A 46,152-nucleotide genomic window follows, 5' to 3' on the forward strand; every position below is an offset into this window, starting at 1 on the left:
CAACAGTCAGCGATTTCCCTAAATGATTATGAATATAGATCGTATTCAGCGGCCACAAAAAAGATGCGCCCGTCACATTGATAAACATTCCGATGATTAATATCTTCAAAGCGCGCGGCATACCGATCCCCCTCTCTCTATAAAAAACCCCATGAAAAAACGGAAACCGCAAGCCGCGGCTCCGTATCGATCACGTTATCATAGCACATTCATTCTATCGCCGCGGACGTCTTTTTTCAACATCAGAATCTGAAAAAAATAATGCCGGAATGTTGAAAAAATTACAAATGATTGGATTCGCAAAAACAGCCCGGCTTCATGCTCTTTTCCTCAGCAGCCAAAACGGCATATACAGAATGAAAAAGCTCAATATCACCGCCGCTTCCATTGATAGAAGATACCACGGCCAAGGTCCGAAAACATTCAGAAGCGAAGCGGTCTTCGGTTTTTTCATTAAATATAGATAATTTGCATTCAGCACACGATCAATAAAAAAGACACACGCCCCGTACAGATTTACGATCAGCACCGACACCCACAGCCCGCGCGCCGACGGCCTGTACCTTTCTGAAGCGGCCATGAATAGACAGGTAAGAAAAACACAGCCGTGGGAGACGAAAAACACGATGTATCGAAAATGCGGGAAAGAATACGCCCCTAAATCAGGTGTTGCCATCGCCTGTACGGCGCTGCCCAAACCGGCAAAATAGAGGAAGGCGAATAGCTTTTTGCTTTTTGTCATGACCATCAGCATCGCCAAATAGACGGAAAGGTCGCTCAGCTGCAGCGGCAGAGCTGTTTTCAGCGACCAGGCATGATGACAAAGCAGCCATATATGATAGCTGATCTGCGACACGGCAAGGAGAATGAATAGTACATAGCGGATCATACGGCTCTGGTTGAGCTTTTTCCGGAATACGATCACGCCCGCCCCCAGCAATCCGATGATCAACAATGTGAAAATGTGTTCCTTGGAAAAAAGATGAAAGGCCCCTGTTTCAGATTTCAATTGAAAATACTTCTGCATAAGGCTCCCCCGCGCGAAAAAATGACGTATGTCTATTCTTTTAAAAATCGCTTTCTTCTATTCATACAAAAAAAGCCTCCGCTTATGCGGAGGCTCCTCAATTGTTTTACAAGGCGGATTGAATGACCTTTTTATAATACAGCACCGACAGCATGCCGAAGATGGAGTACAGCAGCGTATACAGCGCCATGACGATGATCATCGGCGTCCACACTTCCGTTCCGAATAAAAACCATCCTGACTGAACGGCAAAATAGCTGTGGAACAGCCCGAGAACGAGCGGAATCCCGAAATGATACGCCTGCTTCCGGCGGATGCCTTTCAGCAGATCTCCCGTTGTGAAGCCGAGCTTCCGCAATATCGTATAATCAGCCTTCTCATCCTCACACTCGCCCATTTGTTTAAAATAAAGGATACAGCCTGAGGTGATCAAAAAGGTTAATCCCAAAAAGCCGACAATAAACATGATCAGCCCCATGTTTTTCTTTTGCGTGTCAGCCGTTTCAAATTGTGAAAGCGCACCGTCTGAATAGTGCTGCGCCTGAAACAGACCATCAGCTTTTTGGATGTCCTCTTCTCGTTTGAGTGTAATGCCGAAAAAACGATTTGATTTTCCCTGGATGGACGGGTCGATATCTTTCTCGATCCGGTCGAATACCTGCTGCGTGACGATAACGGTCGGCAGCCCTCCGCTTGTAAATGTATATGACAGGAGGAAGTCGTTCTTCAAGCCCTTATACGCCAGCGGTATTTTATCCGTTTTGCCGTTTATATCAATGGAACCCGACGTTTTCAGGTCGAGAAATCTTTTCATCATATCATTATATCCGGTAAACACGGCTTCTCCGTCAGAAAGCTCCGTCCCTTCTGCGTCTTTCTCGCTTATAATCGGCAGCGCCAAGCTGGACGGGTCTTGTTGAAAGCTTTTCATGTCGCCGTTTATAATGTTCTTCATATTGACACCGGCTTGAATGGTCTTGATTGTTTTTACTTTGTGTTCAATTCCGTTTTTCTTCAATAAAGCGGTAAAAGAGTCAGTCTCCTTTTGGTTATCAAACGCAAAGTCCGCGGCTGTATTTTGCTCAGCCGATTTTTCCGCGGAGTAGTACGAGATATAGCTTAAAGACAGCAAACCGATTGCCAGCGCCGAAAGAGTCGTAATAATCGTCAGCAATACGGCGTTTGACTTCATCCGGAACATGATGGATGACAAAGACAGCACTTCACTGACATTCAGATACCCGCCTTTTGATTTCCGGATGAGATTTGCCAGAAAGCTGACCGAACCTTTATAAAACAGATAGGTTCCGATAATGACCGAGCCGAGAATAAACACCATGGCCGAAAACAGTTCATTCATGCTCGTAAAACTGCCTCCGAATAAATCCGCGGACACAGCATAGCCGGCGATAATGGCCGCAATACCGACAACGCCGATCAACATCTGCACCCAAGAAAGCCGTCTTATGCCGCTTTCTGACGATGACGCGGTTTTAAATAAAGACAAAATGCTTTGCCGTTTAATAAATAAGTAATTCATCATCATAATCAGCACGTAAATTGCCCCGAACACAATTAACGTCTGAACGAGCGCCTTGCTTGAAAAAAACAGTGATACAGAGGCTTTCACACCGACTGTATGAAACAGCATCATCATACATAATTTCGAGAGGGAAAAGCCGGCAAAAATACCGATCCAAATCGATCCGAAATACAAAATGAAATTTTCTGCGCTGAGTATGCGGAAAATGTGCATTTTCGTCATGCCGATTAATCGGAATAAGCCGATTTCCCGGCCGCGCCGTTTAATAAAAATGGTGTTGGCGTATAAAAGAAATACCGACACGATCGCCACAAGCAGTACAGAGGCGGCCCGGATTGCCGCCGCTCCTTTTATGGAGCTTTTCATTTCATCAAGCGCAGGATCGTATTGCATCGTGACAAACGCGAAATAAAGGGCGGCGCTGAACACCAGCGCAAAAACGTAAAGATAATAGTTTTTCATATTCTTTTTCAGGTTCTGGAAGATCAAATGATGAATACTCATGCCTGAACCCCGCCCAATACACTTTGCGTTTTCATAATATCCTGAAAAAAGTCCGGTCTGTCCTGACCGCCTTTATTCAGCTGCGTATACACACGGCCGTCTTTAATGAAAACCACACGTCCGGAATAGCTGGCGGCAACCGGATCATGCGTCACCATCACAATGGTGGCGCGGCGTTTTTGATTCAGGCGGCTGAGTTTATTCAATAAATCCGTGGCAGCCTTTGAATCGAGCGCTCCGGTCGGCTCATCAGCAAAAATAATGCCCGGCTCGTGAATAACAGCTCTTGCGGCAGACGTCCGCTGTTTTTGTCCGCCGGAAATTTCACTCGGATACTTATGTCTCAAATCATAGATCCCAAGCTCCTCTGCCGTCTCGGCAAATCGCAGGTCCGCCTCTTTCTTAGACATTTTCGTAATGGATAACGGCAGGAGTATGTTTTCCTTCACGGTCAGCGTGTCCAATAAATTATAATCCTGAAAAATAAAGCCGAGATGCCGTTTTCTGAATTCGGCAAGCTGTTTTTCTTTCATGGATGTAATCTCCGTCTCGTTCAGTTTAATGGTGCCCGAGCTCACTTTATCAATGGAGGAAAGCACATTCAAAAGGGTCGTTTTCCCTGATCCTGACGGGCCCATAATGCTGACGAATTCCCCTTTGTGAATCTGAAGATCAATTCCTTTCAGCACCTCTTGTTTATTCAGCTTGTTTCCGTAGCTTTTTTGGATATTGCCTGCTTCTAAAATCATCACGTTATGATTCTCCTTTTACATTGGTTATCTTTATTTTAAAAACAGAAGCCGTTTTTTTCGTTTGATTAAGCGAACAAAAGAGAAAAGCATGTGACACTTTTGTCACACGCTGAACATGCTGACGGCATCGTTCTGTTTTGGAAACACCAAGGTAAAAATCGTGCCGCTTTCCGGCTCAGAGCGCACGCTGATCTGGATGAGAAGCGGAGCCGCGGCTTTTCGAGCCAAATACAGGCCCATCCCCGTTGACGCGTGATCTCGCCTCATTCGCGTCGAGGTAAATCCTTTTTCAAAAATGCGCGGAAGATCTTTGGGCTCGATGCCGATGCCGCGGTCTTCGATATCGACATGCACCCGGCCGTTTTGTTCATAGCTTTTTACGGTAATGTCATCCGCTTCACTGTATTTGACGGCATTGCTTAACAGCTGCCTGATGATGAAGGAAAGCCATTTTCCGTCACTGTGAACGTCCGGCGAATCAAGCTGAATGTCAAACCCGATCCCTTTTTGTATGCACCATGATTGCAGGTTTTTAATTTCTTTGAAAACGAGCGGTCTGAGCTGAATGCGCTGGAATGATAAATCATTTTCAATAAAGGACAATCGTTTCTGATGAAGCTGCTGGTCCAGGAGATGGTGAATCCGCAGCCATTCATACAGCAAAGGGGCTTTCAGCGGCTGTTCATCAAGGCGTTCGATCATGAGATGCATCGCTGTCAGCGGTGTTTTGACCTCGTGAATCCATGACATCAGATCATCCTTTTCATGCTCTGACGCCGCCTGAAGATCAAGTGAGCTTTTTCGTAATTGCTCTGTCTGCCCTTCAATGCTTTCTTCAACGATAGACTCAAACGGACTGTCAGGCGCTTTAAGATAAGACATGTCTAAATTGGCGTCCCACTCTCTTAAGCTTTTATAATAGGCGGTCTCTTTACGATAGCGGAACAAGAGAAATACAAGAAACACAAGAAGCGACAGGTAAACAAAATACAGCACCGAAAAAAACGGAATAGACGGATCAATATATGCCGCAAAAAGGAGCACAGCCTGCTGCAAAAGAAACATCGCGATCCAGCTTTTTCTTTCGAGCAGAAATGATTTAATCATAAAGACCGTCTTCTTCCTTTGCGATGTATCCCTGTCCCACCTTGGTTTCAATCATTTTCCCGATGCCTAATTGATCGAGTTTTTTCCGCAGCCGGTTGACATTCACCGTCAGCGTATTATCACTGACGAAACGCTCATCATTCCATAGGCTTCTGATGAGTTCTTCCCGGCTGACGATTTTATTTTTCTGCTCAGCCAGCAGTTTTAAGATCAGCATTTCGTTTTTGGTCAGTTCGACCGAACCGTTTTTACGGCTGACCGTGTTGGTTTCTGTGTCAATGACCGCCCCGCACCATCTTTTCATCAGCGCCGGTTCTGTGCCGTATTGGTGCACACGGCGGAACACCGCCTGTATTTTCGCGATTAACACATCAAAGTGAAAAGGCTTCTGAATAAAATCATCTGCCCCGAGCTGCATCGACATGACCATATCCGCAGGATGATCGCGCGAGGACAAAAAGAGAATCGGCACGTTTGATTGGGAGCGTATCATTCTGCACCAATGAAAGCCGTCAAATTTCGGCAGCTGTACATCAATGATCACCAAATCAGGCTTAATTTCGGTAAACTCCCGGATGACCCGGCTGAAATCCTTTATTCCGTGCACCGCAAATGACCAGCCCGTTAATCTCTCCTTCATCTCGTGAAACAAAGTGTTATCATCTTCTATTAACAAAATGTGAAACATGGTATCCGCCCTTTTCTGATAGATAGAGGAAAAACCGGCTGATGTCCAGCCGGCTTTTTTCCTTTACAGTTCTCTTCTTAATGCGGTCAGAACGTTGGTTTTTGTCGCTTTGCGGGCCGGATTCATACCGGAAATCACCGCGACCCCCGCACAAATGACAACTGCGATCACAACGAGGCTGAGCGGGATGTAGGAGAAGGTATAATGAAGATCTTCAGCTCCGGTATTTCCCCCTACCGCTTTCAAGATAACCGGCACAGCCAGATTGACGGCAAAACTCACTCCGTAAGAAATGATAATCCCGATGACAGAACCTAATATCCCGATATAGGCGCTTTCCATCAGGAACATTCTGCGGATGATGGACGGGCTTGCGCCGATCGCTTTCATAATCCCGATTTCCTGCGTTCGTTCCGTCACCGCCATCGTCATCGTATTGAAAATACCGATGGCTGAAATCACGACGGCGATAAAGCCGACAAAGATCAGACCGATTTTAAAGACGAGGAAAAAGGTGTTGACGCCCTTCAGCTCGGTTGTGACAGATCTGACATAAAAGCCGTCATCCGTGAGGTCATGAGTAAGCTGATCGACATGATCGAATTTGTCCGCATACACATTGATGCTTTTTTCCGCATTTCCATTCTTCAGATCCAAGAATGTCGAGAAGTCTTTCTTGAATTGATCACTCACAAAAATATTTGTATCCTCCATCCAATCTTGGGACGGTTTTTTTGTAATTCCGACTACTTTGAAGTCGTACGTTTTCGTTTTTTCAACGTCTCCGTCTTTGTTTGTTTTGGAGATGCTCAGCTGTATCGTTTTATTAAGCAGGTCTTTCGTATAGCCTTTTGGTTTTTTCACCTCCGACATGTCGCCTTGGTGATCCTTTAACTCTTTGTCGTAAGCGTCAGCCTCTTTTTTCGTCAATAGGTTCTTCGCAAAATCATAGCCGACCACGATTTCATTCTCTGTACGGGCGACTCTTCCCTGATCAAGCTCCATATTGGCTTTGACTTCATCTTTCATGTTTGTCAGCACAATGGCTGAATCTTCATTTGTTCGGTTTCCCAATGACGCTTTGTTCGGTTCATACACTTGTGTTCTCTCAACGACAGACTTGACATTTTTATACTTTTCCAAGTCTGATTTCTTCACGGCTTTTCCGTTTTCTTGGCCGAGCACATTGATTTCCGTAACAATCTGCTGGCTCATCGTAATGTCTGTAATCGTTTTTTGGATGCCGAATCCGACGGAAGCCAGCACCACTAAAAACGCGCACGCCATTGTCGTCGCCAGCACCGTCATGAAAACACGCAGCCGGTTTTTCTTCATATTTCTTCTGATAAAGTGAATCTGATCCTTAAATCTCAACAGTAACGCCCCCTTTTAATACACCGTCATGCAGCTGGAATTTTGAATGCGCGATCGAAGCGACTTCATCGTCATGCGTAATGATGACAAATGTAATCCCGCGCTCCCGGTTCAGCTGCTGAATTAATGCAAGCACCTCAAGTTCCGTTTCTGAATCGAGGCTTCCCGTCGGCTCATCGGCTAAAATAATTGACGGATTTAAAATGAGGGCTCTTGCGATACTGACACGCTGCTGCTGGCCGCCTGACAGCTCATTCGGATAATGATTCGCATGATTCTCAAGTCCGACCCGTTTCAGCATATCTGCGACTTTCTGCTTGCGTTCAGACGGTTTGACGCCTTTTAAGGCAAGCGGCATTTCAACATTTTCATAGGTTGTCAGACTCGGAATGAGCTGAAAGCTTTGAAAAATAAAGCCGAAATGCCCGAGGCGGAACTGCGCCCACTCTTTTTCATTGAAACCCGTCACATCAGTGCCGTTAATGACGATACGGCCCTTTGTCGGCGCTATGTATCCCGAAATTAAATTCAGAAGCGTTGATTTTCCGGAACCGCTCCGCCCGACGATACAGGCAATTTCCCCTTTTTCAACGGTCAAAGAGACATCCTTCAGTACCGGAACCTCACTCTCTCTGCCTTTCCTGCCGATTTTAAATGAATGATCGATATGCTGTACCTCTATCACGTACACCACTCCCCCTTATATCTGTTTCGTTTTTTTATAGATGAAGTAATAATTAATGAAAAACCCGATAACCGCACCGATGAGCATGCCGAATATGTAGCCGGTATACGAACGGTTATAAGCATATCCGCATACCCCCGCACTTCCCAGCATACTGAGCGACATGACGAGCACTTGAATGATGCGTTCAATGTGTTTGCTCAGGATAAAATGTCCGCTTCGTTCATTCGGCATTTTCAGGAAATTCACATAGCCGAATAGATAGAAACAAAATCCCATTATTGCGGAGATGAACAATGCGTGTTTCATGTAATACATCCATGATGTATGGATGTAAGCGGCAGGCATGAAATAGATCAGAAACCCGCTCCAAGGGAAATCAATATCCGGCACAGCCTGCCTGCCAAAAAGGAACTCAGCGTTTAACAGGTAAATCGTCATAACCACGATCGGAAAGACGGAAACCGTGAACGCTGTGATCAGCTGCGCCGCTAAATTGCCCGTTATCGTGCCGGCAGCTGTCACTAATGCGTAAATCATCAAGCTGATGACCAGCATCCCTGCGCTGAATGATTGAAAATGATGGACAGCGTCAGGTTTAAGCGCTAGGAACAATATGTCGGATACTCCGTAAGAAACAAACTGTGAGCCGGCTAACACGGCTGCTCCCAAGAAAAACTTCGTATGAAATATCCGGCTTCTCGAATACGGAAGACTCAGTGTAAACATCCTTTCAGCCCGGCCTGCTCTTATCAGAAAAAGCCCCATAACAACCGGCGGAATGAAATGAAGCCCAATCAAATTCCGATAATTGATGTAATCGATGCTGAATGTACAAACTGACCCCGGGTACAGCTGAAGTGCACGTAAACAATCCTTATAGTGAAAATACTCATTTATAATTGCCAAAGGGCCTAAGATAGATAAGAACCCCGCTGTAAGCAGCAGCAGCGTCTGCCGCTGCTTCCATTCTTTATAAAGCAAACCGCTAATCGGCACCTTGCTTTCCTCCAAACTGTTCATTCTCAAACAGATCTACATATGCTTTGACTTCCTGTAAACCGTAAAATAACTGATGAAAAATCCGATAATCGCGCCGAAGATAATGCCGGCTAAATAGCCGAACATCGTGTCTGTGACCCCATATCCGAAAACGCCGAAACCCATAACGGCAAAGGCAATCACCAAGATCTGCACCGGCCGGTCCAATTTTCTCCAAAGAAAGAATCTGCCGTTCCGTTCATTCGGATGTTTCAGAAAGCTGACGTAACCGATCAGATAAAAGACAAGGCTCATCACAATCGGAATGATTAAAATCAAATCTCTTTCTCTGATCCAGTCGTTAAACACATATCCAATAGGGGTTATAAATATAAAAAGACGGGATTCGATATAACTGCTGATAAAAGAAAATTGATCTCCGACACTAAAATCGAAAACGACCTCCAAATTCGCGGCCGGCAGACCGATGAGTAAAAAAGGCAGAACCGTTACGGTAAACGCCGTTAACAGCTGGGCGAATAAATGTCCCGTTATTGCTCCGGATGCCATTAACAAGGCGTAAGCCATAAAGCTGATGACAATCATTCCGATTGAAAAATGATCAAAATCGTACGTATGGCTCGGTTTCAACAAAGATATCAGCAATGACGCCGCTCCATAGCCTATCGCCTGAGGAACAACAATGACTGCCCCGCCGAGCCAGAATTTCGTCTGAAAGATTTGGCCTCTGCTGTAAGGCATGCTTAACAAAGCATCCATCGTTCCCTTTGTCCGTTCCAAGCCTAATAAGAAGACAGCAATGATGACACTCACAACCCAGCTGAAGGAAAGAGGCGACCCATTCGTATAATTGACAACAAATTCACAATCTTGAAGAGCTGGGTTATTCAAACATTCTTGATATGTTGAGTAGTTGTTATAAACCATAAAAGGGTTTGCCGCCATTAAAAGAATGCCGCTGCATAAAAACAACCACTGATTTTTTTTCCATTCTGTGTACAACAATCCCCGCGGTATCATTCCGGTCCTCCTCTCTTACACATGCTTCGTTTTTTTATAAATCACAAAATAACTGACCAAAAATCCGATCGCTCCTCCGACCAGCATCCCGGCCACATACCCTGTCATCGTATGTCCCGTCGAGTACCCCGCCAGGCCAAAACCGAGAACGGCGATGATGATCACCACAATCTGAATGGGCCGGTCAAGCTGTCTCCAGAGAAAAAAATGGCCGTTCCGTTCCACCGGCTGCCTGACATAGCAAAAGTACCCGATGGCATAAAATACAATGCTCATCACTGCCGGAATGATTAATATATACTTGCTGGCAGATACCCAGTCCGTATTAACATACATGATCGGAATCAGATATTGAAACGAATCGTTTAGGTAAGCATTGACTGATGGCATCAGCTCATTCATGCCGACCCTGAAGATAACTTCCGCATTTGTCAGCGGCAACGTAATAATCAGGTAAGGCGCTATCGACACGGCAAACGCCGTTAACAGTTGGGCGAACGTATTCCCCGTTAAGCAGCCCGCGCTCGCAACCAATGTAAAAGCCAAAACACTCACAATAATCTCTCCGACGCTGTAATGGTGGAAGAAATATACGCGCTCAGGCTTTAACAGAAGAATGAGCAGCTCAGCCAGCCCGTAGCCGATCACCTGAGCGCCGGTAATGACCGCCGCTCCGAGCCAAAATTTAGTGTGGAACACCTGAGCGCGGGAATAAGGCAGACTGAAAAGCGCATCAATCGTTCCTTTCGTACGTTCCAGTCCGAATAAGCAAACCGCCAAAATCACAGCGGGCGCCCAGTTTAAGTTCAGCATTCCGCTATCCAAAGAATTCACATAAAACTTACAATATGCTTCGTGGGTGTCCAGACAGCCTTGATAAACCAGATAGGTATTTAACACTTCAAATGGATTGACCGCCGCTAAAAAAATGCCGACCATCACAAGAACAGTTCGATTCTGCACCCATTCCCTGTACAGCAATCCCCTGTCTACCATCTCCGGTTCCCTCCAAACTTCGCGATGAAGACTTCTTCTAAGTTCACAGGAAGTTCGTTCCATACTTTCGGCTGCAGCTCTTGCAGAAAGTTCTTTTTCTTCTCATCGTTCTTTTGAATCAGCACCGTATAAAACACACCGGCATGGTCGAGAATCGGTATATTTTGTTCTCTGATCTTCAAGGCGACGTCCTCTTCAAATGCCATTTGAATTTTCATGTACTCTTCCTTCATATCATCCAAGTCCATCACATTCGTCAGCTGGTTTCCTTCCAAAAACCCGATCCGGTTGCACATTCGCTCAATATCTTCTAAACGGTGTGAGGTAATCAGAATGCTCGTTTCCCGTTCAGCTACTTCATCCACCATAAGCTGAAGCACGTCATGACGCGTTACGGCGTCAATTCCGTCCGTCGGTTCATCCAAAAGGATAAGAGCCGGGCGTGAAGCAAAGGCAAGGACGAGCGCAAGCTGTTTTTTCAGGCCTGTGGATAATTCACGATATTTCTTCGTTTCCGGAATGCCGTACCTGTTCATCAGCTCATTGGCGTAAGTCACATCAAAATTCGGATAGATTCTGCTTACAATCGCAACAAGCTGTTTATATGTATACTTGTCATAAAAAGGATTTTCAACAGGCATATAAATAATGTTCTGTTTGACTTTCGGATGACGCTTTATTTCCACCTGATTAAATAAAACCGTCCCTTGATCCGGCAGCAGAATCTGCTGAATGAGCCGGAGCAGTGTTGTTTTCCCTGATCCGTTCCGCCCGAGCAGCCCGAAAATTTCACCTTTTCCGATGGTGAGCGAAATATCTTTGAGCACTTCTTTACCGTCTATCGTTTTTGAGAGATTCCGCAATTCAATCATGATCCTTGCCTCCTTTCACATCAGCGCTGATTTCCTTTATCCATTCCTGCAGCTTCTCCAGCTCAACTCCCGCGTAATGGGCATCGATGATGAGCTGTTTCAATTGCTCTTTTATCATCGTCATCTTCCCTTCAACCAATGTCGTTTTTGCATTCTCCGATATATACGTTCCTCTTCCCCTCAGCGTTTCAATGACACCATCGCGTTCGAGCTCCTTGTACGCTTTGCTGACTGTGTTCGGATTGGCGATAATAATCGTTGCCAATTCCCTGACAGAAGGAAGTTTATCCCCCGGCTTCATGATCCCTTTTAAACAAAGCTCTTTCAATTGCTGTATGATCTGCTCATAAATCGGAGTTGAGCTTCTCGGATCGATTTGAATCATTTACTTCCCTTCTTTCTTTTACGAGCTGCTCTCTTTCTTTAAATGTTCTGCCATTGAAAACCGATGACGACAAGAACGACAAACAGACTGCTGGCTAAAACCGAAGCGGCGATAATAAGAGGCACATCTTGTTTTACGGATCTTTTGTTTTTCATGAAAGTTCCCCTTCCCTATGCTTAACATTTATATGTCGATTCATTTTTTGAGTGTTTTATGTGTATTACATCAAGTAGTACACGTAATACAATAAACACACTCAGGCCTATTGTCAATTCTTTTTTAAAAGAAATACAAAAAAACCCGCCGGGATTCCGGCAGGTTTGCTGAACCATTTGAAACGGCGCGGTCAGTAATCAAAATTACGCTGCAAAATCATGTTGTTTTGCAAGGTCTGCAACTGCAATCTCATTCGGTAAAGCTGCTCTCTTTGCTGATCATTCGCAGATAATGACAGCTTGTTTAATTCATTCACCGCGTTTTCAAGCATCATTTGCGCTTCACTGTACTCATTATCATTATAATGCTCTTGTTTTGAAGCGGTCATAAATTGCTCATTCGCAAATTCATACGCCTGTTCGCTTCTTTGGAGATGTTCATCTACTGATTGTCTTGTTGCCAACGAAACCCCTCCTCAGTGAATGGGAAATCAAACTTAGTTTGAGCGGACCAAAAATAATAACACCCGAAGGTTGCAGGAAAGAGAACCAAATTTTCCGCGTTTTAGCTAAAAGAATGAGAATCCTGCCTGGAGTCATAATAAACAAAAGAAAGCCCCATCCTGTTTTCAGATTGTGAACCCCCATCATTCATGCTACAATTTTAGGATGCATCTGATGTGAGGGAGGCTTTTTGAACATTGAACGAGAATAACCCTTTTCCTTATTCAAATACGGAAAAACGGTACCATACATTAAATTATCATCTGCGGGAGCATTTCGGGCATAAAGTGTTTAAAGTCGCGCTTGACGGCGGTTTTGACTGCCCGAATCGGGACGGCACGGTTGCACACGGCGGCTGCACATTCTGCAGCGCGGCGGGCTCCGGCGATTTTGCCGGCAACCGGGCCGATGACTTACTCACGCAATTTCACGATATCAAAAACCGTATGCACGAAAAGTGGAAAGACGGCAAATATATCGCATATTTCCAGGCGTTCACGAATACGCATGCCCCGGTAGAGGAGCTGCGTGAAAAATTTGAATCCGTCCTCAAGCTTGACGGCGTTGTCGGCATGTCTATCGCGACCCGTCCGGACTGCCTGCCGGACGATGTCGTGGAATATTTGGCAGAACTGAATGAGCGGACCTATTTGTGGGTTGAACTCGGGCTGCAGACCGTGCATGAACGGACCGCACTCCTGATCAACCGCGCCCATGATTTTGACTGCTATGTTGAGGGTGTCAATAAACTGAGAAAACACGGCATCCGCGTTTGTTCCCATATCATTAACGGGCTTCCGCTTGAAAACAGGGACATGATGATGGAGACGGCCAAAGCCGTCGCTGATTTGGATGTGCAAGGCATTAAAATTCACCTGCTTCACTTATTAAAAGGCACACCGATGGTGAAGCAATATGAAAAAGGAAAGCTGGAGTTCCTTTCTCAAGAAGAATATGTAAGTCTTGTATGTGATCAGCTCGAAATCATTCCCCCGGAAATGATCGTTCACCGCATTACGGGAGACGGGCCGATCGAATTAATGGTCGGGCCGATGTGGAGCGTCAATAAGTGGGAAGTACTGGGCGCCATTCAAAAAGAGCTGGAAACACGGGGAAGCTATCAAGGAAAGCTCTTCAGAAAGACCGGGGAGGAGACCGCCCTATGACCTTGATGCACATCCTCCCTTTCAGTAAAGAATTGCTGAAGTCCGCCGCACAGGAAGGTGATATCACGGTTGACGCGACGATGGGCAACGGACATGATACATATTTTCTGGCCGGCCTTGTCGGTGAGACAGGACATGTCCATGCCTTTGATATTCAAGCGGACGCACTCGCTAAAACGAAGGAGCGGCTCGGTGCCGACTTCGGCCCGCGCGTCACGCTTCACCATAAAAGCCATGATCAAATAAAGGCATCGCTGCCTGAAGATGCGCACGGTCGTGTGGCTTGCGCCGTCTTTAATCTCGGCTATCTGCCAGGCGGCGATAAAAGCATTACGACAAACGGCCGCTCAACCATTTCCGCGATCGAACAGCTCCTTGAACTGCTGAAGGAGAACGGGCTGATCGTTCTCGTTGTGTACCACGGGCATCCTGAAGGCAAGACGGAAAAAAGTGCATTACTGGAATACTGCAGCAATCTTGATCAGGAAAAAGCCCGCGTGCTGAGCTACGGCTTTCTCAACCAGCAAAACGACCCGCCGTTTATTATAGCGATTGAAAAGAAATCTGCCGGCAAATAAAGAATCGGCCCGTCATAAGCGGGCCGATTCTTTTTGTGTTTACTTTTCAAGAAAAATCAATTACTATGAAAAAATGGAAAAAAGTTCATCTTTTAAGCGTAACATCTGAGAGGAGCGGCAGTTTGAATATTCTTCGCATCATATTTTCAAGTGTTCCCTATGTAATGTTTGTCATCATTTTATCAAGACATTTAGGATTTGAGTTCGCGAAAACCTATTACTGGTGGTTTGCTGCATTTTTTGTCATCGGGCTGATCGGCAAATTCGCAATGCACCTTGCGGCAAAAAAGAAACCGTTAAAAAAAGAGACAGCGTAAAATGCGCATGTCTCTTTTTATTCACTGTTTTGCAGCACGCTGCGTGTATAAGCGGGATTGTTCGTAAAGACACCATCTGCTTTTTGTTTCAGCATAATAGGCGTCAGCGTATGCTCGTCTTCCTTATCAAAAAACACGTGCACTTTCATCTTATTGTGATGAATGCGCTTCACGACTGCTTCATTTGCCAATTTGGCGTTGATCCCGACTGTATCAGCATACGTTCTGATGGTTTGCAGCTGCTTATCATTTATCTCCTCAGCCTCGTTATCTTTTAATAATCGAACAAGAGGAACTTTTTTATTCATAGAACGAACTTTCTTTAAGCTCTTCCCGCTAAAAGACTCAATGACTGCTTTATGGCCGGAAATCAGCTTATGTTTTTGTAATATGTCAATCAGTTTCTTTTCCATCACCAGGCTGCCGTTGCTTTCTCTTGTCTCAATATAGTAATTGGCAGTTTGTCCGAATTTCTGTATGATTTCTTCTAATGTTAAAATCTTTTCTCCTTTTCCCGCATTCAGTTTCTTAATCTGAGCCAAAGACAGATCATCTGTCATCCCTTTACCATCTGTTGTCCGATCTACCGTTTTATCGTGAATTGCAATCAGACGGCCGTCCTTCGTCTCCCGTAAGTCTATCTCAATATAATCTGCTTTGTCTTTAATCGCACGTGCATAAGACAAAGCGGTATGTTCCGGCTCAATCGCAGAAGAGCCCCTGTGCGCTATCAAGACAGGATGATAGCCGGCGGAAGCATGGGTGACGGAGCAGCCTCCGGAAATGGAAAGTAATGCTATGACCGCTAAATACTTTAATTTTTTCATAAAATTAAAGTATCATATTCTGCAGGCGCACACAATGTTTCATTCTTCACATCATAAATAAAAAACTGCGCCGTCATGATGTACACGAGAGGCGCAGTTCACCCATTACGAACTTTTCGTCCAAGCCATCTTCTGAAATTTGCGGTAGGCTCTTCCGTTGATATAAAAGAAAAATGACGTTTTTCCGCTTGCCCTGATCAGCTTTCGCGCGAGGCGGCCCATTTCTTTTTGGCCGGCGACTTTGTCATCGGATAAATAGACGCCGAGCAGCCCCCTGTTGATCAGCCGGTGAAAATTTTCATGCGGAATGCCTTGCAAATGTTCATCCGCTTTTTCAATAAAATGCTGCAGTCTCTGCATCATTTCTTCATGAGACTGATAATACGTACAGAAATTCAGATCGCCTTCAAGCAGATCCTCTTCCTGGTCAATTAAATAATCGAGCAGTATGTGCAGCCCTTGTATGTACGGAAAATAACTGCTGCGGATTTTCTCAGCGGTATGTTCGTTAAAATCAGGCTGAAATGAGTAAGCAACGAGACAGAAAATGCCTAACGTCGATCCGGCGCAGGCCGAGAACTCAAACCACTCCATTTCCGGAAGCTGTGACCGGTACTGCTCAAACCAGGCTTTAAGCCTCGGAACGCGTTCATGCTCAACGACATGCTTATGAACCTGAAGATCGCAATAGTAATCACACAGCTCAAGCAAATAAGGTTTAATGATACCGTAATGTTCTATTGACCCGAGCACCCGCTGGCATGTTCTGACCAGCTCATGAAGATAACCGCCGTCATCCCGCTCCTCTCTGTACTGATAGTACGGCCGCACCTCGGCACCGACCGTCAGCGCGTCACGCATGGAAAGATGAAGCATGCGGAAGTCCTCCGGATCAAGCGAGGTGCTGCGGTCGCACAGATTGTCCAGATAATCACTGATTGTCTGATACGCGATGATAAATTGCACGCATTTCTGTTTCTGCTCTCCCGAAAGCAGGGCTAAAATGCCGCCTCCTTCACAATGAAACGACTTATCGCGGATACTTGCGGCCGCCTGCTGCCGCAGTTCGGTATTTTTAATGGAATCTGATTTTTCCCGCCACATGTTCAATTCCTGATGAACGAGCGGAAAAATTTCCCGATACACTTTTGCCATAAGGTTAAAAGGATGTTCCGGTACTGTCAACATATGCACCCCCAGCGAATTCAAATATACTGATCTGTAAAGGCTTTTGCCGCCTTAAACACAGTTTCTCTTTCAGGTTCATTAAATATTTCATGATAAAGCCCTTCCCATTCCCGGTACGATTTATTATGGGAAGCCACACCGGAAAACCATTTGCGGACTTTCATTTTATCGACGATTTTGTCATCACCGCCCTGCATAAGCAAAAGCGGCACCTTTAAAAACGCATCAGTCGGCACCATAGCGGCATCAATGGTTTTTAAAAGCTCTCTGTACCATCTTACGGATACCTTCGTGACATATAAAGAATCGTTTTGATCCGCTTCAATCATATCCGCATTCCTCGTTGCCATATCAGGTGATAAGCCGGAATCCACTCTGAGGGACGGAGCGAGGACGTTCAGTCCTTTAGACGCAAAATCAAGGACTTTATTGACTTTTATTTGCAGACCCAGACAAGGTGATGATAAAATGAGTGCCGTAATGCGGGGATTTCTCTGCTGCTTAAACCATTCTATCGCAATCAGTCCGCCCATGCTGTGGCCCAAAAGGAAAACGGGCGCTTCAAGCGTTCTCGCTTTATCAATCCATATATCTACTTCATCAATGTATTCTTGGAAAGAGCGAATATGCCCTCGGGCGCGGGTCGACGTTCCCTGACCGGGCAAATCGCCCATCACCACGTTATATCCGGAAGATCTCCACATTTCAACGAGCCATTTATAACGCCCGTGGTATTCGCTCGCCCCGTGGATAATGACAATGGTACCGACGGGCCTGTCTGCTTTCCAAGTCCACATGCAGTTCACCTCTTACATAAATTTAGAGAAAGAAGGATGAGACATGATAATCTACCCTTATAAACAATTTACGCCTGACGTACATCCTGAAGCGTTCATTGCGGATAACGCCGTCATAACGGGCGACGTCGTGATCGGAGAACAATCGAGCATTTGGTTCTCGGCAGTCATCCGGGGGGATGTTGCGCCGACAAGGATCGGAAAAAGAGTCAGCATACAAGACTTGAGCTGTCTGCATCAAAGCCCGAACCGCCCGCTTCTTATTGAAGATGACGTCACGATTGGCCATCAGGTTACACTGCACAGCGCAATCATCAGAAAGAATGCTTTAATCGGTATGGGCTCCGTCATTCTTGACGGGGCGGAAATCGGAGAAGGCGCGTTTATCGGCGCCGGAAGTCTCGTTCCTCCGGGCAAAACCATTCCTCCCGGCTGTCTTGCGTTCGGCCGGCCCGCAAAGGTTATCCGCCGGCTGACAGAAGAAGACATACGGGACATGGAAAGAATCAGAACGAAATATGTTGAAAAAGGCCGATACTATAAAACAATGCAAGAGAAATAAAAAAGATCAGCTTTGTTTTACTACTGTACCATTTTTCAAAATATTATTTAAGTAAAAACCATTTGCATTCTCCCGATTGTCAGGAAACAGAAGCAAAATGTTCAGGAATTTGTTTTATTCTTCCCCCTTTTACCCGATCCTATGAAAAAAGAGCCCATTTCAGCGGGCTCTTTTTTTACGCTTTTTCGGCGAATGTCTGTCCGTTTTCCAGATCTATGTCTTTTCTTTTATGGAAACCTTTGCCGTAATAGGCGGCTAATAATATGCCGAACCAGACAGGACCGATGATGACGGCCACCCTGGTCTCTGCATCAAAAGCCATCAGCACAACGACAAAAGCCAGAAATGCCAGCGAGATATATGAGGAAAAGGGGTATAAAGGCATTTTATATTTGAGTTTTTTCCGTTCTTCCGGCTGTAAGCTTTTACGGTATTTCATTTGGGAAAGCAAAATAATCGACCATGTCCAAATTGCTCCGAACGTCGCAATGCTCGTCACCCACGTAAACACTTTCGCCGGCACCACGTAGTTCAGCAAAACGCCGATGCATAACGCACCCGCTGAAACCAATACCGCTTTTCCCGGCACACCGCCTTTTGTGACCGTACCGTATGCTTTAGGCGCTTCATTTTGCTCCGCCAGATTGAACAGCATACGCCCCGTGCTGAAGATCCCGCTGTTGCAGGAAGAAAGAGCCGCCGTCAATACGACAAAATTAATGATTCCGGCTGCAGCGGGTATTCCGATTTTTTCAAATGTCAAAACAAACGGGCTTCCGCCTGAACCGATTTCCTGCCACGGATAAATTGACATAATGACAAACAAAGCTCCGACGTAAAAAATGAGAATGCGCCAAAAAACAGTATCTATGGCCCGCGCCAGTGATTTTTCCGGATTTTTGACCTCACCGGCTGTGACACCGATCAGCTCAATCCCGAGATAAGCAAACATGACCATCTGAAGCGACAGCAGCACCCCTTTAATCCCATTCGGGAAAAAGCCGCCGTGGCTCCATAAATTGCTGATTCCGAGCGCAACGCCTCCGTTTCCGAGACCGAATACGATCATCACCAGACCGATCGCGATCATTGACAGAATCGCCAAGACTTTAATGAGCGCAAACCAGAATTCAAGCTCACCGTACGCTTTGACCGCCAGAAAGTTGACAGCCGTCATAATGACGAGTGCACAAAGCGCCCAGATCCATGACGGCACGTCAGGGAACCAGTAGCCCATATAAATGCCGACCGCGGTGATTTCCGCCATGCAGGTAACGACCCATAAAAACCAATAATTCCAGCCTGTTAAAAACCCGGCAAGCGGGCCGATATAATCTCTGGCATACCGGCTGAATGAACCGGCTACAGGCTTTTGAATCGCCATTTCCCCCAATGCCCGCATAATAAAAAACATAATCAGTCCGCTGCAGGCGTAAGCGGCTAAAATCCCCGGCCCGGCAAGCTTTATGGCAGAAGCAGACCCGAGAAACAGCCCGACTCCAATCGCGGCGCCCAACGACATAAGCGAGATATGCCGCTCTTCCAAGCCGCGGTGAAGCGTTTTTTCTTTGTTTTGCATAACTCTCCCTCCCCCTGATTTTGACAAAGAAACAACAAACCGAGACGAAATAGCCAGAAAACTTTTTCAGGAATCTACCCGATTAGTCCTATTATAACCTTTTTCTGAATATTGCGTAATACTTTGTCGAAAACAGAGCGGAATAGACGGTTTACAAAAAACAATAGAAAAAAGGCTTTCGATAACTCGAAAGCCTTTTGGATTAAACGAAAATGACTTCTTTCGGCTGATGATTCAGCTCTTCCGGCACCAGTCTTTTTTCGACATTGATGCTGTGCCAGATCATGAAGATCAGCACGGTCCAGATTTTGCGGCTGTTGTCCGCTCTGTCGGCACAATGATCTTCCAGAAGCTGAAGGACATAATCCTTTTCAATATAAGCGTCTGTTTCACTTTCGCGAATGATGTTGCGAACCCATTCGTTCATTTCATTTTTCAGCCAGTGGCGGATCGGCACAGGGAAGCCGAGTTTTTTGCGGTTAAGCACATGATCAGGCACTACCCCTTCAGCAGCTTTGCGCAGAAGGTATTTCGTCGTGCCGTTTTTCGTTTTCAATTCATCCGGAATTTTTGAAGCTACGTCAAACACGACTTTATCAAGGAACGGCACGCGCAGTTCCAATGAGTTGGCCATCGTCATTTTGTCAGCCTTTAACAGGATGTCGCCGCGCATCCACGTATGGATGTCAACATACTGCATTTTATTAATGTCGCTGTATGAACGGCTTTCCGTAAAGTACGGCTTCGTGACATCACGGTATGAAAGCTCTGGATTGTAATGTTTGAGCAGCTGTTTTTTCACGGGCTCTTCAAAAATCTTCGCATTACCGATATAGCGCTCCTCAAGCGGTGTGCAGCCGCGGACTAAGAGGCTTTTCCCTCTCATTCCTTCAGGCATGACGGACGCCACATGAAGAAGCATTTTTTTCAGACCGGACGGAATGCGTTCAAACGGTTTAAGCGAAAGCGGTTCGCGGTAAATATTGTACCCGCCGAACAGCTCGTCCGCGCCTTCCCCGGATAACGCGACCGTTACATGCTTTTTCGCTTCTTTCGCGACAAAGTACAAAGGAATCGCCGCCGGATCTGCAAGCGGGTCATCAAAGTGCCAGACGATTTTCGGAAGCTCGTTCATATACTCCTCAGGAGAAATGACTTTGCTGATATTTTCAATACCAAGCGCGGCAGCCGTTTCCTTCGCTACGTCAACCTCACTGAAGCCCTGCTGCTCAAAACCGACGGAAAATGTTTTAAGGCTCGGGTGAAATTCTTTCGCAACTGAAACGATAAAAGAAGAGTCGATACCGCCGGATAGAAACGAACCGACAGGAACGTCACTTCTCATGTGAACTTTGACAGAGTCAAAGATTGCGTCTCTGACTTCTTTCACCAATTTATCTTCATCAGACTGAACAGGCTTGAAGTTCGCTTTGAAATATGTTTTAAACGCGATGTCGCCTTCCGGGCGGATCGTAAACTGGCTGCCCGGTTCGACTTTTTTCACTTCAGCGTCAAGCGTGCTCGGTTCAGGAACGAATTGGAAAGACATATATTGCTGTAAAGAAGCTGTATCAAGATCAATACCGTTTTGAGCGGCCATTAAACTCTTTCTTTCAGATGCAAAATATACTTTGTCCCCGATGGTTGTGTAATACAGCGGTTTAATTCCGAACGGATCTCTCGCGCCGTACATGACGCGGTCAGCTTTGTTCCAGATTAAAAACGCAAACATTCCGCGAAGCTTTGAAGCGGCTTCTTCTTTATAATGACGGTATGTCGCAAGGAGCACTTCGGTATCGGAATCTGTATTGAAAGTGTAGCCTTTCGCTTCAAGCTCTTCTCTCAATTCAATGTAGTTATAGATTTCGCCGTTAAAAATGATCCAATATTTTTCGTCTTCATATGATAAAGGCTGTCCGCCGTTTTCTACGTCAATAATACTGAGCCGTCTGAAGCCGAATCCGACGTGCTCGTCATGATAATACCCATCGCTGTCAGGACCGCGGTGAACGATCATTTGGTTCATTTGTTTGATTAGCTCTTCTTGATCTGCGGTTTGAGTTAATGGATGCTTATTAAAAACACCGACAAATCCACACATAGTATAGCCTCCATAAGTGTAATTTTCTAATTAGACCCCCTTTTTATAGACGCTTTGTTACGCCATTGGTTTCACGCTATGTAAAAAATAAGCATGGCAGCATCTACAAAAAGGGAAAGCCGCTTAAGTAAGCGGCTATAAAATTATTCTCCTAGTGCTTCTTTGCGAAGCGCATCCGCCTTGTCAGTACGCTCCCAAGGAAGATCCACATCATGCCGTCCGAAGTGGCCGTAAGCAGCTGTCTGCTTATAGATCGGGCGGCGCAGGTCAAGCATTTTAATAATGCCGGCAGGTCTCAGGTCGAAGTTATTCCGTACGACTTCGATCAGTTTTTCTTCAGAAGCTTTTCCAGTATCAAATGTATTGATGGAAATAGAAACAGGCTGTGCCACGCCGATTGCGTATGCAAGCTGCACTTCACAAGAATCAGCAAGACCTGCTGCCACGATGTTTTTCGCTACGTATCTCGCAGCGTATGCCGCAGAACGGTCTACCTTCGTCGCATCCTTACCGGAGAATGCGCCGCCGCCGTGACGTGCATATCCGCCGTATGTGTCAACGATGATTTTACGGCCGGTCAGACCCGCATCACCTTGAGGCCCGCCGATTACGAAACGTCCCGTAGGGTTGATGAAGTATTTTGTTTCTTCATCGATCAGTTCCTCAGGCACGACAGGGTTAATGACATGCTCTTTCAGATTGCGCTGAATCTGCTCAAGCGTAATTTCCGGGTGGTGCTGAGTTGAAATAACGATCGCGTCGATGCGGACCGGCTTGTTGTTTTCATCATATTCAACGGTAACTTGCGTTTTGCCGTCAGGGCGAAGGTACGGAAGAATGTCTTCTTTGCGGACTTCGCTCAAACGGCGGGCTAGTTTATGCGCCAAAGAGATCGGAAGCGGCATAAGCTCTTTCGTTTCGTTACACGCATAACCAAACATCAGGCCTTGGTCTCCCGCTCCGATTGCTTCGATTTCAGCATCGCTCATTGTGCCTTCACGCGCTTCAAGTGCCTGATCGACACCCATTGCGATATCCGCAGACTGTTCATCAATTGATGTTAAAACAGCGCAAGTCTCCGCATCAAATCCGTATTTGGCGCGTGTGTAGCCGATTTCTTTAATCGTTTCACGGACTGTTTTCGGAATGTCAACGTATGTTGACGTAGTAATCTCTCCGCTTACCAGCACAAGTCCTGTCGTTACAGATGTTTCGCAGGCCACGCGCGCGTTCGGGTCATTTTTTAAAATCTCATCTAAGATACTGTCAGAAATTTGGTCACAGATTTTGTCCGGATGACCCTCAGTAACAGATTCAGATGTAAATAGTCGACGGTTTTTACTCATTCACTTTTCCTCCTGAAAAAAGATCTTTTGCAAGACCTTCTCATATGATACGGAACTCGCTCCCTCTTAATACAATGTCATACTATATCAGAGAATGTTAATTGGCATATTTTATGAAATAAAAAAACCTTTTCCACTCGAGGAAAGGGTTTGGTCTGTGTGCCTTTCACTCTTATCGCTCAAGGAAAATATTAAACCTTGCATCAGGTTAGCACCTTGGTTTCCCACAGTGTTTTCACCTGCTTTTTTACAGAGAAACCGGTTGCTGGGCTTCATCGGGCCTGTCCCTCCGCCAGCTCGGGATAAGAGTATCCGCTCAATGAAATATCTTATCGTAAAAGGGCGGAAAGTGTCAATATGAATTAAAGCGATTGCGCGCCTTTATTTCGGGAAGCAATGGAAAAACACAAACAAAAAACCGTAAATAGTATAGACTATTTTCAGATATATGTTATACTAATTCCACATTCAGCGAAATACAAATAAACCGGCAAAGGAAGGTTTTTATGAAATTAGTTGATTTAACCGCAGATCTTCAAGCATTACTTGCAAGTCCGAATGTGCATCATAATTTATCGGCTCCAAAACTTACCGAAAAAGTGATCAGCCGAAATGAAGGAACGCTGACATCAACGGGCGCCGTACGCGCCACTACCGGCGCATATACAGGCCGGTCACCTAAAGATAAATTTATCGTCCGTGAACAAAGCACAGAAAATCAAATTGATTGGGGCGCGGTGAATCAGCCCATTTCTGAAGAGGCGTTTGAAAAGCTGTACGCCAAAGTCGTCAGCTACTTAAAACAGCGGGATGAACTGTTTGTGTTTGAAGGATTCGCGGGAGCGGATGAAAAATACAGACTGCCGATTACGGTCGTAAATGAATTTGCGTGGCACAATTTATTCGCGCGCCAGCTGTTTATCAGACCGGAAACGGATGAAAGAGACCCGCAAGCGCAGCCTTTCACCATTCTCTCAGCTCCGCATTTTAAAGCAGACCCGGAGACGGACGGCACGCATTCGGAAACATTTATCATTGTCTCTTTCGAAAAGCGCGTCATTTTAATCGGCGGTACCGAATACGCCGGAGAAATGAAAAAATCAATATTCTCCATTATGAACTTCCTGCTTCCGCAGCAGGATATACTGCCGATGCACTGCTCAGCCAACGTCGGTGAAAAAGGCGATGTCGCCCTGTTTTTCGGCCTTTCCGGCACAGGGAAAACGACGCTTTCAGCCGATGCGGACCGCAAACTGATCGGAGATGACGAGCACGGCTGGTCAGATTCCGGCGTTTTCAACATTGAAGGCGGATGTTACGCTAAATGTATCAATCTGAGCGAGGAAAAAGAACCGCAGATTTTTCGTGCGATCCGCTTCGGGTCTGTTCTTGAGAATGTCGTGCTTGATGAAAAAACGGGTGAAGCGGATTACGACAATTCCTTCTACACGGAAAACACAAGAGCCGCATATCCGATTGAGATGATCGGCAATATCGTGCAGCCGAGCATTGCCGGCCATCCGCAGGCGATCGTCTTTCTAACGGCGGACGCATTCGGCGTGCTTCCTCCGATCAGCAAACTGACGAAGGAACAGGCGATGTATCACTTCTTAAGCGGATACACCAGTAAACTCGCAGGAACCGAACGCGGCGTGACATCTCCGCAAACGACTTTCTCGACGTGCTTCGGTTCACCGTTCCTTCCGCTTCCGGCGCATGTATATGCCGAAATGCTCGGGCATAAAATCGACGAACACGGCGTTCAAGTCTTCCTGGTCAACACAGGCTGGACCGGCGGAGGGTACGGAGTCGGAGAACGGATGAAACTTTCGTATACAAGAGCGATGGTCAAGGCCGCTATTGACGGCAGACTGAACCAGACTGACATGACGGCAGACAGCATTTTCGGCCTGCACAGTCCCGTTCATGTTCCGGGCGTGCCGGATGAAGTTCTTCAGCCTGAAAACACATGGAGCGATAAACAAGCATACAACGAAAAAGCGCTGTTTTTAGCCAATGAGTTTAAAGAAAACTTTAAAAAGTTTTCCCATGCAGACTCGATTGCCAAAACCGGCGGACCTCTCGTGTAATCAAAAAAGCCAAGGGCGTTTATGCCCTCGGCTTTTGTTTTTTCAGTTTGTCGAATGAAGCGAAGTGAGTCTGTATGTAATGCTTGTCCGGCCGTTCGCCCATTCGAGCTTTTGGACCTCGCCGGTGCCGGATTTCTCTCCGGTTTTCGTTTTGCGCACGTCCATCGGAATATCAAGAGGATAGACGCGGTAGCCCTCTTTCTCCAATAAAAAGATATTTTCCTCTATCCGTTTTTCATTGCCTTTTGTCACAATCATGGTATTAAATTCAACAGGCATTCCCAAAATGAAAATCCCCTTTCATTCTCTTATTCTTTATTATCATATCATAAATCAGACATCTTACCGTGTCTTCATCCATTCCGCCAGCCGCCGGACAATGCGTCTGTTTTCCTGCGGCGGAAAATAATGCGTAAAACCGCTGTAATACCAAGTTTCCACCGGTTTCCCCGCCTCTTTCAGCTTGTCCTCGATCATCCGGGCGTGTTCGATCGAAACATTTTCATCATTCTCTCCATGGATGAGCAGCACAGGGGCCTGAATGCGGTCTGCTTTTTCAAACGGCGAACGCCATCTGTATTCATCCGGCACCTTTTTCGGCGTGCCGCCGATCACCCGCTTCATCATCCGCCGCATATCCTTCCGCTCTTCATAAGTCAGCACCATATCGCTCACACCGCCCCATGAAACGAGTGAAGCCGCTTGATGCCCCATTTCAATCGCGGTCAAAAGCCCCATGATTCCGCCCCGGGAAAAACCGAAAATATGCACCCGCCCTTCCCTGACGTTCGGATGCTCCCGAAGCAGGCGGAAAGCGGAAAACGCGTCCTCTCTGTCCTCTCCCGCAAAATCTTCATTTCCCTCGCCGCCCTGGTTGCCTCTGTAATAAGGCGCAAACACGACAAAGCCTTGGGAAGCGAATTGAACGATTCTCCCGGGGCGTACCATGCCGACATTTTTTATGCCGCCGCGCAAATATAAAAAACCGTCATATGTTCCCGGCGCCGCAGGCTCGGCAAGGAGCCCCTTTACCTTCAGCCCTTCTGACTCATAGCATACCGCAAAGAGGCGGACATGCGGACTCGGAGACGGGAACCTTTTCTTTTCTACCAGCAAAACAATGCGCCTCCTTAGATCATCAGTTTTTTTATTCTTTCCCAACGTGAATATGGGCACTCACACATTTTTTATACCCATCATACGATATGTAAAGCAGAAAAGGTTATTTTAACGCTTAAAACAAGGAGGTTACACCGTGAACAAATGGCTCAAAGCGGGCTGCGTTTTTGTCATATGCGCCTTTTTCCTGCTCATTCTTCCGGCTTGCAGACAGGAAGAAAGTCTGACGAAGGTAAAGGTGGCGGAAGTCACACACTCCATCTTCTATACGCCTCTGTATGTCGCTGAAGCAAAAGGTTTCTTTAAAAAAGAAGGGCTCCAAGTGTCACTTCAAACAACATGGGGCGGAGACAAAACGATGACATCGCTTTTGTCAAACGGGTCAGACATCGCGCTGGTCGGTTCTGAAACATCCATTTACGTGGAGGCGCAGGGAGCAAAAGATCCGGTCATCAATTTCGCGCAGCTGACGCAGACGGACGGCACATTTCTCGTGTCGCGGAAGGATGAGAAATCATTCAAATGGAACGATTTAAAAGGAAAAACATTTCTCGGCCAGCGAAAAGGCGGCATGCCCCAAATGGCCGGTGAGTACGTCCTGAAAAAGAATCACATAGAGCCGAAAAAAGACATTAACCTCGTTCAAAACATTGATTTCGCCAATATTTCCAACGCATTCGCATCCGGAACGGGTGATTATGTGCAGCTGTTTGAACCGACGGCATCCCAATTTGAAAAAGAAGGCATCGGTCATATCGTCGCATCCTTCGGAGAAGCTTCCGGCCAAGTGCCATACACAACCTTTATGGCAAAAGAAAGTTATTTGAAAAACAATGAAAAGACGGCGGAAAAATTCACCCGCGCCATCTATCGCGCCCAGCAATGGGTGGAAAGCCATCCGGCCAAAGACATCGCAAAAACGATTCAGAAGGAATTTGCCGATACAGACCCGGCCATTATCGAAACATCGATAGAGCGCTATAAAAAACAAAAGTCATTCTCTGCAGACCCAGCTCTGCAAAAGGATGAATGGGAACTGCTTCAATCTATTATGGATGAAGCCGGAGAGCTCCCGAAACACATTCCGTACAGCAAACTCGTCAACACAAAAATCGCCAAAAAAGTCACCTCAGAACAATAGGAGGAACATGAATGTCTTTTTTACATGTGGATCATGTAACACATACTTATTTCTCGCTTAAAGAAAAGACAACCGCCGTGAAAGATATACATTTTCAGATTGAAAAAGGGGATTTCATCTCCTTTCTCGGGCCGAGCGGATGCGGAAAAACAACACTCCTGTCCATTCTGGCCGGCCTTATCACCCCTGCGCAAGGCCGGGTGCTGATCGAAGGAAGCGTGCCGAACCATAAAGAACACCAAATTGGTTATATGCTTCAGCAGGATTATTTATTTCCTTGGAAATCAATTGAGGAAAACGTGCTGCTCGGTTTACACATTTCAAAAACATTAACAGAAGAAAAAAGAGCTGAAGTTCTCAGCCTTCTGCCTAAGCTCGGATTAATCGGCGTTGAAAAGAAATATCCGAAAGAGCTCTCAGGCGGAATGCGGCAGCGGGCGGCACTTGCCAGAACTCTTGCGCCGGACCCTGGACTGCTGCTCCTTGATGAACCGTTTTCCGCGCTGGACTTTCAAACGAAGCTTTCTTTGGAAAACCTTGTCTTCAGAACATTAAAGGATTTTCAAAAAACCGCCGTGCTCGTCACCCACGATATCGGTGAAGCCATCGCCATGAGCGATACGATCTATTTATTTTCGAATCAGCCGGGCACCATCCACCAAATATTCACCGTGCCTAAGGAGCTCGCGGCTTTAGATCCGTTTGACGCGCGTCAGGATCCGGCCTTTCAGCCGCTGTTTCAAACCATATGGAAGGAGCTGAATTCCCTTGAAAAACAGCAGCGGCACGATTGAACAGCTTCATCAGCAGTTTAAGAAAAGACACCAAAAAGAAAAGCTCCGGATCCGTGCGTATCAGGCCGCCATTTTCATCGTATTTTTTGCCGGGTGGGAAATATCGAGCAGGGCGGGCTGGATCGATCCGTTAATCTTCAGCTCACCCTCCGCCGTTTGCAGGCTTTTAGTTGAAAAGATTGCGGACGGATCCCTTGCGGCGCACATCGGCGTAACCTTAGGAGAAACCGTTCTCGGCTTTTTGCTCGGCACACTTCTCGGCACATGCCTCGCCGCTCTGTTATGGTGGTCAAACCGGCTCGCCCGGGTTTTAGACCCGTACCTCGTCATTTTAAACGCGATGCCGAAGGTCGCACTCGGACCGATTCTCATCGTGGCACTCGGACCGAATTTCACAAGCATTGTCGCCATGGGAGCAGTCATCAGTGTCATTATCACGACAATCGTCGTCTTTACGGCTTTTCAGGAAGTGGATGAAAGCTATATTAAGGTGATGAAAACATTCGGAGCGAAAAGAAGCATCATGTTTAAAGAAGTCATTCTGCCGGCATGCGCCCCCGCGATTATTTCCGCGCTTAAAGTGAACGTCGGTTTATCCTGGGTCGGTGTCATCGTCGGCGAGTTTCTCGTTTCCGAAAAAGGTCTGGGCTACATGATCATTTACGGATTCCAGGTCTTCAATTTCACTCTTGTGTTCTTAAGCCTTCTGATCATCGCGATTTTTGCGACATTGATGTATCAGGGAGTCGAACTGTTAGAAAGAAAATGGACGAAAGGAAAAATATAAAAAAGACCCGTGCGTAAGCGCCGGGTCTCCGTTTTTTATGATTGAAATACGCCGTCCTCTTTCAGCTTTTTCAGACTGATCGGAAGCACCGAATCTTTCATAATGAAACTGAATTTTTTATTTCGGGGGAGATTTTCCGGCAGTTCGCTGAACAGCACCGGCCCTTTTGTTTCAAAATAGTCAGCCTGTTTTTCAAGCTTTTCAATATCGGCAAAATAAATATTCTTCACGATTACCTTTTCCCTGCCGAGAACTTTATACTGTCCGACGTACTTCAGATGTCTTACCGCGGCGCCGGTTTCTTCTTTCACCTCGCGCAGGGCCGCTTCCTCCGCACATTCCATCGGCTCCACTTTTCCGCCCGGAAATTCAAACCCCCGGTCTTCGTGCTCAGTCAAAAGCCACTTATCTCCGTATCGGCATATGACCCATACATGCTTCGGGCTGTCTGAAAAAGGCTGGTGTTCAAAGGAGAGCTGAACAGTATTCTGATAATAGTCTTTAAACTCGTACATGTTTATCCCTCTAATCCGTTCCTTCATATCTTCCATACATCATACCACAGTTGCGTTTGTTCGGAAGCCCTTTATCAAAAATTCAGAGGAAAACCATCATACCCGCTAGTATAGCCTCCTTTGAAGCAAATGTTACGGTTTGCGCTTGAATTTATTTTTCAGGGTATCCAATAGGTCGACGAGCACCTGCGGAACCGGGATGCCCAGCGAGCTTGCCGTTATCACGATCTGAACCGATTCGTATAAGATATAAAACATAATAGCCAAATTACGGATAGCGCCTTCTGAATGAAGCAGCTGATCAAAAAAATGGCAAACTGAGACTAATGCCAGGGTCACGATTTTTTTGACCAGCCGCGCAAAAAGCTTTCTTGCGCTCAGCTGCTGCAAAAGAGATTCTTTTAAGCTTGTACTGATAAACTCAATCGCCATGACCGATAGCAAAATCAGAAACGAATACTGAAAACCGCCAAAGAAAAACCCCGCTGCCGACACGATCACTGCAAAAAACGAAAAGATGCCAAAGTCTTTGCCCACTTGATCCAACATCCTTTCACAGAAACGGCCTTACATTATTCTATGAAAAGTGAATGGAACGGACTGGATTTTTCAGAAAAATGGACAACACCTCTCTTCGGCAGCCAAATAAAAGACCGAGTGCTTTATAGCCCCGGTCTTCCCTTGTTGATTATCCTAAATACGCTTTCAGCATCCAATTATGTTTTTCGATATTCTGGTGAATGGCAAGCAGCATATCTCCGGTCGTTTCGTCTCCGACCTCATCTGCGAGATCCATGCCGCTTTTCAGCTCTTCCGCAATGACAGTGAAATCATCATAAATGTTCTGTACCATTTGTTCTGCGCTCTCATTGCCTTCCGCTTCTTTTATAGAAGCAGTCTTCAATGATTCCGTCATTGTGCCGATCGGCTTGCCGTTCAATGCCAGCAGACGTTCTGCCAGATCGTCAATATATGTAGCCGTTTCGTTATACAGCTCCTCGAACTTTTCGTGCAATGTGAAAAAGTCCTTCCCTTTGACGTACCAATGATAGTTATGTAATTTCACATACATGACCGTCCAGTTTGCAACTTGTTTATTGACCGCTTCCAATAGTTTTTCTGACATGCCTATCTTCCTCCTTTGATTTACTATTGATATACCCTATATATCGTGTGTTAAAACATAAATTTTTAGCCCTTGATTTTACGGATGGAAAATATGTTATGATTTGTTAAAAAGGAGGGATTTCATGCTGCTTCTTCTGAGCTTCGGCTTTCTTATCGTGCTCGCCGTGCTGCTTTTATCCATCTGGTCGACTGTAAGAGCTTATAACGTAAAACATACGATTGACCCGCCGGAGGACGCATCAAAAGGCTTGACGGATAAAAACAATCCTTAATGATGATGCGTCTGTTCCTCATGGCCGGAGGAATCATCGGCAGCTTCAGCATCCCCGACACGCACTTTTACAGTCGGCATATTATGCTGCTGTTTTGCCGTTACGTGGGATTGAACGGTATACACACCCTCTTCATCAAATTCAGTCCGCAGGTGATACGCCCCTTTTTCCTCCTTGGCCTTGCTTGTTTTGCTGCTGCCTTTTTTTCCTTCTTTCCATACTTCAAACATGACTTCATCCGCATCCGTGACACGCTTGCCGCCGTAAAAAACCTCCGCCTTGTATTCCGTTTTTTCATGCAATGCTGCCTTTTCCGGTCCTGTAAGCTTGACCTCAAGCGCTTTAGGCTCCTCATCCGCGGCGGTTTTGTCCGAATTGCCCCCGCAGGAAGATAATAGAAATACCATACCGCACATACCTGCCAATACAGCCCGTTTCATCCCATCACTCCTTCATGTTTGCTTCTATTTTAGCAAACGCTTACACATAAGGTGTGACATTTTTTAGAAATATGTAAAAAAGCCTTTTTGCATGTCAGCAAAAAGGCCTGTTTTTTATCCGAACACTTTCAGCAAATCTTCTTTATCTTGTGACAGCCAGAAACGCATCAGCCGTTTCGCGCCTTCTAAATCATGAAGTTTCGCCTGGCCGCACTGTTTTTCGTTGGCCGCCGGAATCTCCGTAATATCGATGGCTTCTTTCAGCGTAGCGTCAAGCAGGTCTACAATTTCTTCCGCTGTCGGCTCGCCGCTGACAACAAGATAATAGCCTGTCTGGCAGCCCATCGGTGAGATATCTATGATGTCGAAGTGATCGTATTTCTCAGAATGTGTGCGAATCGTAAACGCAAGCAAGTGCTCAAGCGTATGAATCGTATCCGGCTTCATCGCCTGTTTGTTCGGCTGGCAGAAGCGAATGTCAAACTTATTCACGACGCCGTCTGTTCCGACTTTATGCACTCCGCAATGTCTTACATACGGAGCCACAACCGCATTATGGTCTAGCTCAAAACTTTCTACTGAAGGCATAATGGCACTCCCTTTTTTTCAGAATATGCATCCATTATAACACAGTTTTCCGATAAGAATTGTGGCGGAAGCTTTTCAATCTGAAATTTTTTTTCTATACTAGCATCAGAAAGGTGGTTTTTTAATGAAAACCATAATGATTGCGCTCATCCGCGGATACCAGAAGTTCATCTCTCCGCTGACGCCGCCGTCATGCCGCTTTTATCCGACGTGTTCGCAGTACGGAATCGAAGCCGTCAAGACTCACGGCGCATTAAAAGGCGGATGGCTGACACTGAAGCGGATTTTAAAGTGCCACCCTTTTCATCCGGGCGGTGTTGATCCCGTACCGGACAAAAAACAAAAACATTAGTCCATATGCTGGTAGCCGTCGATCACCAGATCAAGTTTACCGGTTTCAGGATCAATCACCAGACCGTGCACCGGGACATTGTCAGGGAATAGCGGATGGTGTTTAATGACGTTTACGCTGTCTGTAACACTCGCTTCTACTGAATCAAAGCTTTTCAGCCATTGATCAAGATCAACACCTGAGTGCTTCAGCATGTCAATCCGCTCTTTCGGAATACCGCGGTCGATAATTTTATCAAGCATATCCTCGCTGTTGATTTTGCTCATGCCGCAATCATGGTGGCCGATAACGCAGACTTCATCAGCGTTTAATTCGTATACGGCCACTAAAAGGCTGCGCATGATGCTTCCGAACGGGTGGGCGACAAGCGCGCCGGCACTTTTAATAATTTTCACATCGCCGTTTCGCATGTTCATCGCATGCGGAAGCAATTCTACAAGACGTGTGTCCATACAGGACAAAATCGCCATCTTTTTATCCGGGAATTTAGATGTTTGGTATTTTTCATAATCTTTGTTTTTAGTGAACTGCTCATTAAATTGCATGATATCGTTTAGAAGACTCATCTTGGTGTTTCCTTTCTGCTTTTTTATTCACAATATAACATAAGGCGGAGCATTTCGTCACTCCCCGCACGAGATGATAAAGTGCTCAATAAATAAGACAAACCCTATTGGGCTTGTCTTATTTCCCCATATTGTATTTTTTGTTGAACTGTTCGACTCTCCCGCCTTTTTCGTTGAATTTTTGGCGGCCCGTATAAAACGGATGCGTATCTGAGCTGACTTCCACTTTAATCAGCGGGTATGTTTTTCCGTCTTCCCACTCTGCCGTTTCCTCTGACGTTTTCGTAGAATGGCTTAAAAAGCGGTAGCCGCTGTTCACATCTTGAAAAATCACTTGGTGGTTATCCGGATGAATATCTTTTTTCATGGTGATCTCCCTTTCTCAAATCGTAATAATTACGTTTTATTCTAAACCTTAAATAGGCGCTTGTCAATCATATATGCCCTGATCCCTTGATTTCTAAACCCTGCACATATATGGAATCGGAAGAATAATCTAATCGCTTCAGCAAATAATATAACCACATTACATAAAACGGTAATTTAGAAAGGCGGTTTATGATCGTGGATGATTTAGTATTAGCCAGAAGTCTGTTCGGGACAACCATGGGCTTTCATATTATTTTTGCGACGCTTGGTGTCGGCTTGCCTCTGATGATTTTAATGGCCGAATTGATTTATCAAAAAACAAAAGATCCGCATTATGCCATTATGGCGAAAAGGTGGACGAAGGCGCAGGCTGTTCTGCTCGGCGTGGCGATACCGACCGGAACGATCGCGGGTACACAGCTTGCCCTTTTGTGGCCCGGATTCATGGAGGTCATCGGCAGGGTGATGTCACTTCCGTTTCAGATTGAAATTTATGCTTTCTTTATTGAAGCGCTGTTTATGTCCATTTATGTCTACGCCGCTGACCGGCTGACCCCGGCGATGCGCATCATTGCCGTTATTTTCGTTTTGATCGGCGCCGCGGCATCCGCCGTCTTAATCACAAATGTTCACGCATTTGAAGGAACGCCGGCCGGCTTTAAAATTTTAAACGGCAAAATCACTGACGTCGAACCGTGGGCAGCGTTTTTTAATCCAAGCTTTTTCACCACCGCGGGCCATGTCGTACTGACGGCTTTCATGACCGGTGCATTTATCGTCGCGTCAGTTGCGGCTTATAAAATGCTGAGAACGAGAAAACAGGAGCAGGTATACCGCTTTCACCGAAAAGCGCTGCTGCTCGCTTTAACGATCGGCGGGATATTCTCTATTATTGCTTCTTTAAACGGTCACGAGTCAGCCCAGCTTCTTTACGAATACCAGCCTGAGAAGCTTGCGGGCGCAGAAGGGCTGTTTGAAACTAGATCACACGCTCCGCTTGCGATCGGGGGTTTTACTGATGCAAAAGAAGAAAAAGTAAAATGGGCGATAGAAGTGCCGTGGGCTTTAAGCTTTTTGGCCGCAAACAGCTTTGATACCGTCGTCAAAGGATTGAACGCGTTTCCTAAAGACGAATGGCCGCCTTTATTCATCCATACACTGTTTAACGGAATGGTCGGCATCGGGATGCTGCTCATTTTGTACTCCATCATCGGCATCGTGTGGAGAAAAATTTTAAAGAAAGACAGCTTTCCGACTTGGCTTTTGATTTTATTTTTAACCGCAGGACCGCTCAGTCTGATCGGAATTGAATTCGGGTGGATATTCGCTTGTACGGGGCGGCAGCCATGGGTGATTTACCATCTCCTGAAAACGTCTGATGTCGTCACGACAACCGGTTCAATCGGTTTGCTGTTCATCCTGTTCACAGTGGTTTACGCCATTTTGGCAGCCGCAGTCATTTATGTGCTGCTTTATTATTTCCGCAAACATCCTGTTGAGGAGGATGTAAAAGCGGCGGAATCCTAACAATAGAAAGGGCTGAATTGAAATGGACATTACCATGGATGCTCTCATTGCGATATCAATCGTATGGGGCTTCGTGTTTATCTACGCGGTCATGGCAACGATGGACTTCGGAGCCGGCTTTTGGTCGATGATATATTTAAATAAAGAACAAACAAAGGCGACAAACATCGCCAACCGTTATTTGTCCCCGACATGGGAAGTGACCAACGTCTTTATCGTCGCGATCGTTGTCGCCCTATTCAGCTTCTTTCCCGGGGCAACCTTCGTGCTGGGAACCGTTTTATTGATCCCGGGAAGTATTATTTTGCTGCTCTTAGCCATCCGCAGCGGCTTTCTCGTCTTCTCCAATACGGCGAAGGAAAGAAAAATCATGAGATATATCTCCGGAATTTCAGGCTTCATTATTCCCGCTGTGCTGATTTTGGTCCTTCCGGTCACACACGGAGGGTTTATTGAGAAGACGGGCGGAGTGTATCAACTGAATTTGGCAAATGTCTTTACAAGCCTTAATGCGTATGCGTTTATCGGCTTTGCCATTTTAAGCACTTTATTTTTATCTTCACTGCTTCTGGCCGATTTTTCAAATGTTGCGGAAGAGGAGCATGCGTACCGCATCTACAGACGGAGCTCTTTAATAACAGGGCCGCTGTCGCTTCTGTTTGCCTTCTTCATTATGCTGACGTTACGCTCTGAAGCCGGCTGGCTGTATACGGGGATGATGAAAGACAAGACATGGCTCATTCTGTCTGTCATTACATTTATCATTGCCGGCGTGGCTCTGTTTTTGCCGAATAAGCGCTTCGGCCGCAACCTCGGCAAACCGAGAATCGCCATGATCGCCATTGCGCTTCAATACTTTTTGGCAAGCTATGCATACGGACGGGCTCATCTTCCTTATATGATTTATCCGGATATTACGGTCATGTCAGGATTTACGGAGCCGGCAACCTTCAGGGCGCTGTTTATGACGTATATCGTCGCTTTCATCATTTTGTTCCCCGGGTTTTATTTCTTCTGGAAGCTCTTTATGAAAGACAGACGTTATATCCGCCAGGAGGAATAACAAAAATCAGGGCGGCTCATACTAATGGCGTACCTTTTATCTTGGAGGGGAGCCAGCATGGACCAAAAAATTCTGTGTGAAGTCAATAACTGTTCATATTGGGGCAGAGGAAACAAATGCACGGCCGACGCTATTTATGTGGTCAGCCATACAGGCGAAACCGCTGAAAAAAGTGAAGAAACGGATTGCAAAACCTTTAAACCGCAAGATTTATAAAAGAAAAGAGCTGTTTTATACAGCTCTTTTTCATTTCCGCCGCAAGCCTCCCTGAGCCGGAGAAAACCGCGCGGATGAGAAGCATGGCAAAAAGGCGGTTCGGCGGCAAATATAGGCGGCAGACGGTACAATCAGTATCGCATTCATGACAAGCTCAGAATTTTTTATCAAGATGTACATGTTTGCCCCAGCCGGAAAGCAGCACCTGCGTTGTAAAGCCAGCACTGTTTGAAGAATAAAAAAATCATCGCATCCGCCTATTAAAAAAACCGGCTGATACAGCCGGTTCAAACGGGGGAAGGGGTGATAATGAACAGCTTCAATATAACAGCAGCATACAGGCAGCTCAACTCGCTGAAATGTCTTTTTATCAGTTGTTTGTCGTAAAAACGTCCATTTGGGTGACGTATTTTCTCATTATTTCCTGATTGACTTCAACACCTAGTCCGGGACCGTCCGGGACAGAGATGAATCCCTCTTCGATACGGATGTCGGGAGTGACAATATCCTCCTCCCAGTATCGGTCTGATGAGGAAATATCACCCGGTATCGTAAATTGCGGCAGCGAAGCAAGCGCGACTGTCTGCGCTCTCGAAATGCCGGTTTCAAACATTCCGCCGCACCAAACCGGCATGTGATGCTCTCTGCATAAGTCATGTATTTTTAATGCCTCTGTCAGGCCTCCTACACGCGCCGGTTTTATGTTAATGATTTTACAGCTCCCAAGCTCAATCGCCCGCCTTGCGTCATCATAAGAGCATATGCTTTCATCAAGGCATACCGCGGTTCTTAAGTGTTTCTGCAGGTGGCGGTGATCGACAATATCATCTGCCTGAAGCGGCTGTTCTATCATCATGAGCTGGAATTCATCCAACTCTTTCAGCCTGCTGATGTCTTTCAGTTCATAAGCCGAGTTGGCATCCGCCATCAGCGGCACGTTCGGAAAACGGCTGCGGATGGCTCTGACCAGATCAACGTCATGGCCGGGCTGAATTTTTATTTTTATACGTTGATAACCTTCTTTTACGTATTGCTCAATTTCCCGAAGCATCTCATCAGCCGAAGCCAGACCCACCGCCACGCCGGCGGGCACTTTATCTCTTTTGCCCCCTAAGGCTTCTGCGAGAGATATCCCCTTTTTCTTGGCATATAGATCCCACACGGCTGATTCAAGCCCCGCTTTTGCCATGCGGTTTCCTTTGAAACGCGCGAGACTGTCAGGCACTTCTGACGGATGGAAAAACGCGCGGCCTACGACATTTGGGATGAAAAAATCTCTCAGCATATGCGCGCATGTCTGAATCGTTTCTTCTGTATACCACGGAGAAGAAAACGCGGATACCTCCCCCCAGCCGGTTCTCCCGGTTTCATCGATCGCTTCCACGATCAAAAATTTACGATCCTGCAGCGTTTCAATACTTGTTTTAAACGGTTTTTTCAGCCTCATACTTACATGATAAAGGGTGATTTTTTCAATCTTAATCATGACAATTCTCCTTTACGAAGCTCATTCAGCCGATGCCTCATCAGTTTATTGGACGCGTTCCGCGGGAGCCCGTCAACCTTGAAAAAAGCAGCCGGTATTTTATATTTTGCAAGCCGCTCACGGCAAAAGGCGGTCAGCTCCTTAGAACTGACAGAAGAAGTCAGCACGAGAAAAGCATGTGGCACTTTCCCCCACTTCGGATCTTCGGCTCCCGAAACACCGGCCTCCGCTACAGCCGGATGGGCAAGCAGCGCCGCTTCCACTTCTGCGGGGTAGATGTTCTCTCCGCCTGAAATGATGAGGTCCGACCGCCTGTCCAGCACGTATAAAAACCCTTCATCATCCAAATAGCCAAGATCGCCCGTTTTAAACCATCCATTATGAAAAGCGGCCTGGTTCGCGTCGTCACGATGATAATACCCTTTCATTACATTCGGGCCTTTCACCGTAATTTCACCATGTTCAAACGGCGCACAAGGGTTTCCGTCTTTTTCAATTCTAATTTCGCATGAAAACAGCGGTTTACCGGCAGAGCCGAGCTTGTCCATGCTGAATTCCGGAGAAAGTGTGACAATCTGTGAGCAGGTTTCAGTCAAGCCGTAAGATTGGAATACCGGAAATTGTTTCCTGCGGCATTCTTCAAGGAGCGGCAGCGGTGCCGGACCCCCGCCAAGCAGAATGCAGCGCAGTGATTCAGGACATTGTTCAGTTTCCGCAAGCAGGCCCGAGAGCATGGTCTGCACCGCTGAAATGATCGTGACCTGATGGGAGCTGATGCTGTCCAGCACATCAGTGACAGAGAATTTTTGATGAAGCACGACGGGCATGCCGTAAATGACCGACTTAAACAGCGCAGACAGACCGCTGATATGAAACAGCGGCAGCGCAATAAGCCAGCGGTCCCGCTCCGTGACCCCCAGATTCAGCGCAGACGATACAGCGCTGGAATAATGATTACCGAAAGTCTGCTGCACCCCTTTCGGCCTTCCTGTTGTTCCTGACGTATACATAAGAGTCGCCGTATCATCAAGCGTTACATAAGCTTCCGGCTCCATGTCACCCGCCTCTTCAGCCTGCAGCTCGTCCACATCTGCGGTGGCGACCGCAGATTCATATTCTTCGCGGCAAAAACCGTCCTCCGTCAATAAAAGCTTTGCCTGTGAATCTTCGAGCTGAAACAACCGTTCCTGTTTTGAGAGCTTCGTATTCAACAGCACAGCTTCCGCCCCTAATAAGAAGCAGGCGTGAACGGCATAAACCATTTCCGGTCTGTTAGAAAGCAAAATCGCGGCCCTGTCTCCTTTTTTAAGCGAGCAGTATTTGGACAGCCGCGCGGCCATTTGTTTAGAAGCATGATATAATTCTCTGAATGTCATCTGTTTGTTTTCAAATATGAGAGCGATTCTCTCCGGTGTCAGCTGAGCCCTTTGAGTGAGCCAATTCGGCTGTTCTGTCAGCATGTTATCATCTCCGAGGTAAAAGTACTGTTTTTGAAAAGAAAACAGCTTGGACCAGAGCGGCTCAAGCTGTTTCGTAGTGTCATCTGATCACGGAAAACGAGGGAATTGACCGAAATCGGGACTGCGTTTCTCTTTAAAGGAATCACGGCCTTCTTTCGCTTCGTCAGTCGTGTAATAAAGAAGCGTTGCATCTCCTGCAAATTGCTGAATTCCGGCGAGGCCGTCTGTATCAGCGTTAAATGCCGCTTTAAGGAAACGAAGGGCTGTAGGGCTTTTCTCAAGCATTTCTTCACACCATTTAATTGTTTCCTCTTCAAGTTTCTCTAATGGGACAACCGTATTGACAAGCCCCATGTCGAGCGCTTCCTGCGCGTTGTATTGACGGCACAGGTACCAGATTTCACGGGCTTTCTTATGTCCGACGATACGCGCCAGGTAACCTGAGCCGTAACCGGCATCAAAGCTTCCCACTTTCGGGCCGGTTTGACCGAAAATCGCGTTATCGGCCGCAATCGTTAAATCACAGACGATATGAAGCACATGGCCTCCGCCGATGGCATAGCCTGATACCATCGCTACGACCGGTTTAGGAATCACACGGATCAAACGCTGAAGATCAAGCACATTCAGACGCGGGATCTGATCGTCTCCGACATATCCGCCGTGACCGCGGACTTTTTGGTCTCCGCCTGAACAGAATGCTTTATCTCCCGCTCCCGCAAGAATGATGACACCAATATTGGAGTCATCACGCGCACAAGCAAACGCGTCAATCATTTCTGATACCGTCTTAGGAGTAAATGCGTTATGTACCTCCGGGCGGTTAATTGTTATTTTTGCAATACCGTTATACGTCTCGTACAGGATTTCATCGTACTGACGTTCACTTTTCCATTCTGCAGCCATTGATATGACCTCCTTCATTTTTGCCTGAGTCCGGCCGAAAAGCTATTTTCTTTATGCTTTACAAGCCGTATAAAAACTCACTTACTATCTTACCAAAAATTCGCGGCTGTTCCACATGTACCGTGTGCCCCGCCTGTTTGACAACCTCTATTTTACTTGATGGGAGCAGGTTATGCACCTTTTGATTAATAGCGCAAAACTTTTCATCCCATTCACCGCATATGAGCAGGACGGGCGCCTTGATGCGGTGTAATGCCTCCCACCAGGAAGGCTGTGAGCCTGTCCCCATTCCGAGCAGGCTTCCTGCAAGTCCGGACGGATTATTCTTCAGCCTGCCGGCACGGATGGACGCCTTTACGCTGTCCGGCAGAGAAAGCTGCGTGGCAAACAACGGAATGCTCTCCCAATAATCAACAAACGATGTTATACCTTCCCGCAATATAAAGTCAGCAAGCTTCCGATCTGACTGAATCCGTTTTTTGCGTTCCTGAAGCGTGCTGAGGCCCGGGGTTGTACTTTCCAAAACAAGCGCTGACACCCGATGCGGAAATGCCTGTGCAAAGGAATACGCAAGTCTTCCCCCCATAGAATAACCAATAAGTTTCACTTTGTGAAGTTTTAATTGATCAAAAACGGCGGCAAGGTCCGCAACCTGCCGGCTCGCACTATACCTTGCCGCTTGCACAGGCGCGTCTGTCTCCCCGTGACCCAGGCAGTCAATCATCACCATTCGCTCGCCGGGAAACATGCCGCGTAAAAACATCCATGATTCTTTGCTGCCCGTAAATCCATGCAGACAAACAATAGCTTCAGACGATTCGTGTCCGTGTCCGCTATCAGCAGCACGATAGCATACGCCGTCGGCCGTTTTAACTGTTACAGTTTCCATTCTTTTTTCACTTCCCGCACTGCGGCCTGCAGCAGATCGCGATGGAATTGAACTCTTGATGTCCGATCTGTTTTCAGCTCGATTATATGAAGTCCGGGCTTGTCCGCCTGCGGCTGATACGCATCCTTAAATGCTTCCCATGTCTCAGGACAAGTATACGTCCCGCCGTACAGTGCGGCGGCATGCCGGAAATCAAGACCCGTCGGCGTACCGAACAGTTCTTCAAAATGAGTCTTATCAGATGCCTGCGGCAAAAACGAGAAAATCCCGCCGCCATCATTGTTTATTAAAATAACCGTAAGCGGAATTCCAAGTTTTTTAGCCGCTAACAGCCCGTTTAAATCATGATAAAACGATAAATCTCCAATGACAAGCGTGACAGGAGCTTTTGTACCTTCACACAGTCCCATAGCCGAGGAGACAACTCCGTCAATGCCGTTAGCGCCGCGGTTGGCATAAACACGGAAGGAACGATCTTGTTTTTCAAAGAAAGTATCCACGTCGCGGATCGGCATGCTGTTGCCGACAAAAATCGAACTGCCTTCAGGGACAAGGTGCTGAAGCTGACGATATACATTTCCTTCAAATGATAAATCATCCATGCTCGCGGCCTGTAAATGACTCCGGAACCGGTCATTGACAAATTGCCATTTCTCAAGCCATCCGGACGGCCGTTTTCCGGTTTCAGCTGAACGGACCGCTTCCAAAAACACAGACGGATGGCAATGAATCATATGCGCGCCGGCCTGGGTGGGATCTCTCCATCCTCCGTCTTCATCGACGATAAACTGCTCAATGGCAGGATCGTCTCTGAGCCATAAAAAGAGCGGTTTGGAAACCGGCATCGGACCGAAGCGGATCACAGCGTCAGGGCGCAGCGCCTCTTTTATTTCTTCATCTTTTAAGAACGAGTCATAAGCATCAATAATCAGCGTCTTATCATGCTCCCCGTTTCGGAGGTTTGAAAGCGGATCAGCCAAAATCGGGAACTGAAGCATCTCGGCAAGCGCGATGATTTGCTGCTTTTCTGCTTCACCGTGAATTTCGCCGCAGACGATCATACCTCTTTCGGTACCCGCGAGACGCTCTGTAATATGACAGAGAGAGTCTTGATCAGCTGACTGAATCCCTGTTGTGACTGAGACGTGCTTCCCCTTTCTCATTCTTTCAAAAGGTCCGGCTGATAAATCCGGCATCAAAGGCTCTCTGAGCGGCACATTGATATGGACTGGCCCCATCGGGCGCTTCCCGGCTTCACTTACGGCTCTGCCGGCCAATGTTCTGATATAGCTCAGCATTTGAGGTTTTTCCTCAGGAAGAGCTGAGTCTGTGAAAAACTTAACAAAGTTACCGAACAGAAAATGCTGGTTAATCGCCTGAGGCGCCCCCACTTCCCTTAATTCATGAGGCCGATCAGCAGTCAGGACAATAAGAGGCACTCTTGAATAATGAGCTTCAATCACGGCCGGATAGAAGTTAGCCGCTGCCGTTCCTGACGTACAAATCAGCATGACCGGACGCTGGCGGGCTTTTGCAAGACCGAGTGCGAAAAAACCTGCAGATCGTTCATCAATCTGTATATGGACTTGAATATCCGGGTGGGCCGCCGCCAAAACCGCCAGGGGAGTTGACCTCGATCCCGGGCAAACAACCGCGTCGGTGACACCCGATAGCGCGAATTCATCAATAAAGCTTCCGATATAATGTGTAATCGGGTTTGTCAAAGCCTTTCACCTCCTAAAGCAGAGATCATCGGCTTTAGTTTAATTTGTGTTTCTTCATATTCTGATTGCGGATCTGAATCTTCAACAATGCCGCAGCCTGCGAAAAGCCGCGCACTTTTGCCTTCAATCAGCCCTGATCGGATAGCCACGACAAATTCTCCGTTTTCCCTGCCGTCCATCCAGCCGATCGGAGCCGCATACCATCCGCGTGTCATCGGTTCAATATCAGCGATAACTTCAACAGCTTTCTGCTGAGGAGCTCCTCCCAATGCCGGAGTGGGATGCAGCTTTTCAATTAAATCAAACAGCGAAGCGGACGTTTTCAGATGGCCTGTGATCGGCGTATATAGATGCTGAACACTTTTTGTTTTATATAATTGCGGGCCTGCAGGCTTTTTCACATCACTGCAGCTCGACAAGAAAGAATCGTGTATCATCTTAACCACAAAATCATGTTCCGCGAGATTTTTTTCGTCATGCAGCAGCTCTTTGCCGAGACGGTCATCTTCTTGTTGATTTTCTCCGCGCTTAATTGAACCTGCCAGACAGGTGGACATAACGTCTTTGCCTGATTTTTTGATCAGCCGTTCCGGTGAAGCGCCGACAAAGCATTTATCTCCCTGCTCAATCGCAAAAACATAGCTTGTCGTTTGGTCCGTCAAAAGCTTGCGGACAACGCTCTCCGCCGGAATAGGCCCATCATATGACAAAACGACTTCCCTTGCCAGCACGACTTTATCATATTGATTTGCCTTCATATCATTTGTTGCTGTTTTAATGGCTTCAAGCCAGTTTTCCACATCAAGTTCTTCCGCTTTTGTTAAAACAGGATATTCTTCATACTCAATTGAAGAAACTGCAAAAGCTTCTGAAAAAGATTTCAGACGTTTCAGCGTATCTTCTGCCTGATTACCGTCTGCCGCCCATTGATTGACGGTTAAATAATCGCCATCTGCCGTCTTTGTCAGCATGAGTGAAGGGATAAAGAACAGTCCTTCTTCAAACCCGTTCCATTCGTCTCCTCTCTCTTCAGCGGGATTAAATGAAAAACCGCCGAATAAGACAGGGCCGACCGCGGTATGCGCCGCCTCTTCTTCTTCATGAATATGAAAAGCCGTCTTTTTAAAGCGCTCCCATTGTTCAAAAACGTCGTGATAACGTTTTCCATTTTTTTCATTCGATTGGAACAGCGCTTCTGTGCCAAGACCGACTATTGTTAATTCACTACCGGGTTCTGACCAAAAAAATCGTTTGCCTTTATATTTTTTTGCTCCGTCTTTGAAAAATGATAGAGGGTCTAAAGACGCAATACGTCTTGAATAGCTCAATAAGACAGCATGGTTGACTTGTTTGGCTTTATGTAATGCATGATCTGCTTCCTCTCGGAACGTATGCTGCACCGTTGTCACCATGAGACATTCCTCCATAATCCGTTAAATGCTTTTAATACAATACACCTGTGATGAATTTGTGTCAAACACACAGATTTGAGCACGACAAAATGCCTGCATTTCTTATTATAAACCTTTTTGCGCAAATGAATAAAGAAACAAACTTGAATTTTCTTTCCCCACTCTCGGCAATCACTGTATCCTTTTACTTCCTCGTGGGAAAATGACTATTTTTATCCACCATTTTTCTGCGTAAAAACGTTCATACTAACAGTAAGCATCACATAGAAACGAGGGATTGATGTGCTTACAAACGAACAGATCACACACTTAAAAAAAGAATTGGAAGAAGCCAGAGATGATATTTTAAGCCGCTTTAAAGAAAATGATCAATTTCAGTTAACTGATGAATTCCCGTATCAATCATCCGGCGAATTGTCTTCCTATGACAATCATCCCGGCGATCAGGCGACCGAATTATACGAGCGGGAAAAAGACCTGGCTCTGCTCGACCATGAAAGGGAGCACCTTCGCGATATTGATTACTCTCTGAAACAAATTGAGAACGGCACATACGGCACTTGTGAAGTCAGCGGCAAGGACATTCCTTATGACAGACTCGAAGCTCTGCCGACGGCTACGACATTGGCGGAATATTCCTCGCAGGATGCCGTTTCCAAAGACAGGCCGATTGAAGAGGAAACACCGTTCGGACAGTTTGAATTTGATGATGATGAATCAATCCGGGCGGCTTACGATAGTGAAGATGCTTATCAGGATGTTGAGGAATACGGAAACTCAGAAACGCCTCAGGATTTAGAAGATCCGCCGCTCAGCTATGGTGATATGACAATGAACTCAGAAGAAAACATCGGCTATGCTGAGGATTATGAAAACTTTATCGCGACAGATATTACCGGAAAAAACATTTCCGTGTATCCAAGCAAGGCACACGAAAAATATGAGCAGGAACTGGACGAAGAAGGAATTATGACGACCTTTGGCGACCTTCATGCTGATTAAAACCCCGGCAGGCCGGGGTTTTTGAATACAAATAATTGGTTTGCTGCATTTTCACACCGAAAACTCATACACTTAATGGTGCATGAACCTTTTGAACGGTTTAATCTTTCCAAGAAAGGGAACTAACGTATTGACATTGAATGACGGAGGGAACAAATGAAAAAGAAGTATATCGGTGCGATTATTGTATTTATCATTACATATGTCTTGTTTTCTTTAGCAGGGTTTCTCTTTCCCATCGACCGGGAATGGTACGACGCGCTGCAAAAACCTGACTGGACGCCGGGCGGATCAGTGATAGGCATCATATGGGCGGTTTTGTTTGCGCTTATTTCGCTCTCAGCAGCCTTAATATATGCAAAGTTTTCATGTAAAGAATCCAAAGCTTTTTGGGTGATGCTCCTCATCAATTATATCGTGAATCAAGGATTCAGCTATTTTCAATTCACACAGAAAAATTTGCTTGCTGCATCTATCGATTGCCTGCTTGTGGCTGTGACAACACTCATTCTGTTGCTCATTGCCGGTAAATACAGTAAAGCTTCAGCCTGGCTTCTGGTTCCTTATTTATTATGGAGCGCTTTTGCCACATACCTGTCTTTTACCATTTACGCTATGAACGCATAATAAAAAACCTTGCATACTATGCAAGGTTTTTTTAATGACCCGTACGGGATTCGAACCCGTGTTACCGCCGTGAAAGGGCGGTGTCTTAACCGCTTGACCAACGGGCCTTATGGCGGAGAAGGAGGGATTTGAACCCTCGCGCCGCTTACACGACCTACACCCTTAGCAGGGGCGCCTCTTCAGCCACTTGAGTACTTCTCCGTATGGCTCCACAGGCAGGATTCGAACCTGCGACCGATCGGTTAACAGCCGATAGCTCTACCACTGAGCTACTGTGGAAAAATCATCATGGTGGGCCTGAGTGGACTCGAACCACCGACCTCACGCTTATCAGGCGTGCGCTCTAACCAGCTGAGCTACAGGCCCATGACAATATAAAAATGGAGCGGGTGATGGGAATCGAACCCACGACATCAGCTTGGAAGGCTGAGGTTTTACCACTAAACTACACCCGCATGTTGTTTGGGGCGATTGATGGGAATCGAACCCACGAGTGCCAGAGCCACAATCTGGTGCGTTAACCACTTCGCCACAACCGCCAAAACAATATTAAATTAAATGGTGGCTCGGGACGGAATCGAACCGCCGACACACGGATTTTCAG

At 46.4% G+C, this 46,152-nt stretch carries 50 protein-coding genes, 7 tRNA genes and 1 riboswitch (2 of these 58 cut by a window edge); of the genes, 15 read left to right on the forward strand and 42 right to left on the reverse strand.

All coding sequences use genetic code 11. The features are described from left to right. The 14 genes from L3V45_RS14175 to L3V45_RS14245 all read right to left on the reverse strand — a co-directional run. A protein-coding gene (locus L3V45_RS14175; protein WP_014305612.1) for an MDR family MFS transporter crosses the window boundary here: on the reverse strand, positions 1–121 show its 5' end (the start). The gene continues 1,064 nt to the left of window position 1, outside the view; 121 of the gene's 1,185 nt are visible here — the first part of the coding sequence; its start codon is at positions 119–121; its stop codon lies beyond the left edge, outside the window. 195 nt (positions 122–316) lie between these two features. Continuing rightward, complete coding sequence (locus L3V45_RS14180; RefSeq protein ID WP_025853358.1) at positions 317–1,027, reverse strand: YwaF family protein; 711 nt, start codon at positions 1,025–1,027, stop codon at positions 317–319. Between the two features lie 106 nt (positions 1,028–1,133). Further along, positions 1,134–3,074, reverse strand: a complete 1,941-nt coding sequence (locus L3V45_RS14185) for an FtsX-like permease family protein (RefSeq protein WP_003152291.1) — start codon at positions 3,072–3,074, stop codon at positions 1,134–1,136. Next, on the reverse strand, positions 3,071–3,826 hold the full coding sequence (locus L3V45_RS14190) for an ABC transporter ATP-binding protein (RefSeq protein ID WP_003152289.1): 756 nt from the start codon (positions 3,824–3,826) through the stop codon (positions 3,071–3,073). Before L3V45_RS14190 ends, L3V45_RS14185 begins: the two co-directional genes overlap by 4 nt. A gap of 102 nt (positions 3,827–3,928) precedes the next feature. After that, on the reverse strand, positions 3,929–4,933 hold the full coding sequence (locus tag L3V45_RS14195) for a sensor histidine kinase (RefSeq protein WP_052586453.1): 1,005 nt from the start codon (positions 4,931–4,933) through the stop codon (positions 3,929–3,931). Further along, positions 4,926–5,621, reverse strand: a complete 696-nt coding sequence (locus L3V45_RS14200; RefSeq protein WP_014305616.1) for a response regulator transcription factor — start codon at positions 5,619–5,621, stop codon at positions 4,926–4,928. Before L3V45_RS14200 ends, L3V45_RS14195 begins: the two co-directional genes overlap by 8 nt. Positions 5,622–5,684: 63 nt before the next feature. After that, on the reverse strand, positions 5,685–6,995 hold the full coding sequence (locus L3V45_RS14205) for an ABC transporter permease (RefSeq protein ID WP_003152283.1): 1,311 nt from the start codon (positions 6,993–6,995) through the stop codon (positions 5,685–5,687). Continuing rightward, positions 6,985–7,680: an ABC transporter ATP-binding protein gene (locus L3V45_RS14210; protein WP_003152281.1), complete on the reverse strand. Its 696-nt coding sequence runs from the start codon at positions 7,678–7,680 to the stop codon at positions 6,985–6,987. The genes L3V45_RS14205 and L3V45_RS14210 overlap by 11 nt, the downstream gene beginning before the upstream one ends. 15 nt (positions 7,681–7,695) lie before the next feature. Continuing rightward, positions 7,696–8,679 carry a hypothetical protein gene (locus L3V45_RS14215; RefSeq protein WP_014305619.1) on the reverse strand — a complete coding sequence of 328 codons (984 nt, stop codon included), beginning with the start codon at positions 8,677–8,679 and terminating at the stop codon, positions 7,696–7,698. A 36-nt stretch (positions 8,680–8,715) separates the two neighbouring features. Then, on the reverse strand, positions 8,716–9,702 hold the full coding sequence (locus L3V45_RS14220) for an ABC transporter permease (protein WP_014305620.1): 987 nt from the start codon (positions 9,700–9,702) through the stop codon (positions 8,716–8,718). Between the two features lie 15 nt (positions 9,703–9,717). Continuing rightward, positions 9,718–10,698: an ABC transporter permease subunit gene (locus tag L3V45_RS14225; protein ID WP_014305621.1), complete on the reverse strand. Its 981-nt coding sequence runs from the start codon at positions 10,696–10,698 to the stop codon at positions 9,718–9,720. Next, on the reverse strand, positions 10,692–11,570 hold the full coding sequence (locus tag L3V45_RS14230) for an ABC transporter ATP-binding protein (RefSeq protein WP_003152276.1): 879 nt from the start codon (positions 11,568–11,570) through the stop codon (positions 10,692–10,694). The genes L3V45_RS14225 and L3V45_RS14230 overlap by 7 nt, the downstream gene beginning before the upstream one ends. Beyond that, on the reverse strand, positions 11,563–11,955 hold the full coding sequence (gene ytrA / locus L3V45_RS14235; RefSeq protein ID WP_003152275.1) for a GntR family transcriptional regulator YtrA: 393 nt from the start codon (positions 11,953–11,955) through the stop codon (positions 11,563–11,565). The genes L3V45_RS14230 and ytrA overlap by 8 nt, the downstream gene beginning before the upstream one ends. A 346-nt stretch (positions 11,956–12,301) precedes the next feature. Then, entirely contained in the window at positions 12,302–12,574 is a 273-nt protein-coding gene (locus L3V45_RS14245; protein WP_003152272.1) for a YtzC family protein, read from the reverse strand. Between the two features lie 237 nt (positions 12,575–12,811). Here L3V45_RS14245 and L3V45_RS14250 point away from each other — a divergent pair, with 237 nt between their 5' ends. The 3 genes from L3V45_RS14250 (at position 12,812) to L3V45_RS14260 (ending at position 14,675) form a co-directional block, all read left to right on the forward strand. After that, positions 12,812–13,780 carry a tRNA modification radical SAM protein MnmL/YtqA gene (locus tag L3V45_RS14250; protein ID WP_003152268.1) on the forward strand — a complete coding sequence of 323 codons (969 nt, stop codon included), beginning with the start codon at positions 12,812–12,814 and terminating at the stop codon, positions 13,778–13,780. Continuing rightward, on the forward strand, positions 13,777–14,358 hold the full coding sequence (locus tag L3V45_RS14255; protein ID WP_014305624.1) for a tRNA 5-(aminomethyl)-2-thiouridylate-methyltransferase MnmM: 582 nt from the start codon (positions 13,777–13,779) through the stop codon (positions 14,356–14,358). Before L3V45_RS14250 ends, L3V45_RS14255 begins: the two co-directional genes overlap by 4 nt. 122 nt (positions 14,359–14,480) lie before the next feature. Next, positions 14,481–14,675, forward strand: a complete 195-nt coding sequence (locus L3V45_RS14260) for a hypothetical protein (RefSeq protein ID WP_003152265.1) — start codon at positions 14,481–14,483, stop codon at positions 14,673–14,675. A gap of 17 nt (positions 14,676–14,692) precedes the next feature. Here the strand turns inward: L3V45_RS14260 and L3V45_RS14265 are convergent, their stop codons facing one another. The 3 genes from L3V45_RS14265 to L3V45_RS14275 all read right to left on the reverse strand — a co-directional run bounded on the left by L3V45_RS14265 (position 14,693) and on the right by L3V45_RS14275 (position 17,487). Continuing rightward, positions 14,693–15,502: a glycerophosphodiester phosphodiesterase family protein gene (locus L3V45_RS14265; RefSeq protein ID WP_236837043.1), complete on the reverse strand. Its 810-nt coding sequence runs from the start codon at positions 15,500–15,502 to the stop codon at positions 14,693–14,695. A 105-nt stretch (positions 15,503–15,607) separates the two neighbouring features. Further along, positions 15,608–16,687: a tetraprenyl-beta-curcumene synthase family protein gene (locus tag L3V45_RS14270; RefSeq protein ID WP_003152263.1), complete on the reverse strand. Its 1,080-nt coding sequence runs from the start codon at positions 16,685–16,687 to the stop codon at positions 15,608–15,610. 20 nt (positions 16,688–16,707) lie between these two features. After that, positions 16,708–17,487: an alpha/beta hydrolase gene (locus tag L3V45_RS14275; protein ID WP_003152261.1), complete on the reverse strand. Its 780-nt coding sequence runs from the start codon at positions 17,485–17,487 to the stop codon at positions 16,708–16,710. Between the two features lie 46 nt (positions 17,488–17,533). On the opposite strand from L3V45_RS14275, the gene L3V45_RS14280 reads away from it, so the two are divergent. Next, a complete protein-coding gene (locus tag L3V45_RS14280; protein ID WP_236837444.1) occupies positions 17,534–18,049 on the forward strand; it encodes a gamma carbonic anhydrase in 516 nt (171 codons plus the stop codon). Between the two features lie 175 nt (positions 18,050–18,224). Here the strand turns inward: L3V45_RS14280 and alaP are convergent, their stop codons facing one another. From alaP to metK, 3 genes are all read right to left on the reverse strand, one after another. Further along, a complete protein-coding gene (gene alaP / locus L3V45_RS14285) occupies positions 18,225–19,628 on the reverse strand; it encodes an alanine permease AlaP (RefSeq protein ID WP_003152257.1) in 1,404 nt (467 codons plus the stop codon). Between the two features lie 202 nt (positions 19,629–19,830). After that, on the reverse strand, positions 19,831–21,729 hold the full coding sequence (gene asnB / locus L3V45_RS14290; RefSeq protein WP_003152255.1) for an asparagine synthase (glutamine-hydrolyzing): 1,899 nt from the start codon (positions 21,727–21,729) through the stop codon (positions 19,831–19,833). Between the two features lie 143 nt (positions 21,730–21,872). Beyond that, positions 21,873–23,075, reverse strand: coding sequence for a methionine adenosyltransferase (gene metK / locus L3V45_RS14295; RefSeq protein ID WP_003152253.1), 1,203 nt, complete (start codon positions 23,073–23,075; stop codon positions 21,873–21,875). 169 nt (positions 23,076–23,244) lie between these two features. Continuing rightward, positions 23,245–23,384: riboswitch (SAM riboswitch) on the reverse strand. 197 nt (positions 23,385–23,581) lie between these two features. On the opposite strand from metK, the gene pckA reads away from it, so the two are divergent. Beyond that, entirely contained in the window at positions 23,582–25,165 is a 1,584-nt protein-coding gene (pckA, locus tag L3V45_RS14300) for a phosphoenolpyruvate carboxykinase (ATP) (protein WP_024085712.1), read from the forward strand. Between the two features lie 42 nt (positions 25,166–25,207). Here pckA and L3V45_RS14305 read toward each other — a convergent pair whose 3' ends face one another. Both L3V45_RS14305 and L3V45_RS14310 read right to left on the reverse strand, forming a co-directional pair. Continuing rightward, a complete protein-coding gene (locus L3V45_RS14305; RefSeq protein ID WP_003152249.1) occupies positions 25,208–25,450 on the reverse strand; it encodes a DUF2584 domain-containing protein in 243 nt (80 codons plus the stop codon). Positions 25,451–25,507: 57 nt separating this feature from the next. Continuing rightward, complete coding sequence (locus L3V45_RS14310) at positions 25,508–26,281, reverse strand: alpha/beta hydrolase family protein (protein ID WP_015418056.1); 774 nt, start codon at positions 26,279–26,281, stop codon at positions 25,508–25,510. Positions 26,282–26,420: 139 nt separating this feature from the next. Between L3V45_RS14310 and L3V45_RS14315 the strand changes: the two genes are divergently transcribed. Genes L3V45_RS14315 through L3V45_RS14325 form a run of 3 tightly spaced genes read left to right on the forward strand, consistent with a single transcriptional unit; the run spans position 26,421 to position 29,006 of the window. Continuing rightward, entirely contained in the window at positions 26,421–27,425 is a 1,005-nt protein-coding gene (locus L3V45_RS14315) for an ABC transporter substrate-binding protein (protein ID WP_015387821.1), read from the forward strand. Between the two features lie 11 nt (positions 27,426–27,436). Further along, positions 27,437–28,219: an ABC transporter ATP-binding protein gene (locus tag L3V45_RS14320; protein WP_003152246.1), complete on the forward strand. Its 783-nt coding sequence runs from the start codon at positions 27,437–27,439 to the stop codon at positions 28,217–28,219. Beyond that, positions 28,194–29,006, forward strand: coding sequence for an ABC transporter permease (locus tag L3V45_RS14325; protein ID WP_196616081.1), 813 nt, complete (start codon positions 28,194–28,196; stop codon positions 29,004–29,006). Before L3V45_RS14320 ends, L3V45_RS14325 begins: the two co-directional genes overlap by 26 nt. A 35-nt stretch (positions 29,007–29,041) precedes the next feature. Here L3V45_RS14325 and ytkD read toward each other — a convergent pair whose 3' ends face one another. The 3 genes from ytkD to L3V45_RS14340 form a co-directional block, all read right to left on the reverse strand. Continuing rightward, positions 29,042–29,521 carry an RNA deprotection pyrophosphohydrolase gene (gene ytkD, locus L3V45_RS14330; RefSeq protein ID WP_003152244.1) on the reverse strand — a complete coding sequence of 160 codons (480 nt, stop codon included), beginning with the start codon at positions 29,519–29,521 and terminating at the stop codon, positions 29,042–29,044. A gap of 132 nt (positions 29,522–29,653) precedes the next feature. After that, positions 29,654–30,058: a phage holin family protein gene (locus L3V45_RS14335; RefSeq protein WP_003152243.1), complete on the reverse strand. Its 405-nt coding sequence runs from the start codon at positions 30,056–30,058 to the stop codon at positions 29,654–29,656. Positions 30,059–30,209: 151 nt separating this feature from the next. Further along, entirely contained in the window at positions 30,210–30,647 is a 438-nt protein-coding gene (locus L3V45_RS14340; protein WP_003152242.1) for a Dps family protein, read from the reverse strand. Positions 30,648–30,771: 124 nt separating this feature from the next. Between L3V45_RS14340 and ytzI the strand changes: the two genes are divergently transcribed. Further along, on the forward strand, positions 30,772–30,921 hold the full coding sequence (ytzI, locus tag L3V45_RS14345) for a YtzI protein (protein ID WP_003152241.1): 150 nt from the start codon (positions 30,772–30,774) through the stop codon (positions 30,919–30,921). Here ytzI and L3V45_RS14350 read toward each other — a convergent pair. Next, positions 30,918–31,361: a FixH family protein gene (locus tag L3V45_RS14350; RefSeq protein ID WP_015387819.1), complete on the reverse strand. Its 444-nt coding sequence runs from the start codon at positions 31,359–31,361 to the stop codon at positions 30,918–30,920. The two genes, ytzI and L3V45_RS14350, sit on opposite strands and share 4 nt — an antisense overlap. Before the next feature lie 114 nt (positions 31,362–31,475). Further along, positions 31,476–31,949 carry an S-ribosylhomocysteine lyase gene (locus L3V45_RS14355; protein WP_003152237.1) on the reverse strand — a complete coding sequence of 158 codons (474 nt, stop codon included), beginning with the start codon at positions 31,947–31,949 and terminating at the stop codon, positions 31,476–31,478. A 124-nt stretch (positions 31,950–32,073) separates the two neighbouring features. Here L3V45_RS14355 and yidD point away from each other — a divergent pair, with 124 nt between their 5' ends. Beyond that, complete coding sequence (yidD, locus tag L3V45_RS14360; protein ID WP_003152235.1) at positions 32,074–32,301, forward strand: membrane protein insertion efficiency factor YidD; 228 nt, start codon at positions 32,074–32,076, stop codon at positions 32,299–32,301. Here the strand turns inward: yidD and L3V45_RS14365 are convergent. Together L3V45_RS14365 and L3V45_RS14370 are read right to left on the reverse strand one after the other, a co-directional pair. Continuing rightward, positions 32,298–32,867 carry a beta-class carbonic anhydrase gene (locus L3V45_RS14365; RefSeq protein WP_003152233.1) on the reverse strand — a complete coding sequence of 190 codons (570 nt, stop codon included), beginning with the start codon at positions 32,865–32,867 and terminating at the stop codon, positions 32,298–32,300. The two genes, yidD and L3V45_RS14365, sit on opposite strands and share 4 nt — an antisense overlap. A gap of 118 nt (positions 32,868–32,985) precedes the next feature. Beyond that, positions 32,986–33,234 carry a type B 50S ribosomal protein L31 gene (locus L3V45_RS14370; RefSeq protein ID WP_003152229.1) on the reverse strand — a complete coding sequence of 83 codons (249 nt, stop codon included), beginning with the start codon at positions 33,232–33,234 and terminating at the stop codon, positions 32,986–32,988. A 197-nt stretch (positions 33,235–33,431) separates the two neighbouring features. Between L3V45_RS14370 and L3V45_RS14375 the strand changes: the two genes are divergently transcribed. The 3 genes from L3V45_RS14375 to L3V45_RS14385 are packed head-to-tail and all read left to right on the forward strand — an operon-like array spanning position 33,432 to position 36,042. Further along, a complete protein-coding gene (locus L3V45_RS14375; RefSeq protein WP_003152226.1) occupies positions 33,432–34,763 on the forward strand; it encodes a cytochrome ubiquinol oxidase subunit I in 1,332 nt (443 codons plus the stop codon). Positions 34,764–34,785: 22 nt separating this feature from the next. Continuing rightward, entirely contained in the window at positions 34,786–35,826 is a 1,041-nt protein-coding gene (locus L3V45_RS14380; protein ID WP_015387818.1) for a cytochrome d ubiquinol oxidase subunit II, read from the forward strand. A 57-nt stretch (positions 35,827–35,883) separates the two neighbouring features. Further along, on the forward strand, positions 35,884–36,042 hold the full coding sequence (locus tag L3V45_RS14385) for a DUF1540 domain-containing protein (RefSeq protein ID WP_003152224.1): 159 nt from the start codon (positions 35,884–35,886) through the stop codon (positions 36,040–36,042). A gap of 370 nt (positions 36,043–36,412) precedes the next feature. Here L3V45_RS14385 and menC read toward each other — a convergent pair whose 3' ends face one another. The 6 genes from menC to L3V45_RS14415 form a co-directional block, all read right to left on the reverse strand. Then, positions 36,413–37,528 (reverse strand): o-succinylbenzoate synthase, encoded by a 1,116-nt coding sequence (gene menC / locus L3V45_RS14390; RefSeq protein WP_014305634.1) that lies wholly within the window; start codon positions 37,526–37,528, stop codon positions 36,413–36,415. Beyond that, positions 37,525–38,988, reverse strand: a complete 1,464-nt coding sequence (locus L3V45_RS14395; protein WP_236837045.1) for an o-succinylbenzoate--CoA ligase — start codon at positions 38,986–38,988, stop codon at positions 37,525–37,527. Before L3V45_RS14395 ends, menC begins: the two co-directional genes overlap by 4 nt. An 87-nt stretch (positions 38,989–39,075) precedes the next feature. Next, the gene (gene menB, locus L3V45_RS14400; protein WP_236837047.1) at positions 39,076–39,894 is read right to left on the reverse strand and encodes a 1,4-dihydroxy-2-naphthoyl-CoA synthase; all 819 of its coding nucleotides are present in this window, start codon (positions 39,892–39,894) and stop codon (positions 39,076–39,078) included. Between the two features lie 58 nt (positions 39,895–39,952). Continuing rightward, positions 39,953–40,783, reverse strand: coding sequence for a 2-succinyl-6-hydroxy-2,4-cyclohexadiene-1-carboxylate synthase (gene menH, locus L3V45_RS14405; protein WP_224988727.1), 831 nt, complete (start codon positions 40,781–40,783; stop codon positions 39,953–39,955). Continuing rightward, positions 40,771–42,507: a 2-succinyl-5-enolpyruvyl-6-hydroxy-3-cyclohexene-1-carboxylic-acid synthase gene (gene menD / locus L3V45_RS14410; RefSeq protein ID WP_044053555.1), complete on the reverse strand. Its 1,737-nt coding sequence runs from the start codon at positions 42,505–42,507 to the stop codon at positions 40,771–40,773. The genes menH and menD overlap by 13 nt, the downstream gene beginning before the upstream one ends. After that, complete coding sequence (locus tag L3V45_RS14415) at positions 42,504–43,919, reverse strand: isochorismate synthase (protein WP_003152215.1); 1,416 nt, start codon at positions 43,917–43,919, stop codon at positions 42,504–42,506. The genes menD and L3V45_RS14415 overlap by 4 nt, the downstream gene beginning before the upstream one ends. Before the next feature lie 282 nt (positions 43,920–44,201). On the opposite strand from L3V45_RS14415, the gene L3V45_RS14420 reads away from it, so the two are divergent. Then, positions 44,202–44,921 (forward strand): TraR/DksA C4-type zinc finger protein, encoded by a 720-nt coding sequence (locus L3V45_RS14420; RefSeq protein ID WP_003152213.1) that lies wholly within the window; start codon positions 44,202–44,204, stop codon positions 44,919–44,921. 156 nt (positions 44,922–45,077) lie between these two features. Next, positions 45,078–45,548 (forward strand): TspO/MBR family protein, encoded by a 471-nt coding sequence (locus L3V45_RS14425; protein WP_014305638.1) that lies wholly within the window; start codon positions 45,078–45,080, stop codon positions 45,546–45,548. A 35-nt stretch (positions 45,549–45,583) separates the two neighbouring features. Here L3V45_RS14425 and L3V45_RS14430 read toward each other — a convergent pair. The 7 genes from L3V45_RS14430 to L3V45_RS14460 form a co-directional block, all read right to left on the reverse strand. After that, a tRNA-Glu gene (locus L3V45_RS14430) sits at positions 45,584–45,655 on the reverse strand. A gap of 3 nt (positions 45,656–45,658) precedes the next feature. Then, a tRNA-Ser gene (locus tag L3V45_RS14435) sits at positions 45,659–45,749 on the reverse strand. A 3-nt stretch (positions 45,750–45,752) separates the two neighbouring features. Beyond that, a tRNA-Asn gene (locus tag L3V45_RS14440) sits at positions 45,753–45,827 on the reverse strand. A 10-nt stretch (positions 45,828–45,837) separates the two neighbouring features. Then, a tRNA-Ile gene (locus tag L3V45_RS14445) sits at positions 45,838–45,914 on the reverse strand. Positions 45,915–45,929: 15 nt separating this feature from the next. Continuing rightward, a tRNA-Gly gene (locus L3V45_RS14450) sits at positions 45,930–46,003 on the reverse strand. Positions 46,004–46,011: 8 nt separating this feature from the next. After that, positions 46,012–46,087 (reverse strand) — tRNA-His (locus L3V45_RS14455). A gap of 20 nt (positions 46,088–46,107) precedes the next feature. Continuing rightward, positions 46,108–46,152: transfer RNA gene (locus tag L3V45_RS14460), tRNA-Phe, on the reverse strand (it continues 31 nt past the right edge of the window).

Source organism: Bacillus sp. R45 (assembly GCF_021729365.1).
GTDB lineage: Bacteria > Bacillota > Bacilli > Bacillales > Bacillaceae > Bacillus > Bacillus velezensis.

What these genes read in the sequence shown, in the direction of transcription:
- L3V45_RS14180 (WP_025853358.1), bottom strand. Translation starts at nt 1,027, where the DNA reads ATGCAGAAGTATTTTCAATTGAAATCTGAAACAGGGGCCTTTCATCTT.
- L3V45_RS14185 (WP_003152291.1), bottom strand. Translation starts at nt 3,074, where the DNA reads ATGAGTATTCATCATTTGATCTTCCAGAACCTGAAAAAGAATATGAAA.
- L3V45_RS14195 (WP_052586453.1), bottom strand. Translation starts at nt 4,933, where the DNA reads ATGATTAAATCATTTCTGCTCGAAAGAAAAAGCTGGATCGCGATGTTT.
- L3V45_RS14200 (WP_014305616.1), bottom strand. Translation starts at nt 5,621, where the DNA reads ATGTTTCACATTTTGTTAATAGAAGATGATAACACTTTGTTTCACGAG.
- L3V45_RS14220 (WP_014305620.1), bottom strand. Translation starts at nt 9,702, where the DNA reads ATGATACCGCGGGGATTGTTGTACACAGAATGGAAAAAAAATCAGTGG.
- L3V45_RS14225 (WP_014305621.1), bottom strand. Translation starts at nt 10,698, where the DNA reads ATGGTAGACAGGGGATTGCTGTACAGGGAATGGGTGCAGAATCGAACT.
- L3V45_RS14230 (WP_003152276.1), bottom strand. Translation starts at nt 11,570, where the DNA reads ATGATTGAATTGCGGAATCTCTCAAAAACGATAGACGGTAAAGAAGTG.
- ytrA (WP_003152275.1), bottom strand. Translation starts at nt 11,955, where the DNA reads ATGATTCAAATCGATCCGAGAAGCTCAACTCCGATTTATGAGCAGATC.
- L3V45_RS14255 (WP_014305624.1), top strand. Translation starts at nt 13,777, where the DNA reads ATGACCTTGATGCACATCCTCCCTTTCAGTAAAGAATTGCTGAAGTCC.
- L3V45_RS14265 (WP_236837043.1), bottom strand. Translation starts at nt 15,502, where the DNA reads ATGAAAAAATTAAAGTATTTAGCGGTCATAGCATTACTTTCCATTTCC.
- L3V45_RS14275 (WP_003152261.1), bottom strand. Translation starts at nt 17,487, where the DNA reads ATGTGGACTTGGAAAGCAGACAGGCCCGTCGGTACCATTGTCATTATC.
- alaP (WP_003152257.1), bottom strand. Translation starts at nt 19,628, where the DNA reads ATGCAAAACAAAGAAAAAACGCTTCACCGCGGCTTGGAAGAGCGGCAT.
- asnB (WP_003152255.1), bottom strand. Translation starts at nt 21,729, where the DNA reads ATGTGTGGATTTGTCGGTGTTTTTAATAAGCATCCATTAACTCAAACC.
- metK (WP_003152253.1), bottom strand. Translation starts at nt 23,075, where the DNA reads ATGAGTAAAAACCGTCGACTATTTACATCTGAATCTGTTACTGAGGGT.
- pckA (WP_024085712.1), top strand. Translation starts at nt 23,582, where the DNA reads ATGAAATTAGTTGATTTAACCGCAGATCTTCAAGCATTACTTGCAAGT.
- L3V45_RS14320 (WP_003152246.1), top strand. Translation starts at nt 27,437, where the DNA reads ATGTCTTTTTTACATGTGGATCATGTAACACATACTTATTTCTCGCTT.
- ytkD (WP_003152244.1), bottom strand. Translation starts at nt 29,521, where the DNA reads ATGTACGAGTTTAAAGACTATTATCAGAATACTGTTCAGCTCTCCTTT.
- L3V45_RS14340 (WP_003152242.1), bottom strand. Translation starts at nt 30,647, where the DNA reads ATGTCAGAAAAACTATTGGAAGCGGTCAATAAACAAGTTGCAAACTGG.
- ytzI (WP_003152241.1), top strand. Translation starts at nt 30,772, where the DNA reads ATGCTGCTTCTTCTGAGCTTCGGCTTTCTTATCGTGCTCGCCGTGCTG.
- L3V45_RS14350 (WP_015387819.1), bottom strand. Translation starts at nt 31,361, where the DNA reads ATGAAACGGGCTGTATTGGCAGGTATGTGCGGTATGGTATTTCTATTA.
- L3V45_RS14355 (WP_003152237.1), bottom strand. Translation starts at nt 31,949, where the DNA reads ATGCCTTCAGTAGAAAGTTTTGAGCTAGACCATAATGCGGTTGTGGCT.
- yidD (WP_003152235.1), top strand. Translation starts at nt 32,074, where the DNA reads ATGAAAACCATAATGATTGCGCTCATCCGCGGATACCAGAAGTTCATC.
- L3V45_RS14365 (WP_003152233.1), bottom strand. Translation starts at nt 32,867, where the DNA reads ATGAGTCTTCTAAACGATATCATGCAATTTAATGAGCAGTTCACTAAA.
- L3V45_RS14370 (WP_003152229.1), bottom strand. Translation starts at nt 33,234, where the DNA reads ATGAAAAAAGATATTCATCCGGATAACCACCAAGTGATTTTTCAAGAT.
- L3V45_RS14380 (WP_015387818.1), top strand. Translation starts at nt 34,786, where the DNA reads ATGGACATTACCATGGATGCTCTCATTGCGATATCAATCGTATGGGGC.
- L3V45_RS14385 (WP_003152224.1), top strand. Translation starts at nt 35,884, where the DNA reads ATGGACCAAAAAATTCTGTGTGAAGTCAATAACTGTTCATATTGGGGC.
- menC (WP_014305634.1), bottom strand. Translation starts at nt 37,528, where the DNA reads ATGATTAAGATTGAAAAAATCACCCTTTATCATGTAAGTATGAGGCTG.
- L3V45_RS14395 (WP_236837045.1), bottom strand. Translation starts at nt 38,988, where the DNA reads ATGCTGACAGAACAGCCGAATTGGCTCACTCAAAGGGCTCAGCTGACA.
- menB (WP_236837047.1), bottom strand. Translation starts at nt 39,894, where the DNA reads ATGGCTGCAGAATGGAAAAGTGAACGTCAGTACGATGAAATCCTGTAC.
- menH (WP_224988727.1), bottom strand. Translation starts at nt 40,783, where the DNA reads ATGGAAACTGTAACAGTTAAAACGGCCGACGGCGTATGCTATCGTGCT.
- L3V45_RS14415 (WP_003152215.1), bottom strand. Translation starts at nt 43,919, where the DNA reads ATGGTGACAACGGTGCAGCATACGTTCCGAGAGGAAGCAGATCATGCA.
- L3V45_RS14425 (WP_014305638.1), top strand. Translation starts at nt 45,078, where the DNA reads ATGAAAAAGAAGTATATCGGTGCGATTATTGTATTTATCATTACATAT.